The 57,671-nt window shown below is 43.8% G+C and carries 52 protein-coding genes; 28 read left to right on the top strand and 24 right to left on the bottom strand.

Going from position 1 to position 57,671, the window contains the following annotated elements; genetic code table 11:
* The first annotated feature begins 18 nt into the window (after positions 1-18).
* The 3 genes from ACYQ28_RS00260 (at position 19) to glnG (ending at position 3,197) form a co-directional block, all read left to right on the top strand.
* Positions 19-549 carry a DUF4124 domain-containing protein gene (locus ACYQ28_RS00260; RefSeq protein ID WP_460047246.1) on the top strand — a complete coding sequence of 177 codons (531 nt, stop codon included), beginning with the start codon at positions 19-21 and terminating at the stop codon, positions 547-549.
* A gap of 145 nt (positions 550-694) precedes the next feature.
* Complete coding sequence (glnL, locus tag ACYQ28_RS00255; protein ID WP_460047245.1) at positions 695-1,771, top strand: nitrogen regulation protein NR(II); 1,077 nt, start codon at positions 695-697, stop codon at positions 1,769-1,771.
* Positions 1,755-3,197: a nitrogen regulation protein NR(I) gene (gene glnG / locus ACYQ28_RS00250; protein WP_460047244.1), complete on the top strand. Its 1,443-nt coding sequence runs from the start codon at positions 1,755-1,757 to the stop codon at positions 3,195-3,197. The genes glnL and glnG overlap by 17 nt, the downstream gene beginning before the upstream one ends.
* Positions 3,198-3,269: 72 nt before the next feature.
* Here glnG and ACYQ28_RS00245 read toward each other — a convergent pair whose 3' ends face one another.
* The 4 genes from ACYQ28_RS00245 to ACYQ28_RS00230 form a co-directional block, all read right to left on the bottom strand.
* Entirely contained in the window at positions 3,270-3,539 is a 270-nt protein-coding gene (locus tag ACYQ28_RS00245; RefSeq protein WP_460047243.1) for a hypothetical protein, read from the bottom strand.
* A gap of 181 nt (positions 3,540-3,720) precedes the next feature.
* The gene (secB, locus tag ACYQ28_RS00240; RefSeq protein ID WP_460047242.1) at positions 3,721-4,239 is read right to left on the bottom strand and encodes a protein-export chaperone SecB; all 519 of its coding nucleotides are present in this window, start codon (positions 4,237-4,239) and stop codon (positions 3,721-3,723) included.
* Positions 4,240-4,383: 144 nt separating this feature from the next.
* Entirely contained in the window at positions 4,384-4,644 is a 261-nt protein-coding gene (gene grxC, locus ACYQ28_RS00235) for a glutaredoxin 3 (protein ID WP_460047241.1), read from the bottom strand.
* Between the two features lie 12 nt (positions 4,645-4,656).
* Positions 4,657-5,064 carry a rhodanese-like domain-containing protein gene (locus tag ACYQ28_RS00230; RefSeq protein WP_460047240.1) on the bottom strand — a complete coding sequence of 136 codons (408 nt, stop codon included), beginning with the start codon at positions 5,062-5,064 and terminating at the stop codon, positions 4,657-4,659.
* Positions 5,065-5,406: 342 nt separating this feature from the next.
* On the opposite strand from ACYQ28_RS00230, the gene ACYQ28_RS00225 reads away from it, so the two are divergent.
* The 4 genes from ACYQ28_RS00225 (at position 5,407) to ACYQ28_RS00210 (ending at position 9,733) form a co-directional block, all read left to right on the top strand.
* The gene (locus ACYQ28_RS00225) at positions 5,407-6,564 is read left to right on the top strand and encodes a murein hydrolase activator EnvC family protein (protein WP_460047239.1); all 1,158 of its coding nucleotides are present in this window, start codon (positions 5,407-5,409) and stop codon (positions 6,562-6,564) included.
* A gap of 255 nt (positions 6,565-6,819) precedes the next feature.
* On the top strand, positions 6,820-8,148 hold the full coding sequence (locus ACYQ28_RS00220; RefSeq protein ID WP_460047238.1) for a S41 family peptidase: 1,329 nt from the start codon (positions 6,820-6,822) through the stop codon (positions 8,146-8,148).
* A gap of 253 nt (positions 8,149-8,401) precedes the next feature.
* Positions 8,402-9,181, top strand: a complete 780-nt coding sequence (locus tag ACYQ28_RS00215; protein WP_460100452.1) for a divergent polysaccharide deacetylase family protein — start codon at positions 8,402-8,404, stop codon at positions 9,179-9,181.
* Between the two features lie 327 nt (positions 9,182-9,508).
* On the top strand, positions 9,509-9,733 hold the full coding sequence (locus tag ACYQ28_RS00210; protein WP_460047236.1) for a DUF6316 family protein: 225 nt from the start codon (positions 9,509-9,511) through the stop codon (positions 9,731-9,733).
* A gap of 108 nt (positions 9,734-9,841) precedes the next feature.
* Here the strand turns inward: ACYQ28_RS00210 and hisF are convergent, their stop codons facing one another.
* From hisF to ACYQ28_RS00175, 7 genes are all read right to left on the bottom strand, one after another.
* Positions 9,842-10,615, bottom strand: a complete 774-nt coding sequence (gene hisF, locus ACYQ28_RS00205) for an imidazole glycerol phosphate synthase subunit HisF (RefSeq protein ID WP_460047235.1) — start codon at positions 10,613-10,615, stop codon at positions 9,842-9,844.
* 257 nt (positions 10,616-10,872) lie between these two features.
* A complete protein-coding gene (locus ACYQ28_RS00200; RefSeq protein ID WP_460164681.1) occupies positions 10,873-11,832 on the bottom strand; it encodes a GGDEF domain-containing protein in 960 nt (319 codons plus the stop codon).
* A gap of 726 nt (positions 11,833-12,558) precedes the next feature.
* Positions 12,559-13,206 carry an imidazole glycerol phosphate synthase subunit HisH gene (gene hisH / locus ACYQ28_RS00195; protein WP_460047233.1) on the bottom strand — a complete coding sequence of 216 codons (648 nt, stop codon included), beginning with the start codon at positions 13,204-13,206 and terminating at the stop codon, positions 12,559-12,561.
* An 82-nt stretch (positions 13,207-13,288) separates the two neighbouring features.
* Positions 13,289-13,882, bottom strand: a complete 594-nt coding sequence (gene hisB / locus ACYQ28_RS00190) for an imidazoleglycerol-phosphate dehydratase HisB (protein WP_460047232.1) — start codon at positions 13,880-13,882, stop codon at positions 13,289-13,291.
* Positions 13,883-14,261: 379 nt separating this feature from the next.
* Entirely contained in the window at positions 14,262-15,098 is an 837-nt protein-coding gene (locus ACYQ28_RS00185; protein ID WP_460047231.1) for a pirin family protein, read from the bottom strand.
* Positions 15,099-15,323: 225 nt separating this feature from the next.
* A complete protein-coding gene (locus ACYQ28_RS00180; RefSeq protein ID WP_460047230.1) occupies positions 15,324-16,301 on the bottom strand; it encodes a glutathione S-transferase family protein in 978 nt (325 codons plus the stop codon).
* Between the two features lie 659 nt (positions 16,302-16,960).
* Positions 16,961-18,574: a di-heme oxidoredictase family protein gene (locus ACYQ28_RS00175; protein WP_460047229.1), complete on the bottom strand. Its 1,614-nt coding sequence runs from the start codon at positions 18,572-18,574 to the stop codon at positions 16,961-16,963.
* Between the two features lie 1,963 nt (positions 18,575-20,537).
* Here ACYQ28_RS00175 and ACYQ28_RS00170 point away from each other — a divergent pair.
* The 15 genes from ACYQ28_RS00170 (at position 20,538) to ACYQ28_RS00100 (ending at position 39,572) form a co-directional block, all read left to right on the top strand.
* Positions 20,538-20,843 carry a hypothetical protein gene (locus tag ACYQ28_RS00170; protein WP_460047228.1) on the top strand — a complete coding sequence of 102 codons (306 nt, stop codon included), beginning with the start codon at positions 20,538-20,540 and terminating at the stop codon, positions 20,841-20,843.
* A 90-nt stretch (positions 20,844-20,933) separates the two neighbouring features.
* A complete protein-coding gene (locus tag ACYQ28_RS00165; RefSeq protein WP_460047227.1) occupies positions 20,934-23,033 on the top strand; it encodes a TonB-dependent receptor in 2,100 nt (699 codons plus the stop codon).
* A 609-nt stretch (positions 23,034-23,642) separates the two neighbouring features.
* Positions 23,643-24,104: a DUF6795 domain-containing protein gene (locus tag ACYQ28_RS00160; protein ID WP_460047226.1), complete on the top strand. Its 462-nt coding sequence runs from the start codon at positions 23,643-23,645 to the stop codon at positions 24,102-24,104.
* Positions 24,105-24,138: 34 nt separating this feature from the next.
* Positions 24,139-24,990 carry a substrate-binding periplasmic protein gene (locus ACYQ28_RS00155; RefSeq protein WP_460047225.1) on the top strand — a complete coding sequence of 284 codons (852 nt, stop codon included), beginning with the start codon at positions 24,139-24,141 and terminating at the stop codon, positions 24,988-24,990.
* Between the two features lie 300 nt (positions 24,991-25,290).
* A complete protein-coding gene (locus ACYQ28_RS00150) occupies positions 25,291-26,013 on the top strand; it encodes a peptidase (protein ID WP_460047224.1) in 723 nt (240 codons plus the stop codon).
* 776 nt (positions 26,014-26,789) lie between these two features.
* Complete coding sequence (locus tag ACYQ28_RS00145) at positions 26,790-28,244, top strand: circularly permuted type 2 ATP-grasp protein (protein WP_460047223.1); 1,455 nt, start codon at positions 26,790-26,792, stop codon at positions 28,242-28,244.
* 1 nt (position 28,245) lies between these two features.
* On the top strand, positions 28,246-29,178 hold the full coding sequence (locus ACYQ28_RS00140; RefSeq protein ID WP_460047222.1) for an alpha-E domain-containing protein: 933 nt from the start codon (positions 28,246-28,248) through the stop codon (positions 29,176-29,178).
* A gap of 72 nt (positions 29,179-29,250) precedes the next feature.
* Complete coding sequence (locus ACYQ28_RS00135; protein WP_460047221.1) at positions 29,251-32,679, top strand: transglutaminase family protein; 3,429 nt, start codon at positions 29,251-29,253, stop codon at positions 32,677-32,679.
* A 361-nt stretch (positions 32,680-33,040) separates the two neighbouring features.
* Positions 33,041-35,611 (top strand): circularly permuted type 2 ATP-grasp protein, encoded by a 2,571-nt coding sequence (locus ACYQ28_RS00130; RefSeq protein WP_460047624.1) that lies wholly within the window; start codon positions 33,041-33,043, stop codon positions 35,609-35,611.
* 6 nt (positions 35,612-35,617) lie between these two features.
* Complete coding sequence (locus ACYQ28_RS00125; protein ID WP_460047220.1) at positions 35,618-36,505, top strand: transglutaminase family protein; 888 nt, start codon at positions 35,618-35,620, stop codon at positions 36,503-36,505.
* Between the two features lie 27 nt (positions 36,506-36,532).
* Positions 36,533-37,195: an MOSC domain-containing protein gene (locus tag ACYQ28_RS00120; protein WP_460047219.1), complete on the top strand. Its 663-nt coding sequence runs from the start codon at positions 36,533-36,535 to the stop codon at positions 37,193-37,195.
* The gene (locus ACYQ28_RS00115; protein ID WP_460047218.1) at positions 37,179-37,625 is read left to right on the top strand and encodes a thiol-disulfide oxidoreductase DCC family protein; all 447 of its coding nucleotides are present in this window, start codon (positions 37,179-37,181) and stop codon (positions 37,623-37,625) included. The genes ACYQ28_RS00120 and ACYQ28_RS00115 overlap by 17 nt, the downstream gene beginning before the upstream one ends.
* Before the next feature lie 249 nt (positions 37,626-37,874).
* Positions 37,875-38,300, top strand: coding sequence for a cupin domain-containing protein (locus tag ACYQ28_RS00110; protein ID WP_460047217.1), 426 nt, complete (start codon positions 37,875-37,877; stop codon positions 38,298-38,300).
* A gap of 312 nt (positions 38,301-38,612) precedes the next feature.
* Positions 38,613-39,269: a hypothetical protein gene (locus tag ACYQ28_RS00105; RefSeq protein WP_460047216.1), complete on the top strand. Its 657-nt coding sequence runs from the start codon at positions 38,613-38,615 to the stop codon at positions 39,267-39,269.
* Between the two features lie 18 nt (positions 39,270-39,287).
* Positions 39,288-39,572, top strand: coding sequence for a hypothetical protein (locus tag ACYQ28_RS00100; protein WP_460047215.1), 285 nt, complete (start codon positions 39,288-39,290; stop codon positions 39,570-39,572).
* A gap of 88 nt (positions 39,573-39,660) precedes the next feature.
* On the opposite strand, the gene ACYQ28_RS00095 is transcribed toward ACYQ28_RS00100, so the two are convergent.
* Positions 39,661-40,209: a hypothetical protein gene (locus tag ACYQ28_RS00095; RefSeq protein WP_460047214.1), complete on the bottom strand. Its 549-nt coding sequence runs from the start codon at positions 40,207-40,209 to the stop codon at positions 39,661-39,663.
* 596 nt (positions 40,210-40,805) lie between these two features.
* On the opposite strand from ACYQ28_RS00095, the gene ACYQ28_RS00090 reads away from it, so the two are divergent.
* Positions 40,806-41,183, top strand: coding sequence for a hypothetical protein (locus ACYQ28_RS00090; protein ID WP_460047213.1), 378 nt, complete (start codon positions 40,806-40,808; stop codon positions 41,181-41,183).
* A gap of 308 nt (positions 41,184-41,491) precedes the next feature.
* On the opposite strand, the gene ACYQ28_RS00085 is transcribed toward ACYQ28_RS00090, so the two are convergent.
* Genes ACYQ28_RS00085 through ACYQ28_RS00070 form a run of 4 tightly spaced genes read right to left on the bottom strand, consistent with a single transcriptional unit; the run spans position 41,492 to position 45,313 of the window.
* A complete protein-coding gene (locus ACYQ28_RS00085; protein ID WP_460047212.1) occupies positions 41,492-41,656 on the bottom strand; it encodes a hypothetical protein in 165 nt (54 codons plus the stop codon).
* Between the two features lie 2 nt (positions 41,657-41,658).
* Positions 41,659-43,029: an ammonium transporter gene (locus tag ACYQ28_RS00080; protein WP_460047211.1), complete on the bottom strand. Its 1,371-nt coding sequence runs from the start codon at positions 43,027-43,029 to the stop codon at positions 41,659-41,661.
* A 31-nt stretch (positions 43,030-43,060) separates the two neighbouring features.
* Positions 43,061-43,906 carry an ethanolamine ammonia-lyase subunit EutC gene (gene eutC / locus ACYQ28_RS00075; RefSeq protein WP_460047210.1) on the bottom strand — a complete coding sequence of 282 codons (846 nt, stop codon included), beginning with the start codon at positions 43,904-43,906 and terminating at the stop codon, positions 43,061-43,063.
* A 9-nt stretch (positions 43,907-43,915) separates the two neighbouring features.
* Positions 43,916-45,313 carry an ethanolamine ammonia-lyase subunit EutB gene (locus ACYQ28_RS00070; protein WP_460047209.1) on the bottom strand — a complete coding sequence of 466 codons (1,398 nt, stop codon included), beginning with the start codon at positions 45,311-45,313 and terminating at the stop codon, positions 43,916-43,918.
* Positions 45,314-45,635: 322 nt separating this feature from the next.
* On the opposite strand from ACYQ28_RS00070, the gene ACYQ28_RS00065 reads away from it, so the two are divergent.
* Positions 45,636-46,571, top strand: a complete 936-nt coding sequence (locus tag ACYQ28_RS00065; protein ID WP_460047208.1) for a helix-turn-helix domain-containing protein — start codon at positions 45,636-45,638, stop codon at positions 46,569-46,571.
* Between the two features lie 476 nt (positions 46,572-47,047).
* A complete protein-coding gene (locus tag ACYQ28_RS00060; protein ID WP_460047207.1) occupies positions 47,048-48,079 on the top strand; it encodes a diguanylate cyclase in 1,032 nt (343 codons plus the stop codon).
* 241 nt (positions 48,080-48,320) lie between these two features.
* Here ACYQ28_RS00060 and ACYQ28_RS00055 read toward each other — a convergent pair whose 3' ends face one another.
* From ACYQ28_RS00055 to ACYQ28_RS00045, 3 genes are all read right to left on the bottom strand, one after another.
* Positions 48,321-48,968, bottom strand: coding sequence for a DUF3157 family protein (locus ACYQ28_RS00055; protein WP_460047206.1), 648 nt, complete (start codon positions 48,966-48,968; stop codon positions 48,321-48,323).
* 116 nt (positions 48,969-49,084) lie between these two features.
* The gene (locus ACYQ28_RS00050) at positions 49,085-50,200 is read right to left on the bottom strand and encodes a DNA alkylation repair protein (protein WP_460047205.1); all 1,116 of its coding nucleotides are present in this window, start codon (positions 50,198-50,200) and stop codon (positions 49,085-49,087) included.
* On the bottom strand, positions 50,200-50,892 hold the full coding sequence (locus ACYQ28_RS00045) for a YdcF family protein (protein WP_460047204.1): 693 nt from the start codon (positions 50,890-50,892) through the stop codon (positions 50,200-50,202). The genes ACYQ28_RS00050 and ACYQ28_RS00045 overlap by 1 nt, the downstream gene beginning before the upstream one ends.
* 334 nt (positions 50,893-51,226) lie before the next feature.
* On the opposite strand from ACYQ28_RS00045, the gene ACYQ28_RS00040 reads away from it, so the two are divergent.
* The 3 genes from ACYQ28_RS00040 to ACYQ28_RS00030 are packed head-to-tail and all read left to right on the top strand — an operon-like array spanning position 51,227 to position 51,877.
* Complete coding sequence (locus ACYQ28_RS00040) at positions 51,227-51,508, top strand: BrnT family toxin (RefSeq protein WP_460047203.1); 282 nt, start codon at positions 51,227-51,229, stop codon at positions 51,506-51,508.
* Between the two features lie 2 nt (positions 51,509-51,510).
* Positions 51,511-51,702 (top strand): hypothetical protein, encoded by a 192-nt coding sequence (locus ACYQ28_RS00035; protein ID WP_460047202.1) that lies wholly within the window; start codon positions 51,511-51,513, stop codon positions 51,700-51,702.
* Entirely contained in the window at positions 51,695-51,877 is a 183-nt protein-coding gene (locus ACYQ28_RS00030) for a hypothetical protein (RefSeq protein ID WP_460047201.1), read from the top strand. The genes ACYQ28_RS00035 and ACYQ28_RS00030 overlap by 8 nt, the downstream gene beginning before the upstream one ends.
* A gap of 161 nt (positions 51,878-52,038) precedes the next feature.
* On the opposite strand, the gene ACYQ28_RS00025 is transcribed toward ACYQ28_RS00030, so the two are convergent.
* From ACYQ28_RS00025 to ubiH, 5 genes are all read right to left on the bottom strand, one after another.
* Complete coding sequence (locus ACYQ28_RS00025) at positions 52,039-53,178, bottom strand: hypothetical protein (protein WP_460047200.1); 1,140 nt, start codon at positions 53,176-53,178, stop codon at positions 52,039-52,041.
* 491 nt (positions 53,179-53,669) lie between these two features.
* Positions 53,670-54,026, bottom strand: a complete 357-nt coding sequence (locus ACYQ28_RS00020) for a hypothetical protein (protein ID WP_460047199.1) — start codon at positions 54,024-54,026, stop codon at positions 53,670-53,672.
* Positions 54,027-54,047: 21 nt separating this feature from the next.
* A complete protein-coding gene (locus ACYQ28_RS00015; protein WP_460164680.1) occupies positions 54,048-54,566 on the bottom strand; it encodes a hypothetical protein in 519 nt (172 codons plus the stop codon).
* A gap of 3 nt (positions 54,567-54,569) precedes the next feature.
* A complete protein-coding gene (locus tag ACYQ28_RS00010; RefSeq protein ID WP_460047197.1) occupies positions 54,570-55,850 on the bottom strand; it encodes an FAD-dependent monooxygenase in 1,281 nt (426 codons plus the stop codon).
* 36 nt (positions 55,851-55,886) lie between these two features.
* Positions 55,887-57,149 carry a 2-octaprenyl-6-methoxyphenyl hydroxylase gene (gene ubiH, locus ACYQ28_RS00005; protein ID WP_460047196.1) on the bottom strand — a complete coding sequence of 421 codons (1,263 nt, stop codon included), beginning with the start codon at positions 57,147-57,149 and terminating at the stop codon, positions 55,887-55,889.
* Positions 57,150-57,671 lie beyond the last annotated feature (522 nt).

Genomic DNA, 57,671 nt, shown 5'->3' with positions numbered 1-57,671 from the left:
TATTGGATAACCATTACCATGAGCCATCAAAAAACATCCGCAGCAATCTTCACTGTACTTCTTGCAGTTGTTACCCAACCGCTGTCTGCACAGGACATCTACAAAACCGTCGATGAAAACGGCAATGTCACCTATTCAGACAGCCCGGTCAAAGAGAACTCCAAGAAACTAGATCTACCCGAGATAAACTCTCAACCATCACCTAATCCCGAAACAGCACCACGCTTTTTTAAAGCCGACGAAAAAACCAAACCCATTAAGTATGCACTCAAGATCAATGAGCCAATCCACGATCAGGCCATCCCGCCCGGCCAACGCGACGTAGCGATTATCGCTGAAATAGACCCAATTCCTACAGAGGACGACATAACCTACACCTTACTGGTCGACGGCTCAGCTACCGACACAGCCGAATTGCCCAGCTTTCTCATTAAGGAACCTCTACGCGGCAGTCACGACATTCAAATTCAGGCTAAACAAGACAAGAAAGTCATTGCAACCTCAAAGAGCATCACCATTCACGTGATTCGGCCAACTGTTGCAAATTAGGGCGAAAATAGATCTATATTGACTTAAAAGTCACTGACTCTTGATAACCTCTTAGAAAAGAAGAGAATATTGCATCTAGGGCGTGCACTCTTCTGGTTCTATTTTTGCTTTAAAACTGCCATTTGATTGAACTCAGTTCCCATTCATGACGCTCGAAACCAACTACAAACAGCTTCTAGACAGCCTGAACACAGCGGTAGCCGTGGTGGACGCAGAACTTAAGATCCTGTATCTCAACCCTAGCGCCGAAGCCTTGATGGAGATTTCTCGTGCACGAGTATTGGGCACAGAAATCCAAAACTATTTTACCGAAACCGAAACTGCACTATCAGCGCTCAAAGAAGCCGTTGCTCTGCAAAGCCAATACACCAAAAGGCGCGCTAAATGGCGTTTACACAACGGCCAAGACCTTACTATCGATTACACGGTAACCGCGTTGACCGATCAACATGCGGCGACCATTGAAATTCAACCACTGGATCGCTTACTGAGAATTAGCCGTGAAGAAGCCGTTGTTTCGGCCCAAGAAACCACTAAGAATTTAATTCGCGGCCTCGCTCATGAGATTAAAAACCCTCTTGGAGGGATTAGAGGAGCTGCTCAACTGCTTGCGCGGGAACTGCCCAACGAAGAACTGAGTGAGTACACCGACGTTATCATCGATGAAGCAGATCGATTACGAAATCTGGTCGATAGAATGCTCGGCCCTCGGCAATTGCCCAACCTCCAAGATTTAAATGTGCACGAAATCATTGAACGTGTCGCAACGTTAATTTCCGCCGAAAGCCGCGGAAAAGTGCACTTAAAACGAGACTACGATCCGAGTATTCCCAATTTACCGGCCGATCGCGAGCTGCTCATTCAGGCCTTGCTGAACATCATTCGTAACGCACTGCAAGCCCTTACGGAGTCAGAGACTCGCGCGCCAGAAATTATCCTTCGCACCCGAATTCAACGGCAATTTACCATCGGCCGAGAAAACTATCCGCTGGTTTGCCGGATTGATGTTCAAGACAACGGCCCAGGTATTCCACCAGAAATTATCGGCGATATCTTCTATCCCATGATTTCGGGCCGTCCCGAAGGCACTGGGCTTGGACTTGCTATATCGCAGCAACTGATTAATCAACACAACGGCTTGGTAGAATGTGAAAGCCAGCCGGGCCGCACCCTATTTTCGATTTACTTACCAATGGAAGCGCACCATGCAGAAACCAAATAACGTCTGGATTATCGACGACGACAAATCAATTCGTTGGGTGCTAGAGAAGTCTTTGCAGCAAGCAGGAATCGAAACTACGTGCTATGAATCTGGTGACCTCGCCTTGAGCGCCATTGCAGCCGGTAAACTGCCAGACGCTATCTTGAGCGATATCAGAATGCCTGGCATCGACGGCCTAGCCATGCTCGAAAATATCCATATCAAACACCCAAATCTACCCATCATCATCATGACGGCGCACTCAGATCTAGACAGCGCCGTAGCAGCCTATCAAAGCGGAGCTTTTGAGTATCTGCCAAAACCATTCGATGTTGATGAAGCCTTAGCGGTAACTCGCCGAGCACTCGCTCATGCCGAAGAGCAAACCCAGCACTTCGACGAAGCCGCGTCACCTCGAGAAACTCAAAACCAGGGCGATATCATCGGTGAAGCTCCTGCTATGCAGGAAGTGTTTCGCGCTATTGGTCGCCTGTCGCAATCAAACATCACGGTACTTATCAACGGTGAATCGGGTACTGGTAAAGAACTGGTTGCCCGAGCACTGCACGAGCACAGCCCTCGCCGCCACCAACCATTTATTGCTTTGAACATGGCGGCAATTCCTCGCGACTTAATTGAATCGGAGTTGTTTGGCCACGAAAAGGGCGCATTCACCGGTGCCGGCGGCCAACGCCAAGGGCGTTTTGAGCAAGCAAACGGCGGCACTTTATTTTTAGATGAAATCGGCGACATGCCATCTGATACTCAGACACGTTTATTACGCGTATTGGCCGATGGCGAATTCTATCGTGTTGGCGGTCACACACCGGTTAAGGTAGATGTACGAATCATTGCCGCAACCCACCAAAATCTTGAAGAACTGGTCTCGGAAAATCGTTTCCGCGAAGATCTTTTCCACAGACTTAACGTTATTCGTATACACATACCTAAGCTTTCTGATCGTCGCGAAGACATTCCAAAACTGGCTAAACATTTTTTCCAGAAAGCCGCTGCCGAACTTGGTGTAGAACCCAAAGTGCTACTTACCGAAACAGAGAAGTATCTGTGCAACATTGCTTGGCCCGGCAACGTGCGTCAGCTAGAAAACACCTGTCGCTGGATCACCGTAATGGCCTCAGGCAGAGAAGTACACGTACAAGACTTGCCGCCGGAGTTGATGGATCAAACCCACGAAGTTGAACCATCTGGCGACTGGAACAAGGCCTTACGCCACTGGGCAGACCAAGCCTTGGCCCGCGGTCAAAGCGATATATTGTCGGAAGCGGTACCTATCTTCGAACGCGCTCTTATTGAGACCGCGCTAAAACACACGGCCGGACGCAAGAGAGACGCCGCCAATTTATTGGGCTGGGGTCGTAACACTCTAACTCGAAAGCTGAAAGAACTCGGCATGGTCGACAGCGGCGACGATTCCGGCGACGACTAACAAAACTCGCCCTCTCTGGTTGACAATATTTAAATCAGAGGGGGCGACTCTTCATACACTTACCTGTAAGCCCTAGTCGCCACCATCGCCATCGCCACCACCAATGGACCAACTCGACTCAGAATCACTTGAGCGTCCAGAATATCCATTAGATCGAGAACCTAAACTCGGTACTCGCACCACAAGGGCGACAAGCAACACAAGGGCGACAAGCAACACAATTATCGAGATACCCAAAACAACCGGAGCATAGCCGTGTTCGACGGGGTTTGGAGACAATAAATCGATTTTGTACCAGCTCAACGCAGCTGTAATTAGCGCAACTACCACTGACAAACGCATATCCCTCCGAGAATATTCCTATTCGTAAGTGCGTTTATACAATATCGTTTACCAAAAAGTGATCAGGTAGAGTACAGAATCTCAGATGAGAGCGTTCAAAAGAAAGGTTTTAAAGAGGTTTGGCGGGAGTAAGAAGTGAAAACAAGCTTACGAGACTAGCTCGCAAGCTCATTCTTAAAGATTAGTTTACGGTTGGAGCTTCTTCAGCGGCACCCGCTTTGGCCTGAGCCTGCTCTTGAGCACGTTGTAATGCTTGAGCAAACAAAGCATCGAAGTTAACTGGCGGCAACATCAATGCAGGGAAACTGCCTTTGGTAACCACACCGTCGATTGCTTCGCGAGCATAAGGGAAAAGAATTTGAGGACATGCGGTGTTTAGTGCATGTGCCAAATGCTGACCTTCTAAGCCTGCAATAGTGAAAGCGCCACCTTGCTGAACTTCAACTAGAAAAGCAGTTTCTTCTTCGATCTTAACGGTAATGGTTAAAGTAAGAACCACTTCGTAAAGATTCTCGTCGATTTTGCTCGACTTAGTATTCAATTCTTGATGAATTGATGGTTTCCATTGTTTACGGAATGCATGAGCACCAAGAGGAGCTTCAAAGGAAAGATCTTTAATATAAATTCGCTGGATTGCAAATTGTACTTTTTGTTCAGAGCCTTCTGAATTCGCTTGCCCTGCGGTTTGTTCTTCTGCCATGGTACTGCCTTAGTCTTGAGTGAAAATATTAAAAGAACACGCGAATTATCTAATCCATGTGTCCAGCGGTTTAGATTATAAATACATTTGATGACATTGGGGGCCTAAGGCATCAATTCAACCCCCTAAGCGTATTTTAAACGATCAACTCGCCTCAGCTAATACACCGTCAAGTTCACCTGTAGACTCCAAATGATATAGATCGTCACAGCCGCCAATATGACGTTTGCCGATCCAAATTTGAGGAACACTGGTGCGACCCGCTTTTTTGGTCATTTCTTGACGCAAGTGTCGATTGTTATCGACAGCGATTTCTTTGAACTCGATACCTTTGTGCTTTAAAAGGTGCTTTGCACGAATGCAATACGGACAAAAGCGCGTGGTATAGATGACTACTTCCGGCATACTACCTCCCAATTACTTAACAACGGGTAATTTCTGATTTTGCCACTCGGCCATTCCGCCTTCGAGCCGACAAACTTGACGACCTGCTTTCATTAATTCGCGACCAACACTTCCTGTGTGGGTGCCTAATTTATCTACCAAGATAACGATCTTATCCGATTGGGCTTCAATTTGAGATAAATTGTCTTTCACTTTTGTATAGGGGATATTTATCGCGTTGGCGATATGACCAGCTTTGAATTCTTTTGGCTCACGCAAATCGATCAAAACAGCGCTATCGTTGTTAATCATTCGCGTAACCTCGTGGGTAGAGACACCTCGACCACTGCGGCGCTTTTCATTCCAAAAATAAAGCACGATCAAAGCCGCCAAAACACTTACAAGTAGCCACTGTTCGGTAGCAAACGTCAATATATCCACAAAAAAACCCTGCGTTCAGTTTCAAGTAATCAGTCTAGAGGAAACTCTAATCAACCTAGAGTTTCTAGCGACACAAGCAAGTGTCGTCGATTTCTATTACGATAAGTAATTGAAATTAAGGAGAAATTAGAAATCGCATTTGCAATTTCTACCCTCAAATTAAATCAAAGCCGAGTTAATTTGAGAATCCTAGAGGCTCAATCTGCCCGATTTAGCCCATTCAAAGGCGGGCAAGTATACACCAATAGGTTTTGATCGCAGAATTGACTCTTATAATTGCCTAGAATAAACACCTGAATTTTGCACAGACCGTCGCTTAAAACCGAAAATATCCGGAAACCTATGATTAAAACACTCTTAATTGTAACTAGCATTCTATTTCTCTCAATCTCAAGTTTCAGTGGCTCGACATACGCCCAAACTGCGGACGAGCGTGAATACCAAGCCAAGTTGAAAGAGCTGAAAGCCAATATTGACGCGCTGAAAGCCCAAATGAAGGACATAAAAAACTCGAAAAACAGTCTGGAGAACGAGCTTGAGGCCAACGAGAAAGAAATCAGTGAGCTGAACGATAAAGCCAAACAAATCGAAACGGAGCTTAGCAAAGAAAAAAAGCAACTAGCGCTGCTCCGTGAGCAGCGCCAAAAACTGCAAGGCTTGAAGCTCAACCAACAAACCAGCGCATCGCACGAGATTGCGACAGCCTATAAACTTGGCCAACAGAGCCAGTTAAAAACGCTACTGAACCAAGAAGACAGTGCGCTGAGTGCGCGTATGCTTAAATATCATCAATACATTGTGAGCTCACGATCGGAAAAGATTGCCGAACTGAGCAGTACTATCGATTCGCTTGAGGCAATTGATCGAGAAATTTCTGTTAAAACTCAACAATTTGAGCAACAACAACAACGACTTAACGAACAAAAACGATCGCTAGAACTTGTCTCACAGAAACGCAAACAAACCTTAGCCATGTTGCAAAAACAGCTAGTCGATCAAGACACGAGACTGAACAATCTTTTAAAAGAAAAAAACCAACTTGAAAGCCTCATAAACGAAGTTGCGACCTTAATTGCTGCCATTCCTACGCCCAACGATCACACACCATTTGCCAAGCAAACCGGCAAATTAAGCTGGCCAGTCAAAGGAAAAATTCAAAATAGCTTTGGTAGCTCAAAAGCTCAGGGTAGGTTGACTTGGGACGGAGTACTCATCGCTGCGAGCGAGGGCAGTGAGGTGAAGTCTATTCATGGTGGAAGAGTGGTATTCTCTGACTGGTTTAAAGGCCTTGGAATGTTAATGATCGTTGATCACGGGTCGGGATACTTGAGCCTGTACGGCCATAATCAAACATTGTTTAAAGACGTTGGTGACTGGATTTCCTCTGGTGAAGTCATTGCTCTAGCCGGTACTTCGGGAGGACAAACAACCAGCGGTGTTTATTTTGAAATTCGTCATAACGGCAAACCCGAAAACCCATCAAAGTGGTGCCGTGGGTAAAATCACGCAACTTTAGCGAGCTAGAACACACTAAGTAACGCCTTGACCCTACTGAAAATCAGTCAAGATATGCTAGATTGCTTGAACGCGAAGTTTATTAATAGAATGAACCTTTCAGAACAATTCATCCGACCTAGTTATTTGAAAGTTATTTGAAAATACACCATCGGAAGCTGGTTCTTACCTGTCTTTGGTGATGATCGTTAATTCGTCCAACTTGAAGTACTTTTATTTTTTTATTTTCAGGAGCTTTACATGAATCTTCGTTTTCTACCCATCGCCTTACTAGCCTTTGCGGCCTCAGGGTGGTCTCAAGAAGAAAGTGACTCTCCTGAAGCACAACTCCCTCTCGACGATCTGCGCACCTTCACACGCGTCTACACCCATATTCGCAATGCCTACGTTGAAGAAATCAGCGACAAAGAACTGCTCGAATACGCCATTAAAGGCATGCTAAGTGAGCTCGATCCTCACTCGAACTATTTAGACGCCGCTTCATTCGACAGCCTTCAGGTTAATACAACCGGCGAGTATGGCGGCTTAGGGATTGAAGTGGGAACAGAACGCGGTTTCGTAAAGGTCATCGCACCCATCGATGACACCCCGGCATCAAAAGCGGGTATTCAATCCGGCGATTTAATTATCGCCATCGATGATAAATCCGTGAAAGGTCTATCGTTAGATGAAGCCATTGAGCTTATGCGCGGCCCTATTGGCACAGATGTGATTATTTCAGTGGTTCGCGAAGGCGTGGACAAACCCTTCGATGTGACTCTCACCCGCGCGACAGTGACCGTGCGCAGTGTTCGATCCAGCATTGTAGAACCAGGGTTTGGCTACCTGCGCATTGCCCAATTCCAAGTCAAGACTGGCGATGAGGTTCTGAAAGAAATCAAAAAACTCAAAGATCAAGATACAGAGCTAAAAGGACTCGTTCTTGATTTACGCAATAACCCCGGCGGCATATTGCAGTCTTCGGTTCAGGTCGCCGATGCCTTTTTAGAAGAAGGCTTAGTGGTTTATACCAAAGGCCGCATCGAAAACGCCGATATTGAATACCGAGCGAATCCTGGTGATGAAATCAAAGGGATTCCGCTAGTGGTATTAATTAATTCGGGCTCTGCTTCTGCGTCTGAAATTGTGGCCGGTGCGCTGCAAGATCACGGTCGCGCCATCATCATGGGTACCGACAGTTTTGGTAAGGGCTCGGTGCAGACCGTTTTACCAATTACCGATGATCGAGCCATTAAGCTGACAACGGCTTTGTACTTCACGCCAAATGGCCGCTCCATTCAAGCGCAAGGCATTGTTCCAGACATCACCGTTGAGCGCGCAGAGATTAAAGCTTTCAACAGCCAAATCTTTACTGAAGCTGATTTACAAGGTCATTTAGACAACGCCAATGGCGGTGAAGTAAGCGATTCAAAGACTCGGGAAGAAAAATCTAAATCTGCTCCAAGTCTTGCCGAAAGTGACAACCAACTGTTTGAAGCGATTAGCCTTTTGAAAGGCCTGAGCATCTTCAACAAGCAGAACAAACCGGAATCGGAAACCTCAGAAACCGCTACCAAAGAAGCTATTTAAGTCGTCTCTGCAAAGCCAGTTGCAAACTGGCTTTTTTTAGCTAAGTTTTATATAAGCGCCACCGCAATTAGATCTACGCGCCTAAAACAACCACTGCCAATCATTGTGTTTATGTCTTGAAGAAATAGACACAATGATTTCTTCTTAGAACGGTGGTTACGTACCAAAGCATCGTTATCTAAATCGTTAAGATTTAAACCACTAAAAATTTAAGATGATGAATGCCAATGCTCAAACATAAGTGATAAAGCCTATGAGTTTACTTATGCAAACCATCAAACGGGCTTTGTATTTTGCTGCATTGGTTTCTTTGTTTTTAAGTCACTCCAGTTTTGCCGAAAAAGCCAAAATAATTTTGATTATCGACGACCTAGGCTACGACCTAGATACCGGTATTCAGTTTGCTGACCTCAACCCAAACATTACTCTCTCGATACTGCCATTCAGCCCTCACGGACAGCAAATTTCTCGATACGGCTCAAACAACGGCAATGATATTTTATTGCACTCGCCAATGGCGCCAAATAGCCCCAAACCGATCGAGAAATCAGTATTGCATCTGGGAATGGATAAACTCGCCCTCAAAACTCAATTACGAGCGCAATTAAACTGGCTGCCAGAAGCTGTAGGTGTAAACAACCACATGGGCAGTGCCCTAACACGTGATGCGCTGGCAATGAATTGGGTCATGCAAGAATTGAAGCTCAGAGATTTGTTTTTTGTGGATAGTAGAACAACGGCTGAGAGTATTGCCTGGCGTATGGCACATAACTATCGTGTCCCTAGCTGGAAACGCGATATCTTTTTAGATAATACTCGCGATGAAAAAGCTATAACTGACCAATTACAGAAATTGATCAAAAAATCTCAAGATAAAGGATTCGCAATTGGTATTGGCCATCCGTATCCCGAAACCTTAGCGGTTTTAACTCAGTTTTTTCGCTCGTTGGAATCTACACAATTGAGCTTGATAAAGCCGAGCGAATTGACAATGACGCAAACTGTGGTCGCAACGACGCTCGAAAGAGATTAACAGCGATAGATTGAACTGTTATTAAGAATTACAATTATTAGACTCAAATTTGATAGATAGATCTGTTGTTAGAAGTCAATCATCAAGTAGACGTATACATCTGAGTCTAAATGGTTCTTTTTTGTACTTTGATGTCTATGCTACACTTTACTGTAACATCTAACAGCATCGTGCAAAGAAATTTTGTAGACAGATGGGTTCCGCCACAACGAAACCCTACAATAAACGACTTCATGGAATGAACAGCACGGTAATGCTCAGATACCACCCAAACTTGGGTATCGCATAAACCTGCTCAAATAATTAGGTTAATTGAGGATATTAACAATGAGTAACCAACGCACCGGAGAACTAGGCGGCACACCTTCTCGCAGCGATCGCGTTTTTCAAAAGAACGAGTACTTTTACTACCGCACTCGTGAAGGTATTGATATAGGCCCTTTTGATTCTGCCGAAGACGCTTGTCGTGGCGTTCAAGATTTTATGGAGTTTTTGCAGGCCGACCCGCACTCAGCAGAAACACTCCAACAATACTCTTCAAAAGTAGCCTAAGTCTTAGCTAACAGCTTAAGCCCTAGCTAGCAGCAAGCGCGAGCAACCCGGCTCGCGCCATCAAAAAAAATCAGCAAACCACTTCAAATCGGTTATACATTAACCCCTTCAAATACGCATATTAATGCCTTGATTGGCCATAAACTGCTTGGCCTCTTCGATTGTGTACTCACCAAAGTGAAAAATACTTGCCGCCAACACTGCATCTGCTTTTCCTTTAGTTACACCATCGGCCAAGTGCTGCAAATTACCAACACCGCCGGACGCAATCAAAGGTACAGAAACCCGCTCACTCATATTGCGAGTCAGTTCTAAATCGAACCCATTTTTAGTGCCGTCTCTATCCATGCTAGTTAGCAGGATTTCTCCGGCGCCGTTAGCAACCATTCTTTCAGACCACTCAAGAGCATCGATACCCGTTGGTTTACGACCACCGTGAGTAAAGATTTCCCAGCGAGAGCGACCATCAATATCGTCTACTCGCTTAGCATCAATGGCCACCACAATGCATTGTGAGCCAAATCGATCGGCTGCTTCTTTAACAAAATCGGGGTTTTGTACTGCGGCGGAGTTGATTCCAACTTTATCGGCACCGCAATTAAGTAGGTTTCGAATATCAGCGACGGTTCTCACCCCACCGCCAACGGTTAGTGGAATGAAGACCTCCGCCGCGATTTTTTCGACGGTCGCGTAGGTAGTGTCACGACCTTCGTGAGATGCGGTGATATCCAAAAACGTAATTTCGTCAGCACCTTCTCGGTTGTAGCGCTTAGCCACTTCTACCGGATCGCCAGCGTCACGGATATCCACAAATTTAACGCCTTTAACCACACGGCCATTATCAACATCCAAACACGGGATAATGCGTTTTGCCAAAGCCATGACACTAACTCCAACTGAGAAAAGGGAGCATTTTACACCGACTCAAAATAATTGCAGCACGAACTCCCGAGGCCTTGAATATCAAAGAGTAATTCGGGGCGATGTAATTTTAGGATTTTAAAAAGAGAGATTCATTGAAAGGTTCAGTAGGCCAACCAAACAAATTGGCCCGTGAGTTTAGATAACTTAAACCGAAAAAGTAAAACCAACTCAAAAAAAGAAAAACCGGAACAAAAGACAGTTAGAACAGAGAAAAATTAATCTTCGTCGGCGGGATCAATTGGTGTGAGGCAACTCAATCCGCTAGGAGCCTGGGATTTATCGGCATACATTCTCATATCGGCGACGGTTTTTAGGTCTTCTAACGTGTGACCATCAATTGGCCAAACCGCAATACCAATACTGATATCGATATCAACCTTTTTACCGCCAGCAACGGTCATTGGCGCACGAGTCGCTAAACGCAATCGACGGGTTAATGATTGTTTTTGAGATTCGTCCAAGGCCTCTCGAATCACAACTAAAAACTCGCCACCGCCAATACGGCTGATGTATTCACCACCGCGTAATTTAGAGCGGAGACGTCTGGCAAATTCAATGAGAACCTGATCGCCGACCGAATGGCCATTTTCATCATTCACTTTCTTGAAGCGATCAAAATCGATGAATACAACACTGAAACCGGTGCCATCACGAGCACTTTGCGCTTGTATTTTACGCAGCTGAAAATCGATAAATCGTAAATTAGGAAGCTGAGTTAATGGATCGAGATGAGCGAGTTGTCGAAGTTTGCGCTCGGCTACCTTAGAGCGAGAAACATCGTGCAATATTAAAAATACGCCTGCGACTTCACCACCAGCAATACGAATGGGATAACAACTGTAATCGAAGAATTTATTACGCGCTTCTTTAACAGTAATGGATTGATTGGATTTTACAGTAGCACCATCTAGACACTGATCGATTGCGGGAAGCAAATGATCTTCGTAATCTAACTCTTCAATAAGAAGATGAATACCAACATTGTTTCTTGGAAGGTTGCAACGAATCAGTAAATCGGTAAAAAGTTTATTACCCGATAGGCATACAGAGGCACTATCCAGCAACACAAAATAGTCGCGAGGATCACCGTCAAATACGGACAACATCTCCTGAAATTTATGGTGCAGGTGAGACACCAATAAATCGACGTTGGATGAGCCTTGCAAGCTTGTCATCAATCCCCCAAAACAGGCCTGTTCATTGTTGCGTTTAAAACGGTAATGTCACCGCAAATCGGCCTTGTATCAATATGTTCTCAAAATGCTTAATTTAAAAACATTACATACTGTTACAAGACAAGTATTTTCGTATTACTAATATTCAAAGATTTAATATGCACCCTAATAGCCTAGGCTAAAATCATTTTACATTTCATCAACGCAACATTTTTATCAACCGGAACAGCTCGGTTATTCAAGATACTTGAATCTCAGTTATTAATAAGCGCGACTGAAAGCAATTAGGGACGCGCAAGGATAATGCGATTAGCATTTTAAATAATTGCGCTTGTGCAAACTTTTTACCGAATAAAGCCAAAATAGTTAATTTTTTACAATTTTGACTTTTTATTTAGTGCAACTAGCAATGAAATAATCCCTGCTTGTACTTTTTGATCATTAAAAACCGCCTTAATGAACATTCTAAAAACAATTTATTATTGATTATTCAAAAGCTCGGCCACACAAAAAATGACTCTTTACGAATTTTTAAACACACAAAAAAATATTTCGTGAGTAAGTTTCGCACAAAAATGATTTGAATAGGAAATACAAATCCCGCCAAAAATACGCATTTAAAGACGATTCTGTTATAGATTTTCGAGTTTTATACTATCTGATTTTTTAAAAACTCGAAAATCCAACAAAAGAATAAAGAGATAGAGCCGTTAGATGGTTTATCAATTAAAAACCGTTCCAGCGACAAAAATTTGACAGTAATTGCAGCCCGTTATCGTGGCTTTTTTCGGGGTGAAATTGCGTAGCAAACAAGTTATTGCGCGCAACTGCTGAAGTAAATTTTTTTCCGTACTCAGTGACGCCAGCGGTTAAGCTTGCATCGGCAGGCTCACAAAAATAACTGTGTACAAAATAAAATTGCGCGCCCGAAGCAATGTTTTCCCACAAAGGGTGATTTATAGCCTGTGTAACATTGTTCCAGCCCATGTGCGGTACTTTTAATTTATCGCCCGACTCATCCAGCAAGTCTTCACCGAAGTAACGCACCGACCCAGAAATCAAATCCATGCACCGGGTTCCGCCATTCTCTTCACTATTAGAAAACAACAACTGCATGCCCACGCAAATACCCAGCACTGGCTTGCCACTGGCAATACAACGTGCAACTAACCCATCAAAACCCAGACGAGAAACCTCATGCATGCAATCACGCACCGCGCCAACACCCGGAAATACAATACGATCGGCTTTTTCGATCACATCTGGATCACTGGTGATCTGCACGATTGCGCTCTTATCAACATGTTCCAAGGCACTTGCAACTGAATGTAAATTACCCATTCCATAATCGCAAATTGCAATGGTGTTAGACATACAAACCTCGATAGATCAGTAACCAGAGCCCTTTCGAGCTCTGTCATTTAAGAAAGAAGCAACCGCTATAAACTCGCGTCGACTATAAAGTGCCCTTGGTGGATGGCATACGGTCACCCATGCGAACGTCGAACTCAAGAGCCATTCTTAATGCTCGTCCAAACGCCTTAAAAACCGTTTCGATCTGGTGATGGGCATTGTCACCTCGCAAACAATCAATGTGCATGGTTACTTGGGCATGATTGACAAAGCCGTGGAAGAACTCGGAAAACAACTCGGTATCGAACTTACCGACTCGCTTTTGAGTAAAAGGAATGTTGAGAATTAAGCCAGGCCGCCCGGAGAAATCGATAACCACTCTAGACAGAGCTTCATCCAAAGGAACATATGCATGTCCGTAGCGACGAATACCTTTTTTAGAGCCTACCGCTTGCGCTATTGCTTGACCAATTGTAATACCGATGTCCTCCACTGAGTGGTGATCATCGATATGAATATCGCCTTCGCAGCTTACCGACAAATCGATGAGTCCATGACGGGCTATCTGATCCATCATGTGCTCTAAAAACGGAACACCGGTATCAAATGTACTTTTACCTGTGCCGTCTAGGTTTACCTCGACCTTAATCTTGGTTTCTAGGGTATCGCGGGCTACCGTAGCGATTCTGTCTGACATAGTCACTCCTCAAATCAAGTTGGCGATTATAAGGCTCGGCGCGCAGTCACACCAGCCCGAGGCAAAACCACGATCACAGGTGATACTTCTCATATCTCTGAGGATGTTTTTAAGAGGGTGTTTTTAATTAGAAGCGCCAGCAGTCAATCGAAGCGGCCATTCTCAGAAGAACCGCGATTGGCTGGCTGCCATTAAGGACGTTAACTCACCCAATGCCGATACCATTGGGAATAACCAGCTGTAAGAGGAACCATAAAATAGGAAGTTTCAAATGCGTTAACAACAAAGAAAGGCAGCTCGCCAAACCCCTGATTAACTCGGTGATTCATCAGAAGTTTGGTCAAAGAGGTTTGGTCAAAGAGCGTTAAATCAGCGGGACCTACATTCTGCCGAAAGCGCCTTGCTGAAAATCGTTGAAGGCTTGTTGCAATTCGGCGCGAGTATTCATCACAAAAGGCCCATAGCGTTCGATAGGTTCTTCCAGCTTAGCAGCAGCTAACAATAGTGCACCGTTACCTGAAGCGTTATCAATCCCAGTACACTTAATAAGGTCGCCCACCGATAATATCGCGAGATTGCCAGCCTTAATTGTCACACCTTCTATAGTAAATTCTCCTTTATACACGTATAAAAGAGCCGAATGCTGCTCAGGCAATTCGAGCTGAAAATCGTCACCATTTAACCGTAAATCTAATAAAAACGGATTGGTTGCAATATCTTTAGCGACACCAATAACACCACCAACCTCACCGGCTAGCACACGAACAACGCTTTTTTCAGATAACTGAAGCTCGGGAATTTGTGCGGAGGTGAACTCTTGGTAGCGTGGCTCACGCATTTTTTCAGTAGATTTTAGATTTACCCAAATTTGGAATCCCCACAATCGACCCTCGGTTTGCTCGGGCATTTCTGAGTGCAAAATGCCTTTGCCCGCGGTCATCCACTGTAAACCACCGGTTTCGATCACACCTTCGTTGCCGCAGCTGTCTCTGTGACGCATTTTACCTTCCAGCATATAGGTTACCGTCTCGAAGCCACGATGGGGATGTGGAGGGAAACCGCCAATATAATCCGCAGCATCGTCGGAACGAATTTCATCGAGCAACAAGAAGGGATCTAATTGCGGTAAATAACCAGAACCAATGCTGCGATTAATCTTTACACCATCGCCATCTTGGCTGGGTTGAGCAGGTACAACTTTCGCGACTTTTCGCATATTACACTCGAATTAAACCAGAATTTGTGAGCAAGAATTAAATTGAAAATCCCGTTGAAATTAGAATTCCCAAACACACATCTTTGCCGTCAACTTCAAAAAACATTAGATATTTAAAATTGTATCGCCACTGAAATTAGTATTGTTAATTTCTAGCCTCTGTTCAAATCGCTGAGCAATTAATCAGAGATCAAAAATAGCGAGAACTGGAACTGCTTTAATGAACTACAAATGGTCGCGCTGATGAGCAGCCATTAAATTAAGCTCGGGCCCAGCAGGAACAATACCTGTAGGATTAATTGTTTTATGGCTAAAATAATAGTGACGTTTAATGTGTTCCATATCTACCGTCTCGCTAATACCAGGATACTGATAAAGCTCGCGCAAATAACCCGACATATTCGGATAATCCGCTATTCGACGTAAATTACATTTAAAATGACCAACGTAGACTGAATCGAAACGAACCAGCGTTGTGAATAATCGCCAATCCGCTTCGGTAAGTTGACTACCGGTTAAATAACGGTGTTTCGCTAAACGTTTTTCAATATCGTCTAACGTTTTAAACAATGCATTAAACGCTTCTTCGTACGCCTCTTGCGTGGTCGCAAATCCGGCACGATAAACGCCATTATTTACCGTCTCATAAATAACGCCGTTTAATTCATTAATGGAATCTTGCAATTGCGCTGGATAAAAATCCAATTCGTTGCCGGTAATGTGATTAAACGCCGAGTTAAAAATTCGAATAATATCGGCCGACTCATTATTAACGATGGTGTTGGTTTTTTTATCCCACAATACAGGCACTGTTACTCGACCTGTGTAGGTTGGATCAGCACGGGTGTATATTTGATGCATAAAATCGTAGTTAAACAGGTCGTCACCCTGGGCCGAGCCAAGGCGATCAAAAGTCCAACCGTCATTTAACATGTCTGGATGAACGGTAGAAACAGAAATAATATCTTCTAGTTGTTTTAGTTTTCGGAAAATTAACGCTCGGTTTGCCCAAGGACATGCCAGAGCAACGTACAAATGATAGCGGCCAGCTTCGGCTTTAAAACCACCGCTACCGGTCGGCCCAGGCTCGCCATCGGGCGTAATCCAGCTTCGAAAACCGGCTCGTTCGCGAACAAATGCGCCACCGCTTTTTTGGGTGTCATACCATTTGTCTTGCCATTTACCTTCAACTAAAAGACCCATAACTGCTCCAATATTGTAGTTTTAATGGCAAACGATCCTAACTACAGTCAAAAGCGGTAGACAGCTAGCAGTTTTAAGAGAGATGTTCGAATATTTTGACACTATTGGAATCCCCGATTAACTCCTCCATGATTTAATCAAAGTGTGAGCATTGAAAATATCAATTTCCGTCTTTTCACGATTTTAATCACCTACTGTTATTACAGTCGGCCACTGGTCTTTATTCTGCGTAGAATTCGATATTAACCCACAAAATGAAGCTTCATTTGTTATTCAAAAACAAAATAAATATTCAATTCTTTCGCACCATGAATATTTAGGCGCCTACGATTAACTGGCTGTTGATTCAATCAGAACTCAAAAATTACACGCCTTCGTGTAATGTGATAAAACCTCAATCCTTTATCCTTATATCCGCTCTCGATTGATAACACAGATATACAGACAGAAACCCTCGTTAATTAGCATCTCCTTTAAACCGCAAACTTTCTCCATCATTCAATAAAGAATTAAGCGAATAACTCAGATTTAAAAAAAGAAAACAACAACGCCCGAGTCACTCCGGGCATTTATTATTTAATTGGAATTAAATAATAACGCATAAAAAAACGGGCCTTTAAAGGCCCGTTTTTTTCGCTATCCGATCAGTAAATCTAAACTTAGATTTCTTCTGGAGTGCGTAGTGATTTCAAGAATGCAATCACTTTAGCTTGGTCTTCATTAGTCAAGCCACGGAAAGATTCACGTTGAGTGAATGCTTCACCGTCGTGCTGAAGAATCGCTTCATGCAAAGTTGGAGCGCGGCCATCGTGCAAGTAAGGAGCAGTATCCGCTACACCCCAAAGACGTGCAGTGATGAAGCTACCGTTTGCAGTGTCAGAAGCACCAGACGCTTTCTCTTCTAAACGTGGACCCATGTAGTGAACTTTAAGGTCAGAGAACGCAGGAACGGTGATACCACCACGGTTGTTCTCAACAAAGCCTAGAGTAGTCATGTCAACTTCATAGAACTTAGTTTCTGGAGTGAAGATTTCTAAACCAGGCATAAATTCTGGGAAGTGGTAAGAAAGAATTTTGTCTTTAGACTGTAGTTTTGGCTTGTGACAATCAACACAGCCGATGTCTTTGAACAAACGCTTACCTTGCTTAGCTTCTCTGCTTAACTCCATTTCGAAAGGAGGTGGAGTAGTGGTGTTAAAGATAGCCAATGCAGACATTTGACCGATGGTGATTTCGTTGATGTAACCGTCGCCATCGTGGTCTTCTTCGCCGAATACTTCTTCAGCTTCGATACCGTGGTGGAAATGCATCGCATCACAGTCGAATTCACGAGTCGTTACACGAGTTGCTTTACGACCGAATGGACGGATGATCAAGTCTGGACCAACACCTTCTACTTGAGAAACGTCTAAGTGAAGAACGGTACCGTCTTCAGTGTCTGCCCACTGATCAGGAATGTTGTGTGGCTCACCGAAGATTGGATCGCCGATCGCAAGGCTAGTACCTTCTGGGTTACAAGCATGCGCGTAACGCAAATCGCGTTGTTCTTCAACGATAGCTACCGCTTCAGGAGTAGCAGCGTGCTCTTCCCAACGAATTTTACCAAAGCTTACGCCGTGAGTTTTAAGGTCAAAGAAAACACCTGGGTTGTTCTTCGCACGCTTTTTGATCTTTTGAAGATCTTTGGTCATTTCCATCGCAACCAACTCAAGACCACCAGAACCGAATACGAAAGGTGGGTTGATTGGACGACCGTCTACACGAGCGAAACCGTTACCAGCTTCGTCAGCGATGTCGAAGTTAGTGGTTGCCAATACGTGGTTAGAAACACCACCCACACCACCAACGGTGAAGCGAGTTGGAATAACCGCAGCACTACCAACAGCGTGACATTCCAAACACGACTGTGAATCGCCACCGTTCGCACGACGTGGGAATGGGAAAGGCAAATCATCGTTTGGTTGAACGTATGATGGACGACCACCGAAGGTAGCTTTAGTTGCTTGGTTTAACGGACCGTCACCTAAACCGTCGTATGTATTGAACGGAGTAGAGAACATTTGCATACCTTGCTGAGAAATGATGTCTAGCGGGAAGTCGCCAGAAGCAATTTCTTCTTGGGTAATGCTAACGGTGTTATTTGGACCTTCCCCTGGAGCAGGTAGTAGAGAAGGGTTAGTTGGGTCAACAGGCTCAGCTGCGAAAGCAAAAGTTGATGTCATAGACACAACAGCTGCCAGCGCTTTTATTTTTAATTTCTTAGAGGCTAACATGGCATGATCCTTTAAAATATTCCTTTACGTTGCAAGTTGGCTCTTATTTTTAAGCCACGCAAAGCATAACAGAGGATCAAAAATAGACAGGCGTTATGTAGATTAATAAATGTAAATAAGCGTCTGAATTAATGTTAAAAATTGTTTAATATTAAAATAATGTCATTTTCGTAGAATTTTTCTTAACTAAACCACCCTGAACAATTTCATATTTTTGATTAAAATCAAGATACAAAATCGAATTATTCAATAAATAACAACTCATCAAATTACACATTTCCACGAATAATCTTCAAAGAAATACCATTGCAATATGGAACATCGCTATTAATGTTATACGTTCAAAAAATCATTAATCGAGATAAATATTTTGTTTACATATTCCATTAACATCTTCTTAAACTTGTAAATCCCCTAAAAATATCGCCTCACCCTAAATTATAAAATTACGCCAAAACAGCTGAGCTTATCTCAGTATTGAACTCAAGTATTCAAAAACACCCTATTTTCACAGCTTCTTAATAACGGATTCCGTATATTAGCTAAGATTCACGCTGTAAGAATGCGTATCTCAAAACCTATATCAAAAATTATTACGCTCTTAAACAAAAACCAAAAGATGTCTGCGTGGAATTTTTAATTCGATTAAATTGCCTACCAAAGCAACCTAATTTTTCTCTCGGAATGAAAATTAAGGATTTTTTATTTAAAAGAATTCCATTAGATTTTTATTTAATTAATTGAGAAATAGTTTTTACAAAAATCGATTTAAACGATTATAGAAAAAATTAAAAAAATAATGAGCAGTAAAATATTTTTAGCGATTAAATTTTAAAAAGAGCAAAAATTTCTAAAAAAACAAAGAAAGTGACATCAAAAATTGAAACGATATTTACGTAGGTTAAAAATGCGTTAAGCAAAAACTGTTGGATTAGACAATAAAAAATATAGGGTTTTAATAACTAAAATAATTACTACAGCTCTGTTATTTAGAAGGGAATTTATAAAAGAAATAAAATAAGACAGGGTCTCAACAACCCGATGACGACATTATAATCAATCGAACAGAAAAAGCTATCACTGTGATCATATTTTATGTGCGTCTTTAAAAATAACGACGGCTCGGATGAATCAAAGTGAGTAAATCCGCCATCCCTTGCATCTAACCAAGACCGAAGAGTCTATGCAGGGAAGCATGTTTTTTAGTCACCAACGCTTATTCGGTTCTACATAGCCAAAAACATTAATCTGATTTTTCGGTAATAACTGGACATGCAAGCGATTACGCAGCATTAGCCGCCAGAAATACATCTCACTTTCTGCCCAACTCCGAATGCAATAAATAATTTAGGAAACTCTGATTAACCTAGAGTTTCTCGCGACACAGGATGTGTCGCCAATTCACCAACAATAATTACTGGTGAATTGTTTATGGTTGCAATTTATTTGAAAATCGTATTTTCAAATTTTGCAGTAAATTTAAATCAGCAAAAATTATTCAGGCGTCTCGACCAGCTTCTGCCGGTTTTAACGAGTGTCGATTATTCCGCTGTTAGCCTGCGTCATTTTGCCGCACGCATACTTTAGGAACCTCTGATTAACTCATCCATGATTTAATCAGAGGACAGAAATTGAAAATGCGATTTCCAATTTCTTCACAATTTCAATCACTTACCGTTCTTGAAATTGGCGACACATCCTTGTGTCGCGAGAAACTCTAGGTTAATCAGAGTTTCCTTTAAACTAATAGCTCTATTAAAACGTCAATTACAGGAAGCTTAAAATAGACATTGCATCACGATAGTTTTTTTCAAAGGCTTTAGGGAATCCTAAACAACGGCTATTCGCTCACCTCAATTTGATAAGGGCTTGCTCGAATATTTGCAGAACTACAGTTACATTTATTGCCTTTTTAAAGTAAATTACCAAACTCTAAATTTATCTTCTAAATTCTTGAACACAGATGTCACAATTGCGTCGTTTATTAGCAGCTCACTCATCAGCCCACGTCGCCGTGCTGCTGGTCTTTTTGCTGTGGACGCAATTTGCTAACGCACATCATCTTGCCAGCCACAGTTATCAACCTTTTGCAGAGCAAGGTTTATGCGATTGTGCGCACTCACCAGCAGGCGCCATTCACACACTAACAACCCTAAACAGTTGCTCTGAGACTGCCGAACAAACCAACGTCAAATACTCCAATCCGATCTTATCCGCTCGGATTAATCATCGCTTTAGTATTCGCGCACCACCTTCCACTCAGCGTTAAGCGTTTTTTCTCAATCTAAAAGTAACTCACAGATTTAATGTTATAAAAATTTGCGCTTTTTTAGCGTAGGTATTCATTCGAGTGGAATTTATGAACCGCCCTTTACATCGATTTACCCCAAAAAAATTAACTCAAGCCATTTCGGGATTGCCTTTCTTATTGTGTGCTACAACCGGCTACGCGGCGCCAGAGCATGAACAACATTTAACAGTAATCGAAGAAGTTGTTGTAACCGGCGAGCTGCAAAAAAAACTTGCCGACACAGCATTGCCAATTAATGTCCTCAGTGGCGAACAGCTCAACAACGATCTTGCAAACACGCTTGGCGATACCATCGACAGCTTACCCGGCGTGCAATCTAGCAGTTTTGGCGCAGGTGTTGGTCGCCCAATTATCCGTGGCCAATCGGGTAATCGAGTACGCGTGCTTCAAAACGGCATCAACACACTAGATGCCTCGTCGGTGAGTCCCGATCACGCCAACGGCGTAAACCCATTTGCCGCAGAGCGTATTGAGGTCTTGCGCGGCCCGGCAACCTTGCTTTATGGCAACGGCGCAATCGGTGGTGTCGTCAACGTTTTGGACAAACGCATTGCCTCGCAACCTCTTGAAGAAACAAGCGCTCGTATCCTGCAAAGTCACGACACCAACAACGACCAAAACACAACAGCATTTACCCTTGATGCTCCCGCCGGAAATTTCGCCGTACACGCTGACGGGACCATTTTCAACGGCAACGATGTGGAGATTCCGGACGGCAATTTTTTACCACCGTTTCAAGATGAAGATACAACCGGCAGGCTACGCAACAGTAATTTTGATGGCAAAAGTGGTGGCCTAGGCGCAACGTATTTCTTCGACAGCGGTTATATTGGTATTGCGGTTAGCGACTTACAGCAAGAGTACGGACTGCCGCCAGCTCCGCCAGGAGTCAGCGATGAAGAAGGTGTCGATATTCGCATCGATCTTGATCAAACTCGCTACGAAATTGAAACCGGTTGGCTTTTAAATGGCTTTTTTAACGAATTAAACGCTCATATTGGCTTCACCGATTATGAACATCGCGAAATAGAAATTGAACCTGAAGAAGAATTCGCCGAAGACGAAGGCGAAGGCGATGGCGAAGAGGAAATCGGTACACGCTTTTTTAACGAAGGCTTTGACTCTCGTTTTACCCTAAAACACGGCAGCCCAAACAGCCAACACGGTGTTCTTGGTGTGCAAATTCAGGATCGAGAGTTCGGCTCTGAAGGCGGTGAAGGATATATCCTACCAACCGACATTCGTTCCTTTGCGGTGTTTGCGCTAGAAGGCTTTGAATACAAGCAATTGCAACTGGAACTCGGCGCGCGTATAGAAAGAACCGATACCGAGCTTTCTAGTGGTTGTGATCAGTCCGAGACAACCTTCAGCGCCTCGGCGTCGGCACTGCGTGATATTAGCGACAGCGCAAACGTTTGGATTTCAGCGAGCTTGTCTGAACGCGCCGCCACCGAAGAAGAATTGTTCTCGAATGTTAGCGATTCAACCTGTACCAACTTTGCTGAGCAAGATTTGATTGAACACGCCGCAACGCGCCGCATTGAAATTGGTAATCCCGATCTCGATACCGAAACCAGCCGAAACATAGAAGTTGGTTTACGCAAACACAGCGGCGAATGGACGGGTGAAATCAACGTCTTTTATAACAATATTCGCGATTACATTTTTGCAGGTTTCACGGATGATCCAGAAGTTATTCGCTACAATCAGCAAGACGCCGATTTCTATGGAATTGAAGCCGAATTTACTCAGCATTTATTCCGCGATAGCAATCAACATTTCGACCTTCGCGTTTTTGGTGACTATGTGCAAGGCGAGCTTGATGACGGTGAAGATGTACCAAGACTAGCACCCGCTCGATTAGGCGCAGAACTCAGCTGGGCCAGAAATCGTTGGTTTGCACAACTCTCAAGCGTCCAAGTGTTTGATCAGTCACGCACCAGCAACAATGAAACCAAAACGGACGGCTATAATCGCCTTGAAGCCTTGATTGAGTACAACTTACCAATCAATGACAGCAATCTTGCGATCTATTCCAAAGGTAAAAACCTTTTAGACGAAGACATTCGAGATCACACCTCATTCACCAAAGACTCGGCCCCCGCCGCGGGTATTGGTGCCGAAGTGGGTTTGCGATTTACGTTTTAATTAGTTGATACCTAAAACAAATTAGGCTCTGATAAAGCCAAAATTTCTAGCGACTCAGGGAAGAGTCGCCAATCTCTATTACGATAGGGAATTGAGATGATAAAACCACCGGAATCTCGGGTTAACTCATCTACGATTTAATCAGACGACAGAAATTAACGCTGCGATTTCCAGTTTCTTCACAATTTCAATCACTTACTGTTCTCGAAACTGACACATTCTAGTGTCGCAAGAAACTCTGGGTTGATCAGAGTTTTCTATGAAAAATAAATAATTTAGAGCCTACTTGTTTGTAATTTTCCAAAACTAGAATTCAATAAGGCTATGCTCGACACCCTTCTTTAACATCCGCTAAAAGTCCCTTAAAAACTCGTTAACGATGCTACGTGAGTATTTAAAAGACTCAATAACCTTCTAATTACTAATTTATCAATATCAACATTAGTGACAGCTTTTTAAAAAAGCTGTCACAATCTTGCCAGAGCACACATTTTTATCAGGTAAGGCACCATCAAATAAAAAATCTCCTAAACTGAAATGTATCTACTAATTCGCCATCAACAGCCTAAGGCTTACTTCTTATATACGGTTATTGACAAAGGTGCGCCAATGATGAATTCAACTACCGGGGATAGCGTGTGCCTGTTTTCTGCCATGTGTGGAATTATTACCGTCAATCAACAGCCCCAAGCGCATTTAACATTAACTCGAACTGCACAATGGCAAGGTATAGAAATCGATACAACCGTTACTGATGCCGACGGTTATTTTGAATTTCCGTCAATGTTCGTCAAAAACCGTAAAAAATTTCAAACCTCAACTTTTTTGGTAACTCAAAATATATTTACCGATTTTGGCAATAAAAACATTCGCCTGTGGTTGGGGTCAAAATTATTTCCACAAGAATTTTCTGAGTCTCGCGGCGAAATAATCTCGGTAAGAGGTGAACTCACCGAGCGGGAAAAATCCTATTCAATAAATTCGCAAGTATTCATAACGTTATTTGATTGGGCAGTAGTAACCGACAGTATTTCAGCATCTTTAAATACATTTAATTTAACCATTAACTAGCTTTTTAACGTCCTAAAACTTCATGAAAATTTCGATGCTTTTAAATCTCATCACCGCTCAAAACAGGGCAACAAAAGCGCGAATTATTGATGACGTCATTATAAAAAAATTAAAACTCCATTATCACAGTCTTTGGCTCCTTGCTCTGTTCATCAGCGCGCAATCATTTGCACAGACTACCTCTTTAACGATGAGCTATGAGCAATGGCAGCCCTTTTATTACAGCAGCGACGGTAAGATTGTCGGTTTGGATATTGATATTGCACGAGAAATTCTCGATCAACAAAATATCTCCCTAGCCTTCAAACAGCTGCCATTCTGGCGAAGCTTGCCGAGCTTATATTCAGGAGAAATTGACTTAGTAGGCTCCATGGGTTTAACAGATAAACGCAAACGGTATCTGTTTTATTCGCAACCCTATTTTCGCGAACGATATTTCCTCTATATCAATAACAAATTTTACGATCAGTTCAGCGGTCAAACCATAACGGAACTTTTAAGCAGAGGTTTTAGAGTAGGAGTAACTCGCGGCACATTTCACGGTGCTTTATTCGAACCTTTAAAAAAAGCCCAAGCATTTCACGATCAAATCATCGAAGTTTCCAGTGACATGCAAAACCACAAAAAACTAGTTAGCGGTCGTATCGACGGATTTATCCAAGAAAGCTCGTTGTTTGAAGTTAACAACAGCGTAATGAAACAACAAATAAACATCACTCCACTGCTGTTAATCGGCGAGACCGATCTGCACTTTGTTTTTAGTCGAGTCACAACAACCGAAACCATCGTGCAGCAGTTCAATGCAGGATTGCAGCAGTTAAAACAATCGGGACGCTATCAGGAAATACTCGCACGCTATCGATTAAGCGAACACGCTGTAGATTAATCATCCAAAATAGTCTTAACAGCAGCCCAAATCGACATTAACCGGCCATAACATTCGCGCTTTTAAAAAGACTAGAATCCACCTTAGGCGATCTACCAAATACTGAGCTACTGCCTGCTCAATTGCGATAACCAATTGAAATGATTTAGGAACATACGCTTAACTCCGCCATGATTTAATCACTGAGAAACAAGGCTCTAGGCCTTACGCCATTATTTTACCTGCGGCAAAATAACAGCAGGTGGAAGAATTAACTTATAATTCCTATACTCCGCTCCAAAAAGCTCAGCGAGAATGACAATGACCTATTGCGTAGCAATGAATCTCGAACAAGGTCTCTTGTTCGGTGGCGATACCCGTACCAATGCCGGTGTCGATCATATTTCCACGTTCAGAAAACTCTATACCTTCTCAAACGATAAAACTCACGCTTTGGCTATTTTGTGTTCAGGCAACCTCGGCACCAGCCAAGCCTTGATAGAGTTATTACGTAAAGAAATTCGAGCCAACGAATCCAACCTGCTTAATCATACGTCGCTGTTTGACTGCGCTAAACACGTGGGTAAGCGTCTGCGGGAAATCATTCACGGTTATAGTGAAGAAGATTACGACAAGAAAGTCGATTTCTCGGGCAGCTTGCTATTGGGCGGGCAAATTAAAGGTGAAGCTCCGCGCTTATTCTTTGTCTATCCGCAGGGTAATTTTATCGAATCAACCCGCGAGACGCCTTACTTTCAGATAGGTGAACACAAATACGGCAAGCCTATTTTGGAACGAACCCTCGAATACACAACACCATTAAATATCGCCCTTAGCTCTATGGTTGTGTCTTTAGACTCGACCATTAAAAGTAATTTGTCGGTAGGGTTACCCATGGACGTGCTGATTTACGAAAAAGACAGCTTTAATCTGGATCGCTATCGTCGCTTTAATGAATACGATCAAGAATTCTTGGCCGCAAGAAAATATTGGTTAGACGGTTTACGTCGCTTGATTGAAGAATTTCCAGAACTAAAGGTTTAACCGAGTTTTCATTCGCATCTTTACGCACATGCAGCCACAACCCAATCGATCATTAGCGATGCTGCATGTGCACAGTTGGATTCTTACCAAATATCGCTATTGGCCCAGCAAATAAACATTCAAATCTTCGACAAATTCGCTCTCACCTCGATAACCTTACAGTTCAAAACAGTCGCCTTTCACTGTTGATCTATCGTAAAGTAGTTCTTAGAGGAAGCTGTGACCAGCCTAGAGTTTCCTGCGACACAAAGATGTGTCACCAATTTCAAGAACGGAATGTGATTGAAATTGTGAAGAAATTGGACATCGCCTTTTTCAATTTCTGCCTTCTGATTAAATCATGGCTGAGTTAATCAGAGATTCCTATAGTTTTTTTATTAGAAAAAATCAGAGAAAACTTTATTGGTGTGTATGGCGCAATTTAAAAATAATCCTGCACTTGCCGCGAAATTATCAAATGGCATAAATGCTGCTCTGAATTATGCAATATTCACCGGATTTAACCACGTTTGGCCCTTTCAATTTATGCGCAAACGTTATGCAACTAAAGCTAAGTCAATACATGACCGTGCACACATGGCATGCTTACCGAAATTTTGGATTGCCTAAGATGATTTATGATTTTTGCGTTAGGCAACGAGCTTCCAAGATATTTGCTATCGACAATCAATTATCGATGCGCAAACCGACAACACCTAAAAGGCTACAACGCTTTATCGCTCCAGTAACCGCAACAGAATATTATAAATAAACGACCTAAAGGAGCTGTGCTCTAAATGAGTATCGAATGGAAAAATTATGAGTGCGCCGATCTCTATGATGAATTAATCAATAATAGAGGTAACCCGCGTCAGCCAGCCCGAAGACTCGCTAATTTTGTGAGTAAGTTAGGCGTTGAAGAATTACAAAAACGTCGCCAATTGGCAGACGCAACCGTTCAGGATATGGGCGTGAGTTTTACCGTTTATACCGACGAAGGTAATATCGACAGAGCTTGGCCGTTCGACATTATTCCCCGAATTATTCCAGCCAAAGAATGGAATCAAATTGCATTAGGTTTAAAGCAACGCCTAAAAGCACTCAATTTGTTCATTAACGATATTTACCATAAGCAGGAAATCATCAAAGATGGTATCGTTCCGGCCTACCTAATTCAAAATTCGAAGAATTTTCGCCCAGAATGCGTTGGCGTAAAGCCCGCTTTTGGTGTGTGGGCACACATTTGCGGCTCTGATTTGGTGCGCGATGCCGACGGCAAGATGTACGTTTTAGAAGATAATCTGCGCGTACCGTCTGGCGTGTCCTACATGCTCGAAAATCGTGCAGTTACCAAACGCGTGTTGCCAGAGGTATTTGGGCGCGAAAACGTGCTTCCGGTCGACGATTACCCATCAAAATTATTCGACATGCTCGCGGCTTTGTCGCCACGTAAAGTGAAACAACCTGAAATTGTTGTACTCACACCGGGCATTTATAACTCAGCGTATTTCGAACATGCCTTTTTGGCGCAACAAATGGGTGCAGAGCTGGTTGAAGGCTCTGATTTGTTAGTGGATACCGATGACTGCGTTTATATGCGAACCATCCGTGGACGCGAGCGCGTTGATGTTATTTATCGACGCATCGACGATATGTTCATTGACCCAGAAGTGTTCAGTAAAGACTCCATGCTGGGTGTACCCGGACTCATGAGAGCGTGGAAAAAGGGCAATGTCGCGTTGGCCAATGCACCAGGTGCGGGCGTTGCCGACGATAAAGTCATCTACGCATATGTTCCAAAAATCATCGAATACTATCTGGGTGAAAAGGCGCTGATTCCCAACGTACCAACTTATTTATGTGACAACGAAGACGAACGCGAATATGTGATCGAGCATATTCACGAGCTCGTAGTGAAGCCTGCCAATGAATCTGGTGGCTATGGCATGTTAGTTGGCCCTCACTCCACCAAAAAAGATCAAGAAAAATTTGTTAAGTTGATAAAAGAAAACCCACGTAACTACATTGCTCAACCAACATTAATGTTATCGACCGCGCCAACACTTACCGATGGCGGCCGCCCCGAACCTCGTCACCTAGATTTGCGACCCTTTATTTTGCAAAGCAAAGATCTCTACGTTACCACCGGCGGATTAACCCGCGTTGCTATGGTGAAAGGCTCACTGGTGGTGAACTCTTCCCAAGGCGGTGGCAGTAAAGATACTTGGATCGTTGAATCGGAGGGCGTGTAAGATGCTGGCTAGAGTTGCAGAACGCCTTTATTGGGCAGCCCGTTATTTAGAACGCGCCGAAAACACCTCTCGATTAATTGGCGTGTACGATAATTTACTGTTCGACCTGCCAAAAGATTTACTGGATATCAGCTGGTTTAACCTTATTGAGCTCAACAGCAGCGCAGAAACTTTTAACCGGCGTTACAAGGTTCGAAGCGAACGCAATATTGTTAAGTTTTTGGTTTCCGATCCAGATAATCCAAGTTCTATCGCAGCATCGGTAAGGGCGGTGCGTGAAAACCTAAGAACCACCCGCGATGTGATTCCGCCGGCGGCCTGGGAACAGGTCAACGAGTTGTTTATTTACGTCAATAAGCATTCCCGCGATGGTTTATTACGTGCCCGCCGTCACGAGTTTTTAACCGAAATTATTGAGCGCTCGCAATCGCTAAATGGCCTGTTGCACGGTTCGCTGATTCGCGATGAAGCTTGGCAATTTATAAAACTCGGGCGTAATATCGAACGCGCCGATATGACAACGCGTATTCTCGACGCTGGAGCTGCGGTACTTGAAAATACCAAAGTATTTGAGACATCCAATCCGGCTCAGGTGATTTGGGGCAATGTGCTGCGTTCTATCGATGCGTACATGAGTTATCGAAGAGCGGTAAAATCGACCGTACGTGGCAGCGATGTTGCTCGCTTTTTACTCGATGAAGAGCTTCTACCTAGGTCCGTGGCCTATTGCAGTCGGCAAATTTGTCAGGCAGCCACAAATCTTTCACAAGTCTCTGGTAGAAAATCTCCAGTTAACACCGACAAACTGCCCAAATACATCATCGAAAAAGAGGGTGATCTGGGTGCGGATTTTCGCAGCTATCTGAATGAGCTTCAGCTAGCAATTGCCGCAATACACGTGCAAATCTGCCAAACTTGGTTCCCTCACGACTAGATATTTTACTGGCGTGGCACTGTTGTCACGCCAACGCCAAACATATTCGCGTTCAACCTTCAGGAAAGCTTCATGGCCATTCGCGTCAAGTTACTACATAAGACTCATTATAAGTTTGACCGCCCCGTTAATATTTACCCACACGTTCTGCGGCTTCGTCCGGCGCCGCATTCGCGGACCAAAATTCACGGCTATTCGCTTAAAGTTCTACCCGAAGATCATTTCTTAAACTGGCAACAAGATCCATTTGGCAACTTTCAAGCTCGCCTGGTGTTTCCCGAAAAAACCAAAGAACTCGCCTTTGAGGTTGAAGTCATCGCCGACATGACGGCGATTAACCCATTCGATTTTTTTATTGAAGAATACGCCGAACATATTCCTTTTGTGTACGAAGAACAGTTGAAAAAAGAACTGTTACCGTACCTAGAGACCGAAGAACACGACAGCCCATTGCTGAAAAAATGGGTCGAATCGGCAATGCCCAAAGATGGACTTGAAATGCGCTCGATCGACTTTTTAGTTGAGTTGAACATGCGCTTACAACAAGAGATCGAATACAACATCCGCATGGAGCCGGGCGTTCAAAAGTGCCAAGAGACGCTCGAAAAGAAAAACGGCTCCTGCCGCGACAGCGCATGGTTACTGGTGCAGATACTTCGCCACCTTGGCTTTGCGGCGCGTTTCGCCTCTGGCTACTTGGTACAACTTAAATCCGATAAAGAATCTCTTGATGGCCCATCGGGCCCTGCCGAAGACTTCACCGACCTGCACGCTTGGTGTGAGGTCTATTTACCCGGCGCAGGTTGGGTGGGGTTAGATCCAACCTCGGGTCTGTTCGCGAGTGAAGGTCATATTCCCTTGGCTTGTACACCTCACCCCGTCTCTGCGGCACCGGTTACCGGTGCGACCGGTAAGTGTGAAGTTGAGTTTGAATTCAGCAACGAAGTCTTCCGTATTCACGAAGATCCTCGCGTTACCAAACCTTATATAGAAGAAGATTGGCAGGCCATTCAGGCCCTTGGCAAAGCCGTAGACGAAGAGCTTGGTCAGAGCGATGTCCGCTTGACGATGGGCGGCGAGCCTACTTTCGTATCCATTGACGATATGGAATCTGCGCAATGGAACACCGACGCCCTTGGCGACGACAAGCTGCGTTTGGCAAAAGATCTATTGCTGCGCTTGCGCAAGCGCTTTGCACCCAACGGTTTGCTGCATTACGGTCAAGGAAAATGGTATCCCGGCGAAGAAGTACCGCGCTGGGCGCTGGGCGTTTTTTGGCGTCTCGACGGCGAACCCATGTGGCGCAATACCGATTTGCTCGCTCGCGTTGATAAGGATTACGGCTATGGTTACCCAGAAGCCGAACAATTCGCTCAGCAGTTAGCGGTTAATCTCGGCCTTGCCGAAGACTTTGTACATACCGCCTTTGAAGACGCACTGCACTACGTTGATCTGGAAGAGCAGCTGCCAATCAATATCGACCCTACCACGGTTGACTTAACCGACAGCTTAGAACGCAAGCGTTTGGCCAAATTGTTGCGTCGCGGGCTCAACACCCCCACCGGTTACGTAATCCCACTGGCATGGGACTATGGCAACAGCAGTTGGATGAGCACACGCTGGGAATTCCGTCGCGGCCACTTGGCGTTGATTCCGGGTGACTCACCTATGGGATTCCGTCTACCGCTTGAATCTCTACCAGCGCTGGAAGAAAAAATACTGGCGAAGTTCCGCGAGCCGGAGCGCGATCCGTTTGAAAGTCGTGAGCAACAAATTGTTGCTCCTTACGTTATTACCGACGAATACGGTCAAATCAGCCCTGGGCCACGCAATCTCATGACCGAGAGCGCAGATGCGACACTCGAAGAACGTTTTGGAAAACAGAGTAACGACGACGAGCTACTTCGCTACTGGGTAAGCACATTGCGCACAGCCTTGTGCGTGGAGCCACGTGATGGCCGCCTGTATCTATTCTTGCCGCCGTTACAGTACCTAGAGCACTATGTGGCGCTGATTAATGCCATCGAGAACACCGCGCAGGACCTCAATTTACCGATTGTGATTGAAGGTTACGAGCCGCCGAAAGATTTCCGTCTGCAAAAGCTGTTGGTGACGCCTGATCCGGGTGTTATTGAAGTAAATATCCATCCGTCACGTTCGTGGCAAGAATTGGTTAATAACACCACGGCTCTTTACGAAGAAGCCTTTAAATCTCGCCTAGGTACCGATGCCTTCATGGTAGATGGTCGCCATACTGGCACAGGCGGTGGTAACCACATCACCTTGGGTGGTTTAACACCCGCCGACAGTCCATTATTGCGCCGCCCAGATGTGCTGCGCAGCTTTGTGACCTACTGGCAACACCATCCAGCGCTTTCGTACATTTTCTCAGGCATGTTTATCGGCCCGACCTCGCAATCCCCAAGGGTTGATGAAGGTCGCGACGAAATGCTGTACGAGCTTGAAATTGCCTTCCAACAAATGCCCGACGGCGAAGTTGCCCAACCTTGGTTGGTGGATCGCTTAATGCGAAACCTATTGGTTGATATTACCGGCAACACCCACCGCGCCGAATTCTGTATCGATAAACTCTACGCACCCGGTTCGGCCAGTGGTCGCCAAGGTATTTTAGAGTTTCGCGGTTTCGAAATGCCGCCGCACGAACACATGGCGCTGGTACAAGCACTGTTGATTCGGACCCTGTTGGCTCGCTTCTGGAAAGCCCCCTACAAGAAATCATTAGTACGCTGGGGAACAGAACTGCACGATCGATTCATGCTTCCGCATTACGCCTGGGCCGACATGAAAGACGTAGTCGACGATCTCAACCGTCACGGCTACCCATTCCAGCTGCATTGGCTAGCACCGTTTGAAGAATTCCGCTATCCGCACTACGGCCGTGTGCAAATCGATGATATCGAGCTAGAACTGCGCTGGGCCATTGAGCCTTGGCATGTTCTCGGCGAAGAAGTCGCCAGTTTTGGTACTGCTCGCTATGTAGACAGCTCTGTTGAACGTTTACAAGTTAAGGTTCGCGGCCTGACAGATAGCCGTTATGTGGTCGCTTGTAATGGCCGACGCGTACCGCTAACACCAACGGGACGTCACGGCGAATACGTTGCCGGGGTGCGTTATCGCGCTTGGGCGCCGCCTTCGGCACTACACCCAACCATTGGTATTCATGCTCCACTTACATTCGACCTGATTGATACCTGGAACGGTCTCGCTATTGGCGGCTGTACTTACCATGTAAGTCACCAAGGTGGACGCTCCTACGACGATTACCCGGTCAATGCCATGGCTGCCGAGACTCGTCGCACCAATCGCTTTGAGGATTTCAATCATACCCAAGGGCCATTTACACCACGCCCCGAGTACGATGCTATTCGCGAGTTCTTCCCGAACCACGAGCCACCAAGACCCATGGCTCCACCGCCGGAAGAGCCGACCAACGAGTATCCTTACACCTTAGACTTGCGTAAAAAACCATCATTTTATTGAGGCCTGTTATACTGAAACTGAGGACAAAAATGGTTAGTGAGAAAAACTTTCAGAGCTATCCATTTTTTTGATAAGACTCGGTTACTGAAATCACTTAATGAAATATGAGAATTGAATGTCGTTGGAAGTTACTGAATAATGGCCGCCAGAACTTGGCCTAAGTCACTTAAATTGTTGGCAAGAAATTAGTTAACGAACATCGAACTTCAATCAAAAACGGGCTCACTTGAGCCCTTTTTTTGTCTGCCACGTTTACTCACATCGATCTTGCAGAACAACCACAAATTGACAATAACATCGGCCCAACAGATCGAATAACTAGGCCTGAACATTTTTGAATATAAAGGTGCATGAATTGGCCATGGTACAAAAGCAGTCCCAAACAAATTCCATGCAAGAGCCAGAGCCGCTCAGGTTCTACAACACCTCAACGGAGCTGGACGAATCCATTGACGCCAGCGGAGTGCGTCAAGGTCATTGGCAACAGCTGGTCAGTAATTTCGAAACCTTGACCAAAAAAGCGCTCACGGAACGCTCCACTAAAATTCAGCGAATCCTTCGCGACGACGGCGCCATCTACAACGTTAATGGCGGCACCTCGGTTTGGGGACTCGACCCAATTCCTGTGGTTATCTCTCCGGCGGAATGGCAGAGCATCGAGCGCGGTTTGGTTGAGCGTGCACAACTGCTCGATTTTGTTCTCAAAGACATCTACAACAATCAAGAAATTATTCGCCGCGGCATCGTGCCGCCAGAAGTTATCTACAACCATCCCGGCTTTATTCGCGCCTGCCATCGCACCCATTTACCCGGTTCGCACCAGCTTATTTTCTACGCATCCGACCTAGTTCGCGGCCCAGACAATCAATTAATGGTGGTTGGTGATCGTACCCAAGCACCTTCTGGCAGCGGTTATGCCTTAGAAAATCGCTTGGTGATGCAGCGGGTCTTTCCGGTTATTTTCCGCGAACAAAACGTCTGTCGATTGCGCGGGTTCTTCAATACTTTACGCGAACAATTGCTGCGTCTGGCACCCGGTCGCAATCTTAAAAGTGGCGAAAGCCCTCGTGTGGTTATTCTCACACCCGGCGCCTACAGCGAGACCTTCTTCGAACACGCCTTTTTAGCCAACTACCTAGGCTACCCGCTGGTTCAGGGTAAAGATTTAACCGTGCGTCGCGGCTACGTATGGATGAAAACCCTCGATGGTTTATCACGAGTCGATGTGATTTTACGACGTGTTGACGATACCTATTGCGACCCCGTAGAGCTTAAGGGCGATTCACAACTCGGTGTTGCCGGATTACTCGAAGTCGTGCGCGCCGGTCGTGTCGCCGTCGCCAATCCGCTGGGCAGTGGCATTTTAGAAAGCGGCGCCTTGATGCGTTACTTACCAGATATCAGTCGTCACTTTTTTGGTCGTGAACTGTCTTTACCAAGCGCGCCCACCTACTGGTGTGGCGACAGTAACGACTTCAACTATGTTATTAATAATCTGCGCAAACTGCGCATCAAGCACGCGCATCGCCAGTTTGATTCCAACTCGACCTTCGGCGGCAGCTTGTCCGAAAACGAACTGGCGGCGTTGGCAACCAGCATTCGCCAGTCGCCACAAAATTACGTCGCTCAAGAATTTGTGCCACCGTCGCAAAGTCCGAGCTGGCGAAACAAAAATATCGAGGCCAGACCTTTTGCCTTACGAGCCTTTGCCGTTGCCAATGAGCAAAGCTACCAGATTATGCCCGGCGGTTTAACGCGCTCGGCGGCGAACATTAACGATCAGCTGATTACCAACCAATTGGGGGCAGTCAGTAAAGATACCTGGGTGCCGAGTCTCGAATCCGATCAAGAGGCGCAAGTAACGCCGTCAGCAAGCCTACAGCCTTATCGCAACATTGATGTCAGCCTGCCAAGCCGTGTGGTTGAGAATCTATTTTGGGTCGGCCGCTACAACGAACGCGCCGACATGGCCTTACGCCTGTTACGTACCGTATTTATGCAATTGAACGGCGCTCATCGCTTACCGGTAGAAGCCGAACGCTTGTTGCTCTATTCGGTGACACAATTAACCATGACCTATCCCGGCTTTAACGAGGCCAGTCAAACACTGTTTGAAAATCCAGAAGGCGAACTGATGAGCGTCATCTTGGATGAAAACCGCATGGGCAGTGTAACCGCAAGCCTAAAAGCCATGTTGCGTTCGGCCAGCGAAGTGCGCGAAATGCTCTCCAGCGATACTCAGCGCGTGGTAAACGATATTGACGACGAACTCTACAATCTCGCCAAAAATCTCCGTGCCAGTATTAATTCGGCACCAGAAGAAGCACTCGACCCAATGGTTACGGCGCTGCTTGCCTTAGCGGGATTGTTCAACGAAAGCATGTATCGCGGCATGACTTGGCACTTTTTAGAGTTAGGTCGTGCCTTAGAAAAGGTGTATCAGCTCACCACCTTGATGCGCTCACTGTTGGTGCCGGTCTCCCAGCACGAAGAGACACAAATCGTGTGCACCGAAGTCATATTAACCACCACCGAAGGCCTTAACACTTTCCGTCGCCGGTTCCGCAATGACACCAGCTTATACAACGTCTTGGCTACCTTGATGCTCGATCGCACTAATCCACGCTCGTTGATGTATCAATTGGAATACATCGGTGAATTGATAAAAGAATTGCCCAATCACAACTCCAACGTACCTGAAATTGGCCGCGAAAGCCGAGCGCTTTTAGAAGCCGTATCGAGCATACAGTTGGCAGATATCAGCAAGCTGCTTGAGGTTAACGAACAAAACTCCATTCGTGCCAACCTTGATCAACTGTTGGTGAGAGTTCAAGAGCTGATGAAAAGCATGGCTCTGGCGATTAGCGATGTTTATTTCGACCATACCGCCGGGCCACAACAATTGGTGCAAAACCCTTGGAACATGGATTAGTCATCAATGATTTATCGCATTCGCCACATCACACAGTATAAATATGCGTCGCCAGTGAGCCTTGCTTACAATCTCGCCTGTTTGTTACCGAGAAATACCGAATACCAAACCTGTCTAGATCACCATCTAAACATAACGCCAACAGCAACGGCGTTAGCGCAGCGCAAAGATTACTTTGGTAATAATACCCACAACTTCAGTTTAGAACGCGCGCATACCGAATTAATTGTTGATATTCAATCAACGGTGCGCGTCGCCGACGTTCGATTAGTGGGTAGAGATTTAGAAATTGGCAACGCTTGGGAAGACAGCCTATTGCTCATGCAATCGAGTAAAGACGAAGCAACCCTAAGAGCGCGGGAATTTGTTTTGGATTCTGCGTTTATTAAAGCGCACAAAGAATTGCGAGAATACGCACTGCCATCTTTTACAAATGGCAGGCCGTTATTATCGGCGGTACGTGATCTCACCCACAGAATTTTTACAGACTTCACCTATGATCCTGGTTTCACTAACGTAAGCACACCGTTAGACGAAGTACTACAGCATCGCCGCGGCGTCTGCCAAGATTTCGCGCATTTAGCCATTGGCTGTCTCAGATCAATGGGTTTTGCAGCGCGTTATATCAGTGGTTACCTCGAAACCATTCCACCTCCCGGACAAGAAAAACTGGTTGGAGCCGATGCATCTCATGCGTGGTTTTCCGTATTTTCGCCAACCGAAGGCTGGTTTGAATTCGACCCAACCAACGACAATATTCCCGGCCCTCAGCACATCACCACTGCATGGGGACGAGACTACGCAGATGTTTCGCCCTTAAAAGGTGTTATTTTTGAAGGTGGCGGCTCACAGAGTTTACTGGTTTCTGTAGATGTACAACGGTTAGAAGCATAATAACCTGACCTACTTGGATGCAAGCCCATGAAAATAGTCTCAACCAACATCTCAGAGATCAAAACCGTTGAATACCAAGGCGAGCTAATTACCACTGGTATTTTTAAAAAACCCACCACCGAAACAGTCTATATCGATTCCGAAAATATTCACGGTGACGCTCAAGCCGATCTTGTAAATCACGGCGGTATCGATAAAGCGGTGTATGCTTTCTGCGACTCTTATTACGAATACTGGAAAACACAATTAAAAAATCCCGATTTAACCTTTGGTGATTTTGGCGAAAACTTTACCGTAACCCATTTACACGAGGACCAAATATATATTGGCGAACACTATCAATTAGGCAGTGCCATTTTAGAAGTAAGCCAGCCAAGAGTGCCTTGTTTTAAATTAGGCATGGCCTTAAATAATAAAAAATTACCGAAATTATTTATTCGGAATTTTGCAACCGGCGTTTATTTTCGAGTCGTTGAACGCGGCAATGTAACCACCGGTGATGAAATTAAACTTGTTAAACCTGTTGATCACAAGGTCTCGGTTAGAACCTTGTTTAAAGCCTTTTTTGACAAGCATTTTGAAAATCGCGAAGCTATTTATCAACAAGCGGTTGATGTACCCGAACTCGCCAACGAGTGGCGGGAAAAACTGGTAAAACGACTTGCAGGTATTGATGCGCAATTTGGCTAACGACAACAGCGTTAATTTTATACCCCACATTGAGCGCGACGACCATCTTGTGCTTTTTGATGGGGTATGCACACTGTGCAATCACTGGTGTGCATTCCTCTTAAAATTCGATAAACAGCAAACATTCAAACTGGCCAGTGTTCAATCCGCAAAAGGCCAAGAGATTTTAAAATATCTAGAAATGCCCACCAACGATTTCGAAACCATGTTGGTCATAGGTGAATATCGCATCTACAGTAAAAGCGATGCTTTTTTTTATGTGATGAGCAAACTGCCTTATCCGTGGAAAATATTGCAATGTCTCCAAATATTCCCGCGCAGTCTTAGAAATTATTGTTACGATAAAATCGCCCGAAATCGCTATAAAATCTTTGGCAAAAAAGACTACTGCGCGCTACCAAATCCCGCAGATCAACACCGTTTTTTATAGGAAACTCTGATTAACCTAGAGTTTCTCGTGACACATGGATATGTCGCCAATTTCAAGAACGGTAAGTGATCGAAATTGTGAAGAAATTGGAAATCGCATTGTCAATTTCTGTCCTCATGAATTACTCGAATCGCCCATTAACTCATCCACGATTTAATCTGAGGCTCTTAAAAGAACCTTTGGTACAATATACCGCAACATACCGCAACGTTCTTGATTACATCGTTATCGTTTGACCAAAGGCACACCATGAGCACTCCTAAGCACGAACAGACAATAACTCTTAGCATTTTGTCTTCGCCAACAGACGCAAATACCGGTCAAACCGGCGCATCGATTTTTACAGAGCAGTCTCTGTCTCTTGAAGATTACAACGGCTTATTTATTACACCCAGAATCAATGCTCTTAATTTTCGCCATCGCTTAAGTGAACCGAATTATTTTAGCGATTGGCATGTTGCCGGTGATGCAACGCTGATTATTATCCGCAGCGGTACCTTACGAATTGGCCTGCGCAACGGCGATTACAGAGATTTCTCTGCGGGCGACATGTTTATCGCCAAAGACCGATTACAAGCCGACGAAGTGTTTAATCCGACGCTACATGGCCACACCGCGGCGGTTATTGGCGAACAACAACTCACCGCAGTACACATAAAATTAGCCGAAGACTAACCAATAGCCTCTACAGATTACTGGTACGCGAGCAAGATCCAAATCAAAACAGCATGAATTTGTCGTCAATAAACAGGTAGAAACATAGGTCGTTGGGGCGCAAAATCAGACTCATCTTAAAGGCAACTTAGATTCACCAAGCGCTTTCAGTCGCGCAAAGTCGGCCAAGCAAAGATAGGACAGCAAATTCAAGAGCTGTAAATGCTCGCAATGATGGTGAAGAAATTAACAATCGCATAATCAATTTTGGCTTCTGATTAAATCATGGATGAGTTAATCGGAGATTCCATAAGTCTGTAACAGAGGTGCATCATGCATAAAATCATAAAAACAACCCTTTTATCGATATTTGTACTGACTGGCGGATGCGCATCCATACCGCCAGAAGCCCCCGAGCTATCGGCCGAACTTGGCCGCAGAATATCGGCCATCGAGGACGCTAACATTACGTTGCTAAAGCGCTTTTTTGATCAAAAACGCCGCGAAGTGGATAAGTTCATCGAAGACGAGTGGGTACCAGACTTTGCCAACCAAGTTTTCTCTAACCCTGCGATCGCTAACGCTTGGCAAATTATTGTTAGAGAAGACGATCCACAACAACGACTGATGTTTTTGATCAGCACCGGGCCAAAATTACAACAGAAAATCAACGAAAAGCGCTTAGAACTGATACAACCGCTGGATGATCTAGAACGCCGCATAGAAACGAAAATACGCGACGAATACATCCAAGCGCGCGCGCTCAACAACAGCATCACCAGCTTTCTGCTATCGGCGTCAGAAGTGGCAGAGAACCGAAATCGCTATCTGGAATTAGTTGGCGTAAGCGACGACAGCCTAGGACAACTCATCGACAAAACCGACGATGCCGTCACCGACCTACTCGATAAAGCCACCGACGTTAAAAACAAAGTTACCAGAGCCGAAAACTTCTTAGAAAAAGTTCGCGAAATCCGCGACTCTATTTAACACATTGGAGAAGCCGAAATGCCTATCGATTGGAACACCTTCAACAACGAACTCGACATCGCAATTATCAACGCGGCCAATGCAACCGACAAAAAACTGGCTTCGCAAATATCATCAATTACACGCTTAACCGATGACGAAATTCAGGAGCTTTTTCCAGAACCAGCAGATGTTAAAAAACTCACGCAACTATTGGAAATCGTTAAATCGGCAGAAGATCGGAATACTAAAATCAACAAAATTGTTGATAATTCAGAGGAATTTGGCGGGATAGTACTAACGCTATTGGAAAAATTGGCTTGAGCTTTAAAGTTTACCCTTATTAGCTTCAGCCCGCGTAAAAAGCCTCTGATTAAACCTGTTAACCAGAGGCTTTTTTATCAAAGACGATTTATTGGTGCAGAGAAACTTCTTCAGAACCAATATTTAATTCGGATAATTTACTCAGCAATCCTGCAATATTTTCTTTACCAGAACCTTCATTGGCAAGACGTAGTCTAGTTGCAGCAATAACGGCATCGCCAAAGCCTGCGGTATAGGGCGCAACAATGGTTTCATCAAAAACTACATCGCCGGTAACAATATTGATTAATTTATACTGCACGTGAGTTGTTACCTTAAAATCAATACCAATAAAAGGTTGCTCTACTTTTAACATTTGTACTTCCAAACGATATTTACCGGTCTCAGAGTACAAACCTTGTAATTTTAGGCTTTCTTTCACTGCACCGGCAAAAGACTCATTACCAATTTGAGAAGTCCAGGCAGGATTGGTTTTTTTACCACCGGCAACCTCACCCAAATTTAAGTTATTTTGAATTTCTTCGGAATATTCTTTTTGATCGCCTTGGTAAACCATATTTTGCATCTTGGCACCACTTGCACAACCCCACAAATAGGTACAAAGAAACGCCACACCCAATAATTTAACTAATTTCACAGACACATTCCTTAGATAGATTAATAAACATTTTTATTTTTTATTACCAGCAGCGACTAAACTCACTTAGAACATAAAGCGCATTTAATACACTTTAGAAACCTCTGATAAACTCTTTTGTGACCTAATCAGAGGCTCCTTTACGGTATTTTATATACCACATTTAACATGTTCTATTGAAGTACAAAAACGCCTCTAACTTGATATTTTAACCAGACTCATCAAACACCAACGCAAATCTAACACTTTAGTTTATTTGCGATCGACTCAACGAATAGTGACCCTATACATCGGTAACGATAATCACACTAAGAATCAAAAAAATCTCAACCCGATGGACTTTTAAACAACAGTTTACAACCAAGTAATTACACGCATTAAAAAAATGATTGTGATTACATTAATGAATTACGACCTTTTAAAAATAACTAATCTTAATAAATGATTTTTTTGACAAGCGAATAATTTCTGAAAAACAGCTTTCCAGAAAACATAAAAATGCATAACCACATATGTAATGTTTTGTAATTCTTAAAATAAAAATTTGCTCGTATTATTTTTCACACAAACACAAAGCAGGTATTTTGGAGAAAAATATGTCTACGATTAATTACACACAATCTTTAAAAATCAGAATCAATCAAGTTGATAACCGATTAACCATGGTATTAAACGCTGACAACCCTGTGGGAGAAGGCGGTAAGTTCTTTCAGGTTTGCGACATGATCGCAAATGGCGTTGGTTATGGCGGCGGCAACTCAGATACGATAATCGACATTACCGGAATTACACGCACCATCCAAGGCAGTATCGGCAACGCACCTGTGCCTCTATCCGTTGTTGGTGCCAACTACCAAGGTGGTGGCGGCGTTTCGGTAACCATTATTGCCGACAATGAAGAAGTACAAACTATTGGTAATAATTTAAATGCTTGGCAATCAGAACAATGGATGGTTCATTTAAAAGCCAACTAATTTTTAGAACATTTAAATAATCGAGAGCCACCAATAACACAGGGACGGGTTAATTGGTGTCTCTTGATTATTTGGTATTTGTATAGGAACCTCTGATTAACTCATTCATGACTCAATCAGAGAAAAGCAATTAAAAATACGACTTTCAATTGCTTTACACGTTTGATTACTTATGGTTCTTGAAATTACTGACACATCCTTGTGTCACAAAGAAACTCTAGATTAATTACTCTATGTATTTCTTATGCACTTATCGAGCGCAAACAAAAAACCCGGCTTACGCCGGGTTTTCTTTTTCCATCTAACAATTATTTAATATTTTTAAAGGCTTTATCTTCGTGTTTTTTAATGGAGTAAATTAAACCAGCAACAATTGCAGCGGCACCAACAGAAAATAGTACAAGCATGGCTGGGTTGTTTGCGAAGGTGAAATACGCACTGACGTTTTCCCAGCTGGTAATTGATGTTCCCATTATTAAGCTCCTTGTGGTTCTACGTTAGCAAGTTTATTAGGGACTTCAGAAGGAGTCATTGCAGGTACGCTCGCTTCTGGGTAGGGTTTGGCAAGAATTTCTACTTCGTCGATACCAATTTCTTCGGCTTCTTCCGGTACACGCAGCATGTTCGCCGCTTTTAGTGCGTAAGAAATAACATAGCCAGGTACAAAACCTACTACTGCCATGACAACCGCACCAATTAATTGGCCAACGAAGGTAATGGGTGGTACGCCCTCACCAACGTTTGGCATACCACCAGCAAATACACCAACTAATATCACGGCCACAAAACCGGTAAAACCGTGCACGGCAACCGCACCTACGGCGTCATCAATACCTAGGTTTTCTAGGAATTTCGCAAACTGTACAGCAACAACGCCCATTACGGTGGCGATAATAAACGCCAAGCCTGGGTCGTATAAATCAAGACCGGCGGCAACCGAAATGATACCGACAAGACCGCCAGACATTGTCCAGAATGGATCGCGGGTTGCGATGTAACAACCAATCACACCACCAGCAAAACCCATTAGCGTGTTAAAAGCAAAGGCTGATAGGTTGGTTGGCGTGTTGTAGATGGTTGTCCAGCCGGTTTCACCACCGTTGAAAATAATGCAGCCACCTAGGAACCCGAAGAAGCCGAAAATAATCATCATCAAACCAATTAGGGTCATTGGTAGGCTGTGTGGCGCGATGGTTTGAGCAACACCGTTAATAAATTTACCTTTACGAGCGCCTAAATTAATTAATACGCCTAAGGTAAAGGAGCCTGCAACCGCGTGCACAACACCCGAAGCTCCAACGTCGTGGTAGCCTAAATCGGTGAGCAGCCAACCGTCTGGATGCCAACCCCACGCGCCGGCCAAAATCCAAATGACGCTGCCTAAAATAACCGTTAAAATTAAAAACGCACTAACGCGAATCCGCTCAATAACCGCGCCCGATAATATCGATCCGGTTGTAGCGCCAAACAATGCAAATGCTGCCCAGAAAATACCGGTCCCCATATCGGTAACGTCAGGCCCCATGCTTTTTGCCCAAGGTAAAGCGGCTGAAGCTTCGGCGGGAATTAGACCGCCTGGGAATGCGTTATAGATCCACCAGCCGAACAAATAAAAGGTCGGAATAATAACGGCCAATGCCAAAATATTTTTGATACCCGCGGCCAAGGCATTTTTACTGCGCGAAGCACCCATTTCATAGGCCAAAAATCCGGCGTGAATCATGATCATAATGGCGGTACACCACCAGTAGAACACTTCAACATTCATCGATTGATGCATTTCAAAAATCGCTTGCTGGGCATCCAACGCCGCTTGCAAGGATTCTAATGTAGGAGCGTCAGCCATAGAATTACCTCTTATTTACGTATATTTAAAATTATTGTTTTGAAGACAGCAGAAAACTGCCTTCGGACTTTTCAATGATTGAATCAGTATTATTACTGCGGTCTTTTATCGCCACGCCCGAGACATTCAAGCGTTTTGCCTCAGTGAGTAGATACAAAGTTTTTTGCGCGGCGTCTCGATGCGAGAGACCCGCTTTACGTACATTAGAAATACAATTGCGGCGGTCGTCTTTTAAACCCGGCTCGGGCGCCCAAGTTAAATACAACCCTAAGCTGTCGGGCGAACTTAATCCGGGGCGTTCGCCAATCATAATGAGCGTTGCGCGCGCATTTAATAAAGCACCAATTTCATCGGCGATGGCTACGCGACCTTGCTCCACCAAAACAATGGGTGCAAGTTGCCATGGCTCATTAGTGCTTGAAAGCAATACTGCTAATTCTTGAATAAATTCGTTGGCGTTTTTTTCGATTGCTGTTGCCGATAATCCATCAGCAACCACCAGTGCTAAATCGTAGGGTTTTAAGGTTTCTTCCTTACCTTGCAGAGCCAGCCTGGATTCTTCATCAAGTTTTCTGCCTAAATCGGGCCGTTGCAAATAGGTCATGCGATCAATGGCTTGGCTGTGAACTTTAATGGGCGAAGCCGAATTTAATATCGAAAACTGTTCCGATGTTTTTGCCAATTCGTTGGTTAGCGCATCGAAATTCAACGGTAAATGCACAGCATCTCTTGCACGAGCATGGGCTAACTGAAATTCCAATAATTCTTGGGTTGGCACACTGACGCCGCTTCTGCCTAAACCGATACGCGCATCGGTAAATTGGCGCAGCGTTTTCCACGGATTAGTAATAACAGAATTGTTTTTATTACTCGTCATCGCAGGCTCTTAATGTTTGGTTGAGGTTAACTTTAAGGTTTGCGAAAATGCCGCGGGTAAGTGTTTATTTAAACGTGCACCTCGGGCGTCACTCATAATGGCCATTTTCTCTAACCATTGCTCATATTCTGGTGCGGCACCTAAACCCAAAACACGTCTTGCGTATAAGGCATCGTGAAAAGACGTGGTTTGGTAATTCAACATAATGTCGTCGGAGCCGGGAATTCCCATCACAAATGAGCAACCAGCCGTTGCTAACAGCGTTAAAAGATTATCCATATCATTTTGATCGGCTTCGGCGTGGTTGGTGTAACACACATCACAACCCATGGGCACACCCAATAATTTCGCGCAAAAATGATCTTCTAAACCTGCACGGATAATTTCTTTGCCATCGAACAAATATTCCGGGCCAATAAAACCAACAACGGTGTTCACCAGAAACGGATTAAATTTTCGAGCCACAGCATAAGCGCGTGCTTCACAGGTTTGCTGATCCAAACCGTGATGCGCATCGGCAGAAAGCGCACTGCCTTGGCCGGTTTCAAAATACATAACATTATTGCCGACGGTGCCACGTTTTAAACTGAGCGCTGCGTCCTGTGCTTCTTGCAGCGTTGCTAAATTAAAACCAAAACTGGAATTAGTGGCCTCGGTGCCACCAATGGATTGAAAAACCAAATCTACGGGTGCGTTATTTTCGATACATTCGAGCGTGTTAGTTACGTGAGTGAGCACACAGCTTTGCGTAGGAATTTCGTATTCCTCAATAACCGCAGCCATCATCTTTAATAAACGTGTTGCTTGGGCAACGTTATCGGTGGCGGGATTAATGCCAATAACCGCATCGCCACTACCGTACAATAAACCGTCTAAAATGCTCGCCGCAATTCCATTCATATCATCGGTGGGATGATTAGGTTGCAAACGTGTCGATAATCTTTTTGGCAAACCTACGGTATTGCGAAAACGCGTCACCACTCGGCATTTTTGCGCAACCAAAATCAGGTCTTGGTTGCGCATAATTTTGCTTACCGCCGCCGCCATTTCCGGTGTAATAGCCTGTCTAACCCGCGCCAGCGTTTCAGAATCGGTTTCGTCGGCAAGCAACCAATTTCTAAAATCGCCTACGGTTAAATGCGATATTTCTTTAAAAGCCTCGCCGTCGTGCTCATCAATAATTAATCGCGTGACCTCATCTAACTCGTAGGGAATCAAAGCTTCATTCAAAAACTGTTTCAACGGCACATCTGCCAGCGTCATCTGCGCGATCACCCGATCTTCAGCGCAGGCAGCAATAACCCCAGCAAGGCGGTCGCCGGAGCGCGCAGGTGTGGCCTTAGCCATAAGCTCGGCGAGATTTCTAAATTGCCAGGTTTTTGATCCCAGTGTGTATCGATACGTCATTCAAAAAACCCAAATGTGTGTCGTAAATGCCCGAAAAATAATAGCGTTCGCCGTGAACTCGTTACCCCCAGAAGTATTCGCACAACACTTGGTTAAACAGCCAAACACATACTTTGGGGCAGAAATTGCACACGACTAATCGTTAACATTGCATTTATTCATATATGTTGCAGTGCCATAACTGTGCCTTGGCAGTATCGAAATTTGGCAAAAAAATTTTATTGATAAGCCTCGATAAGACGTGCGAAACATCCGTAAAATAGTAAATTAACGAAATACTAAGATTGTTAATGCCCAAATAACTCTGGAACCATTAGTAGCAATGCACTCGAATACAACACAGAAGCACCCAATTTGGTGCACTCATGAAGCTGGCGATGCTGAGGAGCAGGCGGAAAACCTGCGTAATTGGCAACAACAATACGCGCAAATGAGCAGTGGTAAGTTTTACGGTTGTATTAAGGAAATGATCACGCCGGAGATACATCTGTTTCACGAGTACACCAATCAGCGACTCATTCAACACTGCAATGTTTGGCCAGATGCTTTATGGCTTGGATTTTCTGCGGACGAAAAGCACTGCAAAATAAATCGTCAAGAAATAAAGACCAATCAATTAATGTTGCGTCCCGGTGATTGTGATTTTGAACTGATTACACCAGAAAACTTTAATATACTCGGCATTGTGGTTCGGCTTGACGTTTTACGAACCCATGCAGCCGCTCAACAATTGCTATTGCCCGAAAACTTTGAAGACTGCGCAAGTAAAACTTGGCAGGATGGAAAGGTCACACAATTACGAAATCGTATTTTAGCGTTAATTAATCCAGTGCAAAAAAATACAAACGACTGTTTTTCTATTATCGATGACATTTTGGAATTATTCAGTGTACCCGATAATAAAATCACGTTTAAGGTAAGTGCTAAACGGAAAAAAAATGCGTTTGATACCGTTGTCGATTTAATTGATTCGCACCCTGAGAAAAATTTTACAATCACCGAACTCTGTGAAAAAACTTACATGAGTCGTCGTTCTTTACAATACTGTATTGAGGAAAACGTAGGTTTAAGCCCGGTTAAATTTATTAAATGGAGCAAGCTCAATCGCGTTAGAAAAGAGCTGTTAAAAATACAGTCTGACGAACTTACCATTTTTGAAATCGCTCAAGGCTGCGGATTTACTCACGCCGGACAATTTTCGAAAGACTATAAAACACTGTTTGGCGAAACACCGTCACAAACTTTGGCACATAAATAATCCTTACAAATACTTCTTTAAAACCGCATCAAAATTCTTATTTATTTTGTTAATTTCTTTCTAATTTCTCCTCCCAAATATTAGCTGCCAATAATTCAATTATGAAAAACAATTTGTTTTTATATTGGAATCGATACTGACTGGAAATATGGTAATTTTTGTTCAAGACTATCTACCAGAATAAAAAACTCGCCTTATTATTCGAACAGGCATTTTTACAATGTGGAATTATAGGAAACTCTAATTAACCTACTGTTTCTTGCAACATAAGGATCTGTCGCCAACTTCAATAACAGTAAGTGATTGAAGTTATTAAGAAATTGGAAATCGTATTTTCATTTTTTGTCATCTGATTAAATCATGGATGAGCTAATTAGAGCCTTAAATAGTTATTTTTAAAAACTGGGAATTCTCAAAAATTGAATTAGACTGTTAATTCAGTTTTAAAGATCTGTAACTGACCGGAATCTCAAGAAATGATATACAAGCACACTCTTGATCAGTCCAAGCTTATATTTAACCAATGTTTAGGCTTTTTTGAGCAGTATAAAATCAAACCCATTCCCCTCAATTACACGGTAACTTACGAAATTTTTTCTGGGTTAAATCAAGAGTTAGTGATCGCTTTTAATAAATTAAAAGCAGCACAATTCGACATCAATGATTTTGTGTTACAAGATTTGTATTTTAATTGCATTCACGATTCCAAAGAATTAGAGCTAAGTTTTGCCGAGCCTTTGTCGCAAATAATTAACGGCACACTAACCGAATTAGGAAAATCTCAAGAAAGCGTTACTAGCTACGAAAACAAATTATTGTCGAGCGAAAAAATTTTACTAAACCAAGACAAAAGCTCCGCACAAAAACTGATTACTGCCCTTTATTCGGCCACAAAACAATTCCGTAAAGAACAAGAACATTTAAAAAATAAATTAATAGAAGCCGAACAAGAGACAAAGTCTTTACGAGCTAATCTGGCCAAACTTGAAGAAGAAGCTACACTTGATCCTTTATCGGGATTATTAAACCGCCACGGTCTTGATAAAAAATTAACTAAAATTACTGAATCTATCGACTTAAATACCGGTTTTAATATTACGCTACTTCTCTTCGACATTGATCACTTCAAACAAGTTAACGATTGCTACGGCCATGTTTTTGGCGATCACGTAATTAAGCATGTTGCCAAAGAAATTCAATCTAAGGTTCGCGGGCAAGATTTATGTGTGCGCTATGGCGGCGAGGAATTTTTGGTATTACTGATGGATACCGATATTAACGGCGCACAAATTGTTGCCGACAAAATACGAACCGCCGTTAAAAATTTACGCTGGAAGAACACCAAAACCGGCGAGCAATTACCATCGGTAACCATTTCCGGTGGCATCACAAAATTTAAACGCCAAGAGTTAACACCACAAAGTTTAAAAGAGGTTGTTGCACGGGCAGATGCGGCGCTTTATCGAGCTAAAGAAGCGGGTAGGGATCAGATAAAGGTAGAAATGTAGAAGAACTTAAATGCACAATTAAACGAGACCATTCTCGCTTAACCGTGCTCGTTTAATTGTATAGGAAACTCGGATTAACCTAGAATTTCCAGCGACACATAAATGTGTTGCCAATTTCAAGAACGGCAAGTAATTGAAATTGTGAAGAAGTTAGAAATTGCATTGTCAACTTCTGTCCTCTGATTAAATCATAGATAAGTTAATCAGAGATTCCTATAGCTGACTCAGATTAAAAACCCTTTTATTTTCGAGTACGGCTAATGTCTAAATCGTCGTATTCAATTTCTAATTCAATGGGTTGCTCGGTTTTAAATACGTCTTCATCAATATTGATGCGAAGGTATTTGGTTTTTACCAAACCGCCCGGTGCACCCTTAGCCTTCACCAATAAACGCGCGGTATCACCGGCTTTTAATTGTGAGCTTTCCGATTCGATGGCAATAACCGGGTAGATTTTACCTTTGTTATCGCGAATGCGGATTCCGTCTTGATTAAATTCGGAAACCACCAATTTAAGATCCGACGTTTGCGCAACGGTCACATCAAGATGAAAATTTGTGTAGGCTTCGCGTCGAGTATTTTTACCGGAACCCACTTTTTCTAGATACTCTTCAATATCGGCAGAAACCACAGAAACGTCTATGTCCAATTCACGATATTGAGTGTCTTCTTGAACCGGTGCCAAGCCCACAAACTCCCAACTACCATCAACTTTTAATTCTGCGCGACGGCCGCTTTTCGTATCCACAAAGATACTTTCCGATGCGTATTCCCAACTACCGTCGTCTTTAAGAATAACTTTACGTCCGTTGCTGCCGACCAAGGTTTCGTCGGCGTTTGCTGCCATCATTACACTCGACAACAATGCCAATGTAATGGTCTTTTTCATCGTCAATTTCATAAATTAATATTCACGGGAATTCCGCGCCTTAACTGTCATTTGTGTGAATTTAGCATCCGAGTAAACCTAGCCTCGCGTGTTAAGAACTCAGCGTCGGCCGGCTGCTATTTTTCTTGCAGTATAAAGATATCCTTCATCAAACTCACACCATTAACAATAATCTCTAGATGATGCTCGCCGGGATAATAGGTTCTGGTGCTAATCGGCTTAAAAGAATGTCTTTTAGAAACACTTTTGGTGTTCGATTTAACCTCTGATTCAGAGATTTTAAAGACTTTTCGTGACAGCTTGCCATTAGCCTTCATAAACGACAACGCGTATTCTAGGCGCAGGTTACCGAGCGGCAAGGGGTTATTTTTACCAGCTGCGCCGTTGATATCAAATTCGAACATCAATTCGCCACTAAAAGGCACTGATGGACTGCACTGCCAGTTTGCCAGTGTCATGTTGCTCGGCGGCGTAAAACCAAATAGCGCCAACATTTCAGGCGAACTTGCCTTTAATAATCCTCTGCAACCGTGTTTCACAATCCATTCGCTGTGGGGATTGTTTTCTTGCAGCCAATCGTGGGCGATTTTCTCCACTATCTGTGGATGATCTTTAGAAATATCGTTGAGATTGTTAGCCACACTTCGGCGCACATACAGACTCTCGTCGTGTTTGAGTGTTTCCAGAATCGGCAAAATAGGACTTGGATCTTTTTTGAACAAATTGAGCGCGCTCGCCCAAGGTAGGCGAGGCCTGCAACCCTCTGACGCCAAACGTCTGACGTGGTAATTTTCGTGTTCACACCACTTAAGCATTTGCGTCATAGTACGTTCTGGATGTTTGACAATGAACGGACGAATGGCGAACTCGCTGCTCGAAAAGCGCGTAAACCACTCCAATGCGTTTATCGACGACGTGTAATCGTGCAAGCCAAATAATGATACGTATTCAGGTAAAAACATGCCCGAATAACCGCCTTGTTCACCACCGGCAAACTCCGGAGCTATGGTTTTTAACACTTCCAAGCAGGCGCGATAATTATCCGGTAAAAAAAGCCTAAGACTACAGGCAATATGCTGCATACGCGCCTTTAACGGCTTTTCGGGCCAGCTTTTATCAAAAATAGTGGCAATGAATTTTTTGCGATTAAACTGCGGATAGGTATCAAATACGGCAGTTGCGAGAGATTCAATATAATCTTTTGAATATACGTCTTTTAAACTTTCGGCCATTATGAGCTCAACAAATATTTTCCATAGCCCTTTTTAACAAGAAACTGCTGAGCATGTAATACAGTTTCGGGAATTTTTAGCGATATTTGATGACCCAAACGCGGATATTGCACAAGGCGATCTATCTCACCGACCATCATTGCACGATTGTGCTCTACATTAGCGATAAACTCCGCCTTGCTGAGCCTAGACTGCTGATTAAACTCCAACCAATTGAGCGTTGGGCTTAATAGCTGAATTTGAATTCTACTACCAGATTGCACGCAATCGGCAAACCGGTCACGCAGAGGTAATGATCGTTCCGAAAAATCGTCATCAAACCAGAATTTTTGGGCGCTCGCCCAAACTCTGGGCCGCATAATATTCTTGCAAACCAGTAAAATATTGCGCGTATCAAAACCTGATTGCTCAATAATGCGTTTAGAAAACAAGGTATTTTCACCAGTGTTTGTTGCGTGATTTTCTAATACCAGTTTCTCAGAAGGGACACCCTCAGCCTGCATTTGCTGCGCAAAAGTTTCCGCTTCCGATAAAACAAACTCCTGCCGACTTAAACGCCCAAAACCGCCGCTAATAATTACCCAAGGTTCACCGCCATCAAAATACGCATTTGCAGCGGCTGAAGCTACTCTGACATCATTACAACCATACACCACCATAACACTCGCATTGTGTGGATTAACATTAGCCACAGAAAAATCCGCGAGAAAATGCCACAAAATATCGGTTGCAGAATTAATAGAAAATGTGTTCAGAGTAGCGTCCTAATCAATAAAAAATATCAAATGCAGATTTTAGAGTCACGTCTAAACTCTTGAACATTTAACCACAAAAGTCGTTATACCTCACAATGTTAAGACAGCCTATCTCTTAAAATTTATAGATACAAATGACTCTATATTTATGTGATTCAAGCATCACCGTAAAACCCATTCAATCATTATACTCACCGAACTGGTAATTTTTTAGACTGACACTTTCAGCATGACTAGTCATTAGCATTTTGATCCGACTTTAAGGAATATTATGCTCTTCGAATGGGATGAAGAGAAAGACAGAATCAATCAGCAAAAACACGAAATGCCACTTAAAGCGGGTATTCCCGTATTTGATGATATAAACGCAATTGAATTTGAAGATAATAGATTTAATTATAATGAAGAGCGATACATTCTTATTGGCATGGACAATCGCACCAAGCTTTTGTATGTTGTTTACACAATCAAAGCTAGAGGCATAACACGCCTGATTTCTGTACGTAGGGCAGTCAAATCGGAGCGGAAGCTTTACGAAACATCCAGGTATTAATTGTGAACAAAATAATTGAAAAAGAACATTCTAAAGAAAAACCTTTAGACATCGACGATATCGACTTTACAAATTCCGACAAGTTAACAGAAGAAGAAATTTTAGAGAGAGCCAAAAACGATCCGGATTCTTTACCATTTACGGAAGAAGAACTTAAAAAAATAAAAATCAGAAGAAGGCACAAGAATGAATAAATCATTTATAAAAATTCATGTAAAAGGCTCAAAAAAAGCTCCAGAATTTAACGTAAGAAGGGTTCTCGCTATAAGTGAAAACGAAACGCAACAGAGAGCCAATAGTGATCCAGACGCCCCAATTGTAGATCCTAGAAAGCTAAAACGAGTTTATAAAATTAACCGTAGAAAATGAATCGTTTCGAACAATAAACTCCATCAGCCAGACTACTCTATTGCCGTCCATAATCTTTTGCAATCTCTACTCGTTTTGAAGTTATCAATCAACATAAAAATGTATTTGTAACCAACTTAAATCAACGTGAAGAAATTGCTAATCAATAATTTTTCTGAAATTTAGTAGTTTAAGTCTTTATTAAAAGGCACAAAGCCCAGCAAAGACTGGGGATGTTTGTCGGTCACTAGCAAAAAGCCAATATCATCCAAACGAACGATACCTTCCCAGTTGCGGCCATCTTTGCCGGTAAGTTGTAATTGAATGGGTGCGGTGTTGGTAAATATCACACCTGATTCTCTGAGTTGCAGCTCAACCAAGCGCTCAACGTAATTGCGTTTTTGGTGACTAAGCCCTTTGCCGTATTTTTTGCCGTAATCGTCGTTGGTTTTCGATAAAGTCTTGTCGCCTTGGTACTGGTAATTAATAACCCAAAATTTATTCTCGGCATCTAAGGTGGTGGCATCGGTAATTCGGTAGCTTAAATTTACGAAGGGAATTTCTATGTAGTTCGCGTCAAAACTTTCTAAATAAAATGCGATAGGATCGTTATTCATCACATCAAAATCATTCACTTCGTGAATACTTAACAGACCGTTTGCTGTTTTCACTAAGGCTTCATTGCCTTTATTGCCAATGCCCGATGGGCTCGGTAAAGTCTGCCCCAAAGCATCAATCACCAGTTTATTGTCTTCTAAATGCGCTTTTACTAATTGGGTCGCTTCGCTGCCACCTAAGCGATCCAGCTCTAACGCCAGTGTGAGTTGGTTATTTTCACACACGGCAGCTTCGACACCTTCGTAACCCGATGCCGAGCGCAGTAATTTATTACCTTTTACTTTTAACGCTTTGGGTGTTAGTGCAGTGAATGTATTTTTCGTAATACCAAAATTATTGGTTTTAACATCGGTGCTGGGTTCGGCTGTGATGGAAATTGAGTTTTGATTACGTAGAAAATCGAGAATATCGGATTTTTTTAGCGTGTAAACCGAAGCGTTTTTGCGGCCTTGAAAATCGGGGTATTGCGGAAAAATCACCAACGTATCATCACACCAAGTTAACGCCGACATTTCGGATTCGCCCTTCGCGAGAGGACCCGTCAGTGGAATATATTGTACGGGTGTTTCAGGCGTGGTAAATGCGGTTGCGGTGGGAATCATTAGAGCCTGAGTTAGCAGCGCACCACCAATAAGACTTGGCGCGAGTAACGATTTTTTAAAGACACTACCGATTTTACGGAATACACGCTTCTTGTTAACCACTGCCTACCTTCCACTTTTGCAATTGTTTGATGCCTAAATAAACAGCTAATCGGCGTGAAGACCTAGTTCTTAACACGTTAAGATTACCGAAAACCTTGATTAGATTAAGCCGTAATTAATAATATTTTCTAAAGCCTTGTCACACCGCTGGCCGATACTAAAGCAAAACGAATAGGCCGCCTAAGTGATCATTCAACTTTGTATAACTTTGCGAAAACATGGAGCATTACGTTGTCGGTAATAATCATTTTAAGGAGGAAATTAACGATCAAAATCTACAAAATGATTTAAGGAAACTCTGATTAACCTAGAGTTTCCGGCGACACAAGGATGTGTCGCCAATTTCAAGAACTATAAGTGATTGAAATTGTGAAGAAATTGGAAATCGCATTTTCAATTTCTGTCCTCTGATTAAATCATGGATGAGTTAATCAGAGGTTCCTTAAGTGGATAAGAAATGAGAGGTCATATTCTTCAGTTCTCTGCTCTGATTAACTCTCAGCTTCTGAATCACCGTCTTGGTTGCGTATTTTTTTTGCGTAGGTTTCGTGCAATACAATCGCCAGCACAACGCTGATGAGTGCCAATGAGCTCACCGTGTGTTTGATGCTTTCTTCGTAAACACCCGAGTATTTATCGATGGACAGTTTTAACATGCCCACCGATAACACCGCTGCAAAGATATAACCTAAGCGAATGCCTTTAAAAATTAACACCGCGCACACCAGCAGCGCTAAGCCAAAAACCACACCAACGGTATCTTTAGACGCAAACCAAGCAACAGAGCCTGCAACCAGTGCGATCATGTAAAAAGCATTTAACAAAAATAAAATAGGCATTTTTTTCATAGGTATTTAACGTGTCTTGAGCTACTGATCTGAATGAGTTGGCTTGGCGTCTTCGATAAGCGATAAACCATCAAGCGTATTTAAAATATCGATTTCTTGCTGAGTTTGCTCGCCAACTTGTTGCGTGCGAGTACAGGAACTGGTGCTGTAATAACCGTCTTCACTAGGGCCATATAAATACAACAAATAAGTAACACCTTCTTGAAAACTGTAACCACACAAACAACAGCTCACTTGGATTTTGGTGTAAAAACGCTTGCTGTGCTCACCTTTCCAAGACTGCAAAGCAACAAATTCCGTTATTTCTGTATCAAAGTAATCAACAATCTGCTTTTCACCGTCTTCGGTTGTTTCAGTAAGACTATAAGGATCAATACCCTCAACAGATTCCGCTTTCGCCAACACAACCGAAGGCGCATCGATGAAAGCACTTTTCACTTGATCTGCAAGCGGTCCATCACTATGCATACAAGAGCAAGCAAACGCTTTACCTGTGGTAATTAAAATACAGGCACAAATGAATAACGGTAGAATTCTCATGGATTAATTTTTGCCACTGCTGAGAATTTCGCGTGCAATGGTGTGTTTGATAAGCGGCAGGCGATCCACTTGTTTAATTCCCATATTGCGCAACAAACGAACCGTTAAATTGCGCGCACCAAATAAACGTTTAAAGCCTTCCATAATCGCCATAACCGCAAGATTATGACCTTTGCGGCGCCGTTGAAAGCGTCTTAACAGGCTAAAATCGTTGAGGTTTAATCCGCTTTTGTGAGCACGAATCACTTCTTCGGCCAACACCTTGGCATCTAAAAATCCAAGATTCACACCTTGGCCCGCCAACGGATGAATACTGTGCGCAGCATCGCCAATTAAGGCCAAACCCGGCTGAATGTATTCGCGCGCGTGACGTTGCCACAGCGGCAAACTGTAGCGTTTATCCACCACAACAATATCGCCTAAGCGATGCTCAAAGGCACGGCCCAGCTCCTGTTTAAATTCGTCGTCAGAAAGCGCCATCATTTGTTCGGCGACGTCGGTATTGAGCGACCAAACAATGGAACAAAAATGACTGGCGTTTTGGCCTTTGGTGGCTTCGTGCAGGGGTAAAAAGGCCAATGGCCCTGTGGATAAAAATCGCTGCCACGCCGTAAATTGGTGGCTACGCTCGGTTTGCACGGTGGTCACAATGGCTTGATGACCGTAACTCCATTGGCGCACTGCTATGGCGGCGAGCTCTCGAATTTTTGAGCGACTGCCATCGGCGGCAACAATTAACGGCGCGCTTAACACGCGGCCCGACGACAAAATTAATGAGCGTTGCTGTTGGTCACCGCCAAGCTGCTCAACACCATCGCCGTAGATCATTTCTACGTTGCTAGCGTTCGCTAAGGTTTGCAGCACACCGTGCAAAGCCACCGAGTTTTCTACAATATGACCAAGATCGGTTTCGCCAATATCAAAACTGTTGAAATGAATACTGCCGGTGCCGTCGCCGTCCCAAACGTGCATATCGGTGTAAGGACAACAGCGCAACGCTTCTATGCTCTCCCAAGCGCCAATACTCGCTAGCGTGTCTTGAGAACTGCGAGTTAACGCGACTACACGAGGGTCAAAACCGCTCTCGCTCACCGCGCTATCGCTGGATAAATCCACCGGTTTGGGCGGTGCGCCAGCCTCAACCACAGCTATGTTTAAACGCTGACCATTTTTGCCCCGCGCCGATTTAAGTAGCGACGCAAAACATGCGCCGACCAATCCTGCACCGACAATAATCACATCGTAGAGCGTGTTGTTGGGCTGTTCGTTGTGTTCTGTATCCACGATAAAACCTTTTTTAAAAGCAGACTCGGCTCGCACCTACAAACGCGCGCTGCGGCCAACCTTACCCATGCTTTGTAACGCCAATTGTTTTTTGCCCACCGGAAACAGCTCCAAGCCCAGCAAGCCCAAACCACGGAATGCTGCCGAGGCGAGTTGACTGGTAGAGAATAGTTTGGGCAACCAATGGCTGAATTGAATGGTGGTAAATTGATCTCGGCTGCGCAAATCCATATAGGTTTGCAGCTGTTTAAGGCAACCAAAAGTGTCCTGCGCCTCGCGCCACGCTTGGTTTAATACTTCGGTCATCAGCGCACAATCACGCATTGAAAGATTAAAGCCTTGGCCAGCTACGGGATGCAACGCGTGAGCAGCATTGCCCATAACCGCCAAATGAGAGCGAATCTGCTCCTTAACCTGTACCAGTTTTAGCGGATAAAGATGCCGACTGCCAACGCGAGTAAAGCGGCCGACGCGATCGCCAAAGCTTTTTTGTAAACACGCTAGAAACGCTGTTTCGTCTAATTCGGCGATATCTTTAGCCTTATCGGGTGGTAACGTCCAAATCAATGCGCCTTGATTAGCACGCGTGCTTTCGCCGCGCGGCAAAATTGCCATTGGCCCGGTTGAAGTAAAACGTTCGTAGGCAACGCCTTGATGTATCTGACTGAATTCAACATTACTGATGATTGCCGTTGAGTGGTAATCGGTGCTGTCTACGGCAATACCCAGCTTTTGCTTCAAATTAGAATGAATGCCATCGGCAAGAATCAGCAAGCGCGTTTTTAGCGTACGTGTATCGTCAGAACCTTCACCAGGGCTCAAAACGAGTTCATACCCCTTATCAATGGCTGTTAATTCCGCCACCTGATTAGGCGCCATAATCTCGATATTAGCCACCGGCTGTACCGCCTCAAACAAGCACTGCCCCAACCACTGGTTATCAATCACATAACCTAATGCATCTACCGAATATTCTTCGGCAGTCATCTTGCTGCCACCAATGTGGCCCTTATCAGAAACATGAACCTTTTTAACCGGCGTTGCGTGCTGATTTAGGCGTTGCCACAAACCTAACTGTTCAAATAACTGGCAACTGCCATAGGCAATGGCCGAACTTCTAGAATCAAAACTCGGCTGATAAAGCGGCTCCGCTTCTTTGAAGGGAAAGCTTTCAATAACAGCAATACGCCACTCGCTATTACTGTGAGCAAGCATCTTGGCAAGGCTAAGACCCACCATACCACCGCCAACAATGGCGATATCGGCATCAAAAACTGTAGCGGCTGCTTGTGTAACCATAACGTCTCAAAATCTGTTCAGTAACCGCGATATCGTGGTCAACACATTGGCTCAAACCCACATATCTTACGTCGCGAATATCCCTCGCGATGACAATTGGGCCTAACTTACGCTTATTCTCAATGAAGTAAGGCCCCGCTTCAACCAACTTGATCAAAAGGCGGGAGTTAAACGGAATAAGACTTGAAATGAAAAGACTGAATCGAGGCGAGTTGACCGAGCAAATGAGGCTCAACTCAAACACCAAAAGCCCAGATTTACTCACGATTTCGAGCTACTCAAGCTGTTTTACCAATTTCGCGATCGTTACAGAATTGAAACTGTGAAGATATTAAAAATCGCATGTTTAATTGATGTTCTCTAATTAAATAAGAGATGCGTTATTCAAGGTTCCTACAAATAACCTTTTATGAAATAAAAACATGTATAGGAAACTCTGATTAACCTAGAGTTTCTAGCGACACAAGGATGTGTCGCCAATTTCAAGAACGGTAAGTGATTGAAATTGTGAAGAAATTGGAA

This window comes from Sessilibacter sp. MAH1, assembly GCF_054658315.1.
The sequence above is the reverse complement of the archived record's forward strand: the minus strand, read 5'-3'. Positions and strand labels throughout refer to the sequence as shown.

Coding starts and splice junctions, on each gene's coding strand:
- ACYQ28_RS00065 (WP_460047208.1), top strand. CDS start 45,636: ATGCACTCGAATACAACACAGAAGCACCCAATTTGGTGCACTCATGAA.
- ACYQ28_RS00145 (WP_460047223.1), top strand. CDS start 26,790: ATGAGTATCGAATGGAAAAATTATGAGTGCGCCGATCTCTATGATGAA.
- ACYQ28_RS00120 (WP_460047219.1), top strand. CDS start 36,533: ATGAAAATAGTCTCAACCAACATCTCAGAGATCAAAACCGTTGAATAC.
- ACYQ28_RS00140 (WP_460047222.1), top strand. CDS start 28,246: ATGCTGGCTAGAGTTGCAGAACGCCTTTATTGGGCAGCCCGTTATTTA.
- ACYQ28_RS00110 (WP_460047217.1), top strand. CDS start 37,875: ATGAGCACTCCTAAGCACGAACAGACAATAACTCTTAGCATTTTGTCT.
- ACYQ28_RS00210 (WP_460047236.1), top strand. CDS start 9,509: ATGAGTAACCAACGCACCGGAGAACTAGGCGGCACACCTTCTCGCAGC.
- ACYQ28_RS00135 (WP_460047221.1), top strand. CDS start 29,251: ATGGCCATTCGCGTCAAGTTACTACATAAGACTCATTATAAGTTTGAC.
- ACYQ28_RS00015 (WP_460164680.1), bottom strand. CDS start 54,566: ATGAGAATTCTACCGTTATTCATTTGTGCCTGTATTTTAATTACCACA.
- ACYQ28_RS00090 (WP_460047213.1), top strand. CDS start 40,806: ATGTCTACGATTAATTACACACAATCTTTAAAAATCAGAATCAATCAA.
- ACYQ28_RS00055 (WP_460047206.1), bottom strand. CDS start 48,968: ATGAAAAAGACCATTACATTGGCATTGTTGTCGAGTGTAATGATGGCA.
- ACYQ28_RS00245 (WP_460047243.1), bottom strand. CDS start 3,539: ATGCGTTTGTCAGTGGTAGTTGCGCTAATTACAGCTGCGTTGAGCTGG.
- ACYQ28_RS00220 (WP_460047238.1), top strand. CDS start 6,820: ATGAATCTTCGTTTTCTACCCATCGCCTTACTAGCCTTTGCGGCCTCA.
- hisH (WP_460047233.1), bottom strand. CDS start 13,206: ATGTCTAACACCATTGCAATTTGCGATTATGGAATGGGTAATTTACAT.
- eutC (WP_460047210.1), bottom strand. CDS start 43,906: ATGACGAGTAATAAAAACAATTCTGTTATTACTAATCCGTGGAAAACG.
- glnG (WP_460047244.1), top strand. CDS start 1,755: ATGCAGAAACCAAATAACGTCTGGATTATCGACGACGACAAATCAATT.
- ACYQ28_RS00030 (WP_460047201.1), top strand. CDS start 51,695: ATGAATAAATCATTTATAAAAATTCATGTAAAAGGCTCAAAAAAAGCT.
- ACYQ28_RS00115 (WP_460047218.1), top strand. CDS start 37,179: ATGCGCAATTTGGCTAACGACAACAGCGTTAATTTTATACCCCACATT.
- ACYQ28_RS00070 (WP_460047209.1), bottom strand. CDS start 45,313: ATGACGTATCGATACACACTGGGATCAAAAACCTGGCAATTTAGAAAT.
- secB (WP_460047242.1), bottom strand. CDS start 4,239: ATGGCAGAAGAACAAACCGCAGGGCAAGCGAATTCAGAAGGCTCTGAA.
- ACYQ28_RS00200 (WP_460164681.1), bottom strand. CDS start 11,832: ATGACAAGCTTGCAAGGCTCATCCAACGTCGATTTATTGGTGTCTCAC.
- ACYQ28_RS00180 (WP_460047230.1), bottom strand. CDS start 16,301: ATGGGTCTTTTAGTTGAAGGTAAATGGCAAGACAAATGGTATGACACC.
- hisB (WP_460047232.1), bottom strand. CDS start 13,882: ATGTCAGACAGAATCGCTACGGTAGCCCGCGATACCCTAGAAACCAAG.
- ACYQ28_RS00155 (WP_460047225.1), top strand. CDS start 24,139: ATGCTTTTAAATCTCATCACCGCTCAAAACAGGGCAACAAAAGCGCGA.
- ACYQ28_RS00020 (WP_460047199.1), bottom strand. CDS start 54,026: ATGAAAAAAATGCCTATTTTATTTTTGTTAAATGCTTTTTACATGATC.
- ACYQ28_RS00125 (WP_460047220.1), top strand. CDS start 35,618: ATGATTTATCGCATTCGCCACATCACACAGTATAAATATGCGTCGCCA.
- hisF (WP_460047235.1), bottom strand. CDS start 10,615: ATGGCTTTGGCAAAACGCATTATCCCGTGTTTGGATGTTGATAATGGC.
- ACYQ28_RS00130 (WP_460047624.1), top strand. CDS start 33,041: ATGGTACAAAAGCAGTCCCAAACAAATTCCATGCAAGAGCCAGAGCCG.
- ACYQ28_RS00215 (WP_460100452.1), top strand. CDS start 8,402: ATGAGTTTACTTATGCAAACCATCAAACGGGCTTTGTATTTTGCTGCA.
- glnL (WP_460047245.1), top strand. CDS start 695: ATGACGCTCGAAACCAACTACAAACAGCTTCTAGACAGCCTGAACACA.
- ACYQ28_RS00225 (WP_460047239.1), top strand. CDS start 5,407: ATGATTAAAACACTCTTAATTGTAACTAGCATTCTATTTCTCTCAATC.
- ACYQ28_RS00260 (WP_460047246.1), top strand. CDS start 19: ATGAGCCATCAAAAAACATCCGCAGCAATCTTCACTGTACTTCTTGCA.
- ACYQ28_RS00150 (WP_460047224.1), top strand. CDS start 25,291: ATGACCTATTGCGTAGCAATGAATCTCGAACAAGGTCTCTTGTTCGGT.
- ACYQ28_RS00165 (WP_460047227.1), top strand. CDS start 20,934: ATGAACCGCCCTTTACATCGATTTACCCCAAAAAAATTAACTCAAGCC.
- ACYQ28_RS00170 (WP_460047228.1), top strand. CDS start 20,538: ATGTCACAATTGCGTCGTTTATTAGCAGCTCACTCATCAGCCCACGTC.
- ACYQ28_RS00080 (WP_460047211.1), bottom strand. CDS start 43,029: ATGGCTGACGCTCCTACATTAGAATCCTTGCAAGCGGCGTTGGATGCC.
- ACYQ28_RS00040 (WP_460047203.1), top strand. CDS start 51,227: ATGCTCTTCGAATGGGATGAAGAGAAAGACAGAATCAATCAGCAAAAA.
- ACYQ28_RS00085 (WP_460047212.1), bottom strand. CDS start 41,656: ATGGGAACATCAATTACCAGCTGGGAAAACGTCAGTGCGTATTTCACC.
- ACYQ28_RS00175 (WP_460047229.1), bottom strand. CDS start 18,574: ATGTTAGCCTCTAAGAAATTAAAAATAAAAGCGCTGGCAGCTGTTGTG.
- ACYQ28_RS00060 (WP_460047207.1), top strand. CDS start 47,048: ATGATATACAAGCACACTCTTGATCAGTCCAAGCTTATATTTAACCAA.
- ACYQ28_RS00160 (WP_460047226.1), top strand. CDS start 23,643: ATGATGAATTCAACTACCGGGGATAGCGTGTGCCTGTTTTCTGCCATG.
- ACYQ28_RS00105 (WP_460047216.1), top strand. CDS start 38,613: ATGCATAAAATCATAAAAACAACCCTTTTATCGATATTTGTACTGACT.
- ACYQ28_RS00050 (WP_460047205.1), bottom strand. CDS start 50,200: ATGGCCGAAAGTTTAAAAGACGTATATTCAAAAGATTATATTGAATCT.
- grxC (WP_460047241.1), bottom strand. CDS start 4,644: ATGCCGGAAGTAGTCATCTATACCACGCGCTTTTGTCCGTATTGCATT.
- ACYQ28_RS00100 (WP_460047215.1), top strand. CDS start 39,288: ATGCCTATCGATTGGAACACCTTCAACAACGAACTCGACATCGCAATT.
- ubiH (WP_460047196.1), bottom strand. CDS start 57,149: ATGGTTACACAAGCAGCCGCTACAGTTTTTGATGCCGATATCGCCATT.
- ACYQ28_RS00185 (WP_460047231.1), bottom strand. CDS start 15,098: ATGCGAAAAGTCGCGAAAGTTGTACCTGCTCAACCCAGCCAAGATGGC.